At 73.2% G+C, this 56,256-nt stretch carries 52 protein-coding genes (1 of these 52 only partly in view); 24 read left to right on the top strand and 28 right to left on the bottom strand.

The annotated features are described in order from the left end of the window. Positions 1-754, top strand: the end of a protein-coding gene (locus M8542_RS31695) for an NAD(P)/FAD-dependent oxidoreductase (RefSeq protein WP_257923962.1). It extends 881 nt beyond the left edge of the window; the window shows 754 of its 1,635 coding nt (coding positions 882-1,635); the start codon falls outside the window, past its left edge; its stop codon occupies positions 752-754. Positions 755-910: 156 nt separating this feature from the next. Here the strand turns inward: M8542_RS31695 and M8542_RS31690 are convergent, their stop codons facing one another. Further along, positions 911-1,747: a helix-turn-helix domain-containing protein gene (locus M8542_RS31690; RefSeq protein ID WP_257923961.1), complete on the bottom strand. Its 837-nt coding sequence runs from the start codon at positions 1,745-1,747 to the stop codon at positions 911-913. Positions 1,748-1,816: 69 nt separating this feature from the next. On the opposite strand from M8542_RS31690, the gene M8542_RS31685 reads away from it, so the two are divergent. Further along, entirely contained in the window at positions 1,817-3,289 is a 1,473-nt protein-coding gene (locus M8542_RS31685; RefSeq protein WP_257923960.1) for an MFS transporter, read from the top strand. A 130-nt stretch (positions 3,290-3,419) separates the two neighbouring features. Here M8542_RS31685 and M8542_RS31680 read toward each other — a convergent pair whose 3' ends face one another. Together M8542_RS31680 and M8542_RS31675 are read right to left on the bottom strand one after the other, a co-directional pair. After that, positions 3,420-4,577 (bottom strand): amidohydrolase family protein, encoded by a 1,158-nt coding sequence (locus M8542_RS31680; protein ID WP_257923959.1) that lies wholly within the window; start codon positions 4,575-4,577, stop codon positions 3,420-3,422. A gap of 71 nt (positions 4,578-4,648) precedes the next feature. Beyond that, positions 4,649-5,335 carry an EthD domain-containing protein gene (locus tag M8542_RS31675; protein WP_257923958.1) on the bottom strand — a complete coding sequence of 229 codons (687 nt, stop codon included), beginning with the start codon at positions 5,333-5,335 and terminating at the stop codon, positions 4,649-4,651. A gap of 178 nt (positions 5,336-5,513) precedes the next feature. On the opposite strand from M8542_RS31675, the gene M8542_RS31670 reads away from it, so the two are divergent. From M8542_RS31670 to M8542_RS31655, 4 genes are read left to right on the top strand one after another with little or no spacing between them, the layout of a single operon-like run. Further along, positions 5,514-6,308 carry an SDR family NAD(P)-dependent oxidoreductase gene (locus M8542_RS31670; RefSeq protein ID WP_257923957.1) on the top strand — a complete coding sequence of 265 codons (795 nt, stop codon included), beginning with the start codon at positions 5,514-5,516 and terminating at the stop codon, positions 6,306-6,308. Beyond that, on the top strand, positions 6,308-7,510 hold the full coding sequence (locus M8542_RS31665) for an aminotransferase class I/II-fold pyridoxal phosphate-dependent enzyme (RefSeq protein WP_257923956.1): 1,203 nt from the start codon (positions 6,308-6,310) through the stop codon (positions 7,508-7,510). Before M8542_RS31670 ends, M8542_RS31665 begins: the two co-directional genes overlap by 1 nt. Next, positions 7,507-8,442 (top strand): diiron oxygenase, encoded by a 936-nt coding sequence (locus M8542_RS31660; protein ID WP_257923955.1) that lies wholly within the window; start codon positions 7,507-7,509, stop codon positions 8,440-8,442. Before M8542_RS31665 ends, M8542_RS31660 begins: the two co-directional genes overlap by 4 nt. Then, on the top strand, positions 8,442-9,170 hold the full coding sequence (locus M8542_RS31655; protein ID WP_257923954.1) for a tryptophan 2,3-dioxygenase family protein: 729 nt from the start codon (positions 8,442-8,444) through the stop codon (positions 9,168-9,170). Before M8542_RS31660 ends, M8542_RS31655 begins: the two co-directional genes overlap by 1 nt. Positions 9,171-9,254: 84 nt before the next feature. Here the strand turns inward: M8542_RS31655 and M8542_RS31650 are convergent, their stop codons facing one another. The 5 genes from M8542_RS31650 to M8542_RS31630 are packed head-to-tail and all read right to left on the bottom strand — an operon-like array spanning position 9,255 to position 14,047. After that, positions 9,255-10,100, bottom strand: a complete 846-nt coding sequence (locus M8542_RS31650) for an alpha/beta hydrolase (RefSeq protein WP_257923953.1) — start codon at positions 10,098-10,100, stop codon at positions 9,255-9,257. Next, positions 10,097-11,056 carry a methyltransferase gene (locus M8542_RS31645; RefSeq protein WP_257923952.1) on the bottom strand — a complete coding sequence of 320 codons (960 nt, stop codon included), beginning with the start codon at positions 11,054-11,056 and terminating at the stop codon, positions 10,097-10,099. The genes M8542_RS31650 and M8542_RS31645 overlap by 4 nt, the downstream gene beginning before the upstream one ends. Continuing rightward, positions 11,053-12,255 (bottom strand): tryptophan 2,3-dioxygenase, encoded by a 1,203-nt coding sequence (locus tag M8542_RS31640; protein ID WP_257923951.1) that lies wholly within the window; start codon positions 12,253-12,255, stop codon positions 11,053-11,055. Before M8542_RS31640 ends, M8542_RS31645 begins: the two co-directional genes overlap by 4 nt. Before the next feature lie 21 nt (positions 12,256-12,276). Then, positions 12,277-12,585 carry a muconolactone Delta-isomerase gene (locus M8542_RS31635; protein ID WP_257923950.1) on the bottom strand — a complete coding sequence of 103 codons (309 nt, stop codon included), beginning with the start codon at positions 12,583-12,585 and terminating at the stop codon, positions 12,277-12,279. A gap of 19 nt (positions 12,586-12,604) precedes the next feature. Further along, entirely contained in the window at positions 12,605-14,047 is a 1,443-nt protein-coding gene (locus M8542_RS31630; RefSeq protein ID WP_257923949.1) for an ankyrin repeat domain-containing protein, read from the bottom strand. Between the two features lie 227 nt (positions 14,048-14,274). Here M8542_RS31630 and M8542_RS31625 point away from each other — a divergent pair, with 227 nt between their 5' ends. Both M8542_RS31625 and M8542_RS31620 read left to right on the top strand, forming a co-directional pair. Further along, the gene (locus tag M8542_RS31625) at positions 14,275-15,741 is read left to right on the top strand and encodes an FAD-dependent monooxygenase (RefSeq protein ID WP_257923948.1); all 1,467 of its coding nucleotides are present in this window, start codon (positions 14,275-14,277) and stop codon (positions 15,739-15,741) included. A 71-nt stretch (positions 15,742-15,812) separates the two neighbouring features. Next, positions 15,813-16,325 (top strand): VOC family protein, encoded by a 513-nt coding sequence (locus M8542_RS31620; RefSeq protein ID WP_257923947.1) that lies wholly within the window; start codon positions 15,813-15,815, stop codon positions 16,323-16,325. A 60-nt stretch (positions 16,326-16,385) separates the two neighbouring features. Here the strand turns inward: M8542_RS31620 and M8542_RS31615 are convergent, their stop codons facing one another. From M8542_RS31615 to M8542_RS31585, 7 genes are all read right to left on the bottom strand, one after another. Further along, positions 16,386-17,225 (bottom strand): nuclear transport factor 2 family protein, encoded by an 840-nt coding sequence (locus tag M8542_RS31615; protein ID WP_257923946.1) that lies wholly within the window; start codon positions 17,223-17,225, stop codon positions 16,386-16,388. Further along, on the bottom strand, positions 17,222-18,100 hold the full coding sequence (locus M8542_RS31610; protein WP_257923945.1) for an alpha/beta hydrolase: 879 nt from the start codon (positions 18,098-18,100) through the stop codon (positions 17,222-17,224). The genes M8542_RS31615 and M8542_RS31610 overlap by 4 nt, the downstream gene beginning before the upstream one ends. 178 nt (positions 18,101-18,278) lie before the next feature. Further along, positions 18,279-18,530: a hypothetical protein gene (locus M8542_RS31605; protein ID WP_257923944.1), complete on the bottom strand. Its 252-nt coding sequence runs from the start codon at positions 18,528-18,530 to the stop codon at positions 18,279-18,281. Next, positions 18,527-19,504 (bottom strand): maltokinase N-terminal cap-like domain-containing protein, encoded by a 978-nt coding sequence (locus tag M8542_RS31600; protein WP_257923943.1) that lies wholly within the window; start codon positions 19,502-19,504, stop codon positions 18,527-18,529. The genes M8542_RS31605 and M8542_RS31600 overlap by 4 nt, the downstream gene beginning before the upstream one ends. Next, a complete protein-coding gene (locus M8542_RS31595; protein ID WP_257924113.1) occupies positions 19,504-21,459 on the bottom strand; it encodes a maltotransferase domain-containing protein in 1,956 nt (651 codons plus the stop codon). The genes M8542_RS31600 and M8542_RS31595 overlap by 1 nt, the downstream gene beginning before the upstream one ends. Positions 21,460-21,570: 111 nt before the next feature. Continuing rightward, a complete protein-coding gene (locus M8542_RS31590; protein ID WP_372508658.1) occupies positions 21,571-22,533 on the bottom strand; it encodes a ferredoxin family protein in 963 nt (320 codons plus the stop codon). A gap of 114 nt (positions 22,534-22,647) precedes the next feature. After that, a complete protein-coding gene (locus M8542_RS31585) occupies positions 22,648-23,835 on the bottom strand; it encodes a cupin domain-containing protein (protein ID WP_257923941.1) in 1,188 nt (395 codons plus the stop codon). A 240-nt stretch (positions 23,836-24,075) separates the two neighbouring features. Between M8542_RS31585 and M8542_RS31580 the strand changes: the two genes are divergently transcribed. Next, on the top strand, positions 24,076-25,197 hold the full coding sequence (locus M8542_RS31580) for a prolyl oligopeptidase family serine peptidase (protein WP_257923940.1): 1,122 nt from the start codon (positions 24,076-24,078) through the stop codon (positions 25,195-25,197). Between the two features lie 22 nt (positions 25,198-25,219). Here M8542_RS31580 and M8542_RS31575 read toward each other — a convergent pair whose 3' ends face one another. Then, the gene (locus M8542_RS31575; RefSeq protein ID WP_257923939.1) at positions 25,220-25,615 is read right to left on the bottom strand and encodes a hypothetical protein; all 396 of its coding nucleotides are present in this window, start codon (positions 25,613-25,615) and stop codon (positions 25,220-25,222) included. Between the two features lie 141 nt (positions 25,616-25,756). On the opposite strand from M8542_RS31575, the gene M8542_RS31570 reads away from it, so the two are divergent. Then, positions 25,757-26,044, top strand: coding sequence for a hypothetical protein (locus M8542_RS31570; RefSeq protein ID WP_257923938.1), 288 nt, complete (start codon positions 25,757-25,759; stop codon positions 26,042-26,044). 47 nt (positions 26,045-26,091) lie between these two features. On the opposite strand, the gene M8542_RS31565 is transcribed toward M8542_RS31570, so the two are convergent. Continuing rightward, a complete protein-coding gene (locus M8542_RS31565; RefSeq protein ID WP_257923937.1) occupies positions 26,092-26,778 on the bottom strand; it encodes a hypothetical protein in 687 nt (228 codons plus the stop codon). Between the two features lie 276 nt (positions 26,779-27,054). Here M8542_RS31565 and M8542_RS31560 point away from each other — a divergent pair, with 276 nt between their 5' ends. Continuing rightward, entirely contained in the window at positions 27,055-27,489 is a 435-nt protein-coding gene (locus tag M8542_RS31560) for a YegP family protein (RefSeq protein ID WP_257923936.1), read from the top strand. A 147-nt stretch (positions 27,490-27,636) separates the two neighbouring features. After that, a complete protein-coding gene (locus tag M8542_RS31555) occupies positions 27,637-28,707 on the top strand; it encodes a PstS family phosphate ABC transporter substrate-binding protein (RefSeq protein WP_257923935.1) in 1,071 nt (356 codons plus the stop codon). A 52-nt stretch (positions 28,708-28,759) separates the two neighbouring features. Here M8542_RS31555 and M8542_RS31550 read toward each other — a convergent pair whose 3' ends face one another. Further along, a complete protein-coding gene (locus tag M8542_RS31550; protein ID WP_257923934.1) occupies positions 28,760-29,641 on the bottom strand; it encodes a sortase in 882 nt (293 codons plus the stop codon). Then, a complete protein-coding gene (locus tag M8542_RS31545) occupies positions 29,638-31,911 on the bottom strand; it encodes a hypothetical protein (protein WP_257923933.1) in 2,274 nt (757 codons plus the stop codon). Before M8542_RS31545 ends, M8542_RS31550 begins: the two co-directional genes overlap by 4 nt. 219 nt (positions 31,912-32,130) lie before the next feature. Here M8542_RS31545 and pstC point away from each other — a divergent pair, with 219 nt between their 5' ends. The 8 genes from pstC (at position 32,131) to M8542_RS31505 (ending at position 39,766) form a co-directional block, all read left to right on the top strand. Next, positions 32,131-33,111, top strand: coding sequence for a phosphate ABC transporter permease subunit PstC (gene pstC / locus M8542_RS31540; RefSeq protein WP_257923932.1), 981 nt, complete (start codon positions 32,131-32,133; stop codon positions 33,109-33,111). Next, the gene (gene pstA, locus M8542_RS31535; protein WP_257923931.1) at positions 33,111-34,241 is read left to right on the top strand and encodes a phosphate ABC transporter permease PstA; all 1,131 of its coding nucleotides are present in this window, start codon (positions 33,111-33,113) and stop codon (positions 34,239-34,241) included. The genes pstC and pstA overlap by 1 nt, the downstream gene beginning before the upstream one ends. A gap of 17 nt (positions 34,242-34,258) precedes the next feature. After that, positions 34,259-35,083 (top strand): phosphate ABC transporter ATP-binding protein, encoded by an 825-nt coding sequence (locus M8542_RS31530; RefSeq protein WP_372508666.1) that lies wholly within the window; start codon positions 34,259-34,261, stop codon positions 35,081-35,083. Then, a complete protein-coding gene (locus M8542_RS31525; protein ID WP_257923930.1) occupies positions 35,080-36,600 on the top strand; it encodes a PstS family phosphate ABC transporter substrate-binding protein in 1,521 nt (506 codons plus the stop codon). Before M8542_RS31530 ends, M8542_RS31525 begins: the two co-directional genes overlap by 4 nt. Before the next feature lie 210 nt (positions 36,601-36,810). Continuing rightward, positions 36,811-37,275 (top strand): MarR family transcriptional regulator, encoded by a 465-nt coding sequence (locus M8542_RS31520; RefSeq protein WP_257923929.1) that lies wholly within the window; start codon positions 36,811-36,813, stop codon positions 37,273-37,275. Continuing rightward, on the top strand, positions 37,272-38,486 hold the full coding sequence (locus tag M8542_RS31515; RefSeq protein ID WP_308210306.1) for an epoxide hydrolase family protein: 1,215 nt from the start codon (positions 37,272-37,274) through the stop codon (positions 38,484-38,486). Before M8542_RS31520 ends, M8542_RS31515 begins: the two co-directional genes overlap by 4 nt. After that, positions 38,483-39,049, top strand: a complete 567-nt coding sequence (gene mug / locus M8542_RS31510) for a G/U mismatch-specific DNA glycosylase (protein WP_257923928.1) — start codon at positions 38,483-38,485, stop codon at positions 39,047-39,049. The genes M8542_RS31515 and mug overlap by 4 nt, the downstream gene beginning before the upstream one ends. A 63-nt stretch (positions 39,050-39,112) precedes the next feature. Continuing rightward, positions 39,113-39,766 (top strand): GntR family transcriptional regulator, encoded by a 654-nt coding sequence (locus M8542_RS31505; RefSeq protein ID WP_257923927.1) that lies wholly within the window; start codon positions 39,113-39,115, stop codon positions 39,764-39,766. Positions 39,767-39,982: 216 nt separating this feature from the next. On the opposite strand, the gene dapA is transcribed toward M8542_RS31505, so the two are convergent. From dapA to M8542_RS31490, 3 genes are read right to left on the bottom strand one after another with little or no spacing between them, the layout of a single operon-like run. After that, entirely contained in the window at positions 39,983-40,873 is an 891-nt protein-coding gene (gene dapA / locus M8542_RS31500) for a 4-hydroxy-tetrahydrodipicolinate synthase (RefSeq protein ID WP_257923926.1), read from the bottom strand. Beyond that, positions 40,870-42,258 carry a protoporphyrinogen/coproporphyrinogen oxidase gene (locus M8542_RS31495; protein WP_257923925.1) on the bottom strand — a complete coding sequence of 463 codons (1,389 nt, stop codon included), beginning with the start codon at positions 42,256-42,258 and terminating at the stop codon, positions 40,870-40,872. Before M8542_RS31495 ends, dapA begins: the two co-directional genes overlap by 4 nt. Further along, positions 42,255-43,595: an MFS transporter gene (locus tag M8542_RS31490; RefSeq protein ID WP_257923924.1), complete on the bottom strand. Its 1,341-nt coding sequence runs from the start codon at positions 43,593-43,595 to the stop codon at positions 42,255-42,257. Before M8542_RS31490 ends, M8542_RS31495 begins: the two co-directional genes overlap by 4 nt. Positions 43,596-43,767: 172 nt before the next feature. Between M8542_RS31490 and M8542_RS31485 the strand changes: the two genes are divergently transcribed. Next, positions 43,768-45,339, top strand: coding sequence for a long-chain-fatty-acid--CoA ligase (locus tag M8542_RS31485; protein WP_257923923.1), 1,572 nt, complete (start codon positions 43,768-43,770; stop codon positions 45,337-45,339). Between the two features lie 12 nt (positions 45,340-45,351). On the opposite strand, the gene M8542_RS31480 is transcribed toward M8542_RS31485, so the two are convergent. The 5 genes from M8542_RS31480 to M8542_RS31460 form a co-directional block, all read right to left on the bottom strand. Continuing rightward, positions 45,352-46,599: a CHAT domain-containing protein gene (locus M8542_RS31480; RefSeq protein WP_257923922.1), complete on the bottom strand. Its 1,248-nt coding sequence runs from the start codon at positions 46,597-46,599 to the stop codon at positions 45,352-45,354. Then, positions 46,596-47,534, bottom strand: coding sequence for a hypothetical protein (locus tag M8542_RS31475; protein ID WP_257923921.1), 939 nt, complete (start codon positions 47,532-47,534; stop codon positions 46,596-46,598). The genes M8542_RS31480 and M8542_RS31475 overlap by 4 nt, the downstream gene beginning before the upstream one ends. Continuing rightward, positions 47,531-47,794: a hypothetical protein gene (locus M8542_RS31470; protein WP_257923920.1), complete on the bottom strand. Its 264-nt coding sequence runs from the start codon at positions 47,792-47,794 to the stop codon at positions 47,531-47,533. Before M8542_RS31470 ends, M8542_RS31475 begins: the two co-directional genes overlap by 4 nt. A gap of 81 nt (positions 47,795-47,875) precedes the next feature. Beyond that, positions 47,876-48,649 (bottom strand): maleylpyruvate isomerase family mycothiol-dependent enzyme, encoded by a 774-nt coding sequence (locus M8542_RS31465; RefSeq protein WP_257923919.1) that lies wholly within the window; start codon positions 48,647-48,649, stop codon positions 47,876-47,878. 7 nt (positions 48,650-48,656) lie between these two features. Next, positions 48,657-52,061, bottom strand: coding sequence for a TM0106 family RecB-like putative nuclease (locus tag M8542_RS31460; protein ID WP_257923918.1), 3,405 nt, complete (start codon positions 52,059-52,061; stop codon positions 48,657-48,659). Positions 52,062-52,248: 187 nt separating this feature from the next. On the opposite strand from M8542_RS31460, the gene M8542_RS31455 reads away from it, so the two are divergent. Genes M8542_RS31455 through M8542_RS31445 form a run of 3 tightly spaced genes read left to right on the top strand, consistent with a single transcriptional unit; the run spans position 52,249 to position 54,817 of the window. Further along, positions 52,249-52,575: a hypothetical protein gene (locus M8542_RS31455; protein WP_257923917.1), complete on the top strand. Its 327-nt coding sequence runs from the start codon at positions 52,249-52,251 to the stop codon at positions 52,573-52,575. 2 nt (positions 52,576-52,577) lie between these two features. Beyond that, the gene (locus tag M8542_RS31450) at positions 52,578-53,609 is read left to right on the top strand and encodes a hypothetical protein (protein ID WP_257923916.1); all 1,032 of its coding nucleotides are present in this window, start codon (positions 52,578-52,580) and stop codon (positions 53,607-53,609) included. A 47-nt stretch (positions 53,610-53,656) separates the two neighbouring features. Continuing rightward, entirely contained in the window at positions 53,657-54,817 is a 1,161-nt protein-coding gene (locus tag M8542_RS31445; protein WP_257923915.1) for an acyl-CoA dehydrogenase family protein, read from the top strand. Here M8542_RS31445 and M8542_RS31440 read toward each other — a convergent pair. Further along, a complete protein-coding gene (locus tag M8542_RS31440) occupies positions 54,783-55,958 on the bottom strand; it encodes a TetR/AcrR family transcriptional regulator (protein WP_257923914.1) in 1,176 nt (391 codons plus the stop codon). The two genes, M8542_RS31445 and M8542_RS31440, sit on opposite strands and share 35 nt — an antisense overlap. Positions 55,959-56,256: the final 298 nt, after the last annotated feature.

Genomic DNA, 56,256 nt, shown 5'->3' with positions numbered 1-56,256 from the left:
CATCCTGGCGCCGGTGTCGGCGGTCGCGCTGCGGGCGGCGGGCCGGGCCCGGGTGCTGGGGCTCTCGGACGGCCGGGAGGTCACCGCGGGCACGGTGCTGCTGGCGACCGGCCTGGCCTACGAGCGCCTGACCGCGGCGGGAGCGGAGCGGTTCGAAGGCGCCGGGATCTACTACGGCGCCACGACCTCGGAGACGACGGCGTGCGCGCGACGGCACGTCTGGATCGTCGGCGGCGCGAACTCGGCCGGCCAGGCGGCCCTGCACTTCGCCGAACACGCGTCGGCGGTCACGGTGCTGGTGCGCGGGTCCGACCTGGCGGCGGGCATGTCGCGCTACCTGGTCGACGAGATCCGCCGCCACCCGGCGATCGACGTCCGGCTGGACACCACGGTGGTGGCGGTCGACGGCGACGAGCGCCTGCGCCGCCTGACGCTGTGCGACCGCCGCACCGGCCGGGTGTCCACAGAGGACGCGGAGTACCTGTTCACGTTCATCGGCGCCCGCCCCCGCACGACGTGGCTGGCGGACGCGGTGACCCGCGACGAGCACGGCTTCCTCCTGACCGGGCCGGACCTGGCCGACCCGCCGGCGGGCTGGGACCTGCCGCGCCGCCCGTTCCTGCTGGAGACGAGCATGCCGGGCGTGTTCGCGGCGGGAGACGCCCGGGCGAACTCGGTGAAGCGCATCGCGGCGGGGGTGGGCGAGGGCGCGATGGCGGCGTCGCTCATCCACCGTTACCGCGCGGACCTCTGAAGCGCCCCAATGTGGCCTTGGTTGCTCCACCGATGCCCCCACCACCACCCTCAACGGAGGCGCTCCGCGCCGCAGTGCCCATTCAACGCACCCAATGTGGCCTTCGGTGCGTCTGACGCACCGAAGGCCACATTGGGGCGCTTGGGCCAGGGCGGGTCAGGACGTGACGGTCAGCAGGTACTGCAGCAGCGTCACCAGCTCGCCGCGTTCGGCGTCCGAAAGCACGTCGAACACCGGGGCCAGCAGCTGGTTCGTCACGTCGATCGCGCTCTGCCAGCGCTTGCCGACCTGGCGGACGCGAGAGGCGTCCAGCTGGCCCGGCCAGCCGAACAGGTCCCAGATCACCGACGGCGAGTGGTAGCGCAGCGCGTCCTGCGGCGCCAGCTCGCCCGCGAGCACGGCCACCATGTGCCGCGCGCCGCGCAGCTCGCGCAGGACGTTCAGCTGGTGCAGCGCGTGCGCCTTCGGCTCCGCCGGCACGTCCAGGGCACGCCAGCCGGCGAACACCGGGGCCAGCTCCGGGGTCGCCGCGGCGACCACCGGGTCGAGCAGCTCGGCGAGGCGGGCCGCGTCGAACTCGTCCGGGATGTGCTCCTGGGCCCAGTCCGCCGCGCACACCGCGAACTCGACCGACGCCTCCCGGCGCGGCAGGACGTCGCGGCTGCGTTCCCACACCACCCGCAGCGACTCGGCGTTGACGAACGTGAAGCCCGCCGCGACGACGTCGGAGTCGACGTCGCCCAGCACCCCGCCGCGGCCGACGAAGTAGAAGTCCGACTCGACGAACCCCAGCTCCGCGCCGCGGGCGAGGGTCTTGGTGCCGAGCATGAAGCCGGACGGGATCCGGCGGATCGGGTCCTCGGTCGCCGCGGCGACGTCGAGTGCGTGCATGGCTTTCTCCTTCTCGGAGGACGGCAGGGGACGGCGGGGCGCGAGGGCGCGGCCTCGCCCCAGCATGCGGGCGCGCGCGACGGGCAGCCAGAACCGGCTCATGCTGGTACTGCCAATACCACGACTGGTTCAGGCTCTCCACGCGCGCGACGCGTGCCCCAGGCTGGTGCCATGGCTACTGACGCATCCGAATCCCGGCCGAGCCCGCCCACGCGCTTCGGCGCCCGGCGCTGGCTCGTGCTCATCATGCTCTGCGCATCGCAGTTCATGGTCGCGCTCGACTTCTCGATCGTCAGCGTGGCCCTGCCCACCATCGGGCGTGACCTCGGCTTCTCGTCCACCGCGGACCTGCAGTGGGTGATGACGGCCTTCATCTTGTTCATCGCCGGGTTCCTGCTGCTGTTCGGGCGGGCGTCCGACCTGTTCGGCCGCCGTCGGCTGTTCCTCATCGGCGTGGCGCTGTTCACGGTGTTCTCGCTGGCCGGTGGGCTCGCGGACACGCCGTGGCTGCTCATCCTGGCCCGCGCGGGCCAGGGCATCGGCGCGGCGATGGTCGGCCCGGCGGCGATGTCGCTGCTGACGACGTCGTTCCGCGAGGGCCCGGAACGCCAGAAGGCGCTCAGCGTCAACGGCGCGGTGCTCATGCTCGGCTTCATCGTCGGGGTGATCAGCGGCGGGATCATCACCGGCGCGCTGAGCTGGCGCTGGACGATGCTGCTGCTGGCGATCATCGGCGCGATCGTGTTCGTCGCGGCGCTGGCGCTGCTGGAGGAGAGCAAGGACGCCAACGCGGCCCGGCTCGACGTCCCCGGCGCGGTCCTCGCCACCGCGGGCATCCTGTCGCTCGTCTACGGCATCTCGACCGGCGACAGCGCCGGCTGGGACAGCCCGGCGACGATCGGCACCCTGGCCGGCGGGGTCGTGCTCCTGGGCTTGTTCCTCTTCGCCGAGTCGAGGCACCCGGCTCCCCTGGCACCGCTGGACGTCCTGCGCCGCCGGTCGGTGAAGTGGGGCGGCCTGGCCGGGTTCATCACGTTCGGCATGTGCGGTGGCGCGACCGTCCTCGAAACGCTGTACATGCAGGACGTCCTGGGCTGGAGCCCGCTGCGCACGGGGCTGTCCCTGATCCCGCTGGGTGGTTCGGCGGTGATCGGCGGCCTGATCGGCAACAAGGTGATCGGCGCCCTCGGCGTGCCGCGCGCGCTGGTCTGCGGGTTGCTGCTGCAGGCGGTGGCGACGGGCCTGATGACCCTGCTGCCCGAAGGCGGCGACTTCGCTCTGCTGATCGTGACGAACATCGGGCTCGGTTTCGGCCACGTGACGGCGGTGATCGCGTTCAACATCACGGTGACGTCGGGTCTTCCGAACGACAAGCAGGGCCTGGCGGGCGGTCTGGCGCAGACGGCCCAGCAGCTGGGCAGCGCGGTCTGGCTCCCGGTGCTGGCGGCGGTGGTGACGGCCCGCACGGCGAGCCTGCAGGGTTCGGGCACCACGGTGTCGGCGACCACGGGCGGGCTCCACGCGGGCCTGCTGACGGCGGGCCTGATCGCCCTGTTCGGCGCGCTGGTGGCGACGATCTTCTTGCGCGGCCGGCAAACCGCGACGGCGACGGCGGCGCCGGTCACCGCCGGTGTGAACGACTGATCCACCCTCAAGCCCGCGCCCGTCGGTCTCCCCAGGGACCGGCGGGCGCTTCCTTGTGCTCTGCCGCAAGGGGTTCCGGGCGGGCCTGCGCTCGGGCCACCTTGTTACGGCAGCCCGCCACCCGCCCGGCCTACGCCCCAGCCACCTCGTGCAGCACACCTTCCCGGCACACCGCTACCACCCGCCGCGTCAGCCGGATGTCCGCCAGCGGATCACCATCGACCACCACCAGGTCCGCCCGCTTCCCCACCGCGACCTCACCCCGATCGGCGAGCCCGAACCGCCGCGCCGGCGCCGACGTTGCCGCCGTGAGCGCGGCCGCCGGGGTCAGACCGGCCTTCACCAGCAGTGCCAGTTCCCGGTGCAGGCTCAGCCCGTGCGCGGTGCCCGGCGCGCCCGCGTCCGTCCCGGCCAGCACGCACACCCCCGCCGCCGCCAGCGGGGCCACCGCGCGGGCCGCGTGCTCGGCCGCGTAGCCGGCCACCGGGGCCGGCACCATCGGCGTCGCCAGGGTGGCCAGCGCGGCCGGGGACAACGCACCGGTGCGCTCCGGCTCGGCCCGCCCGCAGAACGACTCCAGGACGGTCAGCGTCGGCACCACGAACGCGTCGCGCGCCGCGAGCCCCGCGATGAACTCCCGTCCGAGTGGCCGGTCGAACGGCAGGTGCGCCAGCCCGTCCGCCCCGGCTCGGACGGCCGCCAGCGCGGATCCGGCGTCGAGCGCGTGCACCACCGCCGGCACGCCGTGCGAGTGCGCGGCCGCGATCACCGCCGCGACGGCCGCCGGGGACAACGCCGGCAGGTGGCCCTCCCCCGGCACCGACGACGCGAACACCTTGACGTAGTCCGACCCCTCGGCCAGCCGGGCCGCCACGAACACCCGCGCGTCCGCCGCCGAGCCGAGGGTGGGGAACGTGCCGAACAGCCCGTGGTGGACGAGCTGGGCCGGGTGCCCGCCCGGCGCGGTGGCGCCGATCCCCGCCGAGCAGACGTCCGACACCGGCCCGCCGCTCGCCGCTTCGGCGCGGATTTCCCGCAGGAGCACGGGGTCCGCGAACATGTCCAGCTGAGTCGTGACGCCGAAGGCGAAGCCGTGCCGCAGCCCGGGCCGGGTGATGTGCACGTGCGCGTCGATCAGGCCGGGCAGCAGCGTCCGGCCGCACCCCTCGACGACGTCCACATCGGACACCGCGAGGTCACCGACCGCGGCGATCCGGCCGCCTTCGACCAGCACGCTCGCCCGCCGGACGCGGTGGCCGTCGAACACGCGGAAGTCACGGAACAGCAAGGGGAAACCTCCTCCGGACAGACCGACGGCCGCCGCCCCACGCGGGGACGGCGGCCGGGGTGACGACGAGCTCAGCGCGGCTCGGGGCCGATGATCCAGTTCTCGCGCACGACCATCTCGTGCACGTACCGCGGCTCCACGATGGACAGCAGCTCCTCGTGCGCCCGCTGGTAGGCGGGCGAGGCGACCGCCTCGGCGAGTGCGTTGGTGTCGTCGAACCACAGCTGCTGCGCCGCGTCGAGCAGGGCCTCGCCGACGCCGTAGTACCCGTCGCGGGTGGTGCCCTGCAGGTACCGGCGCAGGCCGGGGACTTCGGCGGCGAGGTCGGCGTACTTGCCGCGCAGCCGTTCGCGGAACTCGGCCAGCGGCAGCCCTTCGCGCCGCTTCACCAGCTGGACCAGCTTGACGCCACCGGCGTCGGCCGGGCCGGGCACGACCTCGTGGGCGTCGGTGTCGAGCACGACCGACCGCCAGAAGGCCGCCCAGCGCGGCTCGTCCAGCCGCGCGCCGTTGAGGAACTCGTCGGTCTGCAGGGAGGCCAGCTGCTCCTCGTCGTTGGCCAGCCAGATCTCCGCGATCCCGCTCCACATCGGGTCTTCGGGCTCCGGCCCGAACGGGATCCGGGTGTCGATCAGGTACTTCCTGATCTGCGGGATCTTGGCGGCGTACCGGACCGCGTGCTCTTCGACCCAGTAGCGCTGGAACTCCTGCTCGCTCATCCCCGGCTTGGGGTGGGCGAAGATCAGTTGGTGGATCATGCGGTGCTCCCTTGTCGATCCGCGTGCTGCGACCGGATCCCATGGCACCGCGCGGCGCGCGCGGGCGGCAAGGGGCCGCGCGGCCGCCGGCCGCACTCCCGCAAGTCGGCCGGGTGACCGCACGAAGTAGCCACCGGATCGGTGCGGTCGCCGCGGCCGGGCCGGGAAGATCCGGGGTATGGCTGGACGTGGAGTGCTCGTCACCGGTGGCTCGAGCGGCCTCGGCGAGGCGATGGTGCGCCGGTTCGCGCGCGCCGGCGACCGGGTGTGGTTCACCTACCGGTCCCATCCGGACGCGGCCGCGCGGCTGGTCGCCGAAGTGGCCGAGTCCGGCGGAAAGGCGGAGGCGTTCGAGCTCGACCAGGGCGACGCCGAGAGCCATCGCCGGCTGCTGGAACGCGTGCACGGCCCGGTCGACGTCCTGGTCAACAACGCCGCCGTCGGGACCAAGACCGTCGAGTCCTGTGTGGACGGCCCGGTCGAGCTGCGCGACGAGGCGTTCCTGCGCATCAACAGCGTCGGTCCACTGTGGATGATCCGGGCGCTGCTGCCGGCCATGCTGGAGCGCGGCTACGGCAAGATCGTCAACGTCTGCAGCGTCGGCGGCGCCGTCGCGACGTTCCCGGCGTTCGAGGTCGCGGACGGGATGAGCAAGGCCGCGCTGGCCTACCTGACCCGGCACCTGGCCGCCCAGCTGGTGCACGACCCGGTCCACGTGTTCGCGCTCTGCCCCGGCGCGACGCACACGCCGATGCTGCGCGCCAGCCTGCTGGACGCGCTGGACGAACGACAGCTGGCGGAGCTGACCGGCCGCCTCCCCGGCGGCCGGCTCCTGGACCCGGCCGAACTCGCCGAACTGGCCTGGTGGCTCTGCGAAGAACCGGCCACGCTGCTGCACGGCGCGGTGCTCGACGCCTCCCGCGGTCTCGGCGTCCACCCCGGCCTCGTCACCGGCCCGGAAGCAGGCTGCTGATGGTCGCGAAACGAGCGGCCGCGCTGGCCGGGCACGCACCCGCGATCGCCGCCGCCCACCTGCGCGCGGAGGCCGATCCCTTCAACGCCGTCGCGAACCCCGGCGGCTTCCTCAACCTCGGCACCGCGGAGAACCGGCTGGTCTGGGACCTGCTGGTCGCCCACGTCACCGCGCCGCGCCGGCTGGCCCCGGCCGACGTCCGGTACGGCCCGCCGCACGGCACGCGCAAGCTGCGGGAAGCCACCGCCGCGCACCTGGCCCGGCAAGCCCGCGCCGACGTCGGCCCGGACGACCTGGTCGTCGTCGGCGGGGCCAGCGCCGCGCTCGACATCGCCGCCACCGTCCTGTGCGACCCCGGCGACGCGCTCGTGGTGCCCGCGCCCTACTACGGCGCGCTCGACGTCGTGCTGACCGCCCGCTCCGGCGCGCGGCTCGTCGCGGCGCCGATGCGGGCGGGCTTCCGGCTCGACCCGGCCGCCGTCGAGGAGACCGTGGTGGCCGCGCGGCGTCGCGGCGAGCGCGTCCGGGCGCTGGTGCTGACGTCGCCGGACAACCCGACCGGCCGGGTGCACCCGGCCGTGGTGCTGCGCGAGCTGCTCGCCGTCGCCGCGCGGCACGACCTCGACGTCGTCGCCGACGAGATCTACGCCGGCTCGGTGTTCGGGGCCGAGCCGTTCACCAGCGTGCTCGGCGGCGGGCCGCGGGTGCACGTGGTGTGGGGCTTCGCCAAGGACTTCGGGCTGCCGGGGCTCAAGGCCGGGGTGCTGTGCAGCCGGGACCCGGACGTCCTCGCCGCGGCGCGGGCCCTCGCGTACTTCGCGCCGGTGTCGAGTGACACCCAGGCCCTGCTCACCGGCCTCCTCGCGGACGAGACGGGCGTGCGGGACCTCCTCACGACCGGCCGTGCCCGGCTGGCGGCGGCGTACGCGAACGTCGAGGCCGCGCTGGCCGGGGCGGGCATCCCGCACGTGCCGGCGGACGCGGGCTTCTCGGTGTGGGTGGACCTGCGCGCGTGGCTGGGCGCCGCGACCGACGACGAGCTGTGGCGGCGCGTGCTCGACACGACCAGGGTGAACATCCTGCCCGGCTCGGCGTTCGGCTCGCCCGAACCCGGCTGGTTCCGGCTCTGCTTCGCCACCGACGCCGCCCTGGTCCGCGAGGCCGTCCGGCGGCTCGGCGCGCTGCCCCGGAGCCCGCGATGAGCCGCGGCCCGCTCGACGCCTGGTACGAGTCCGCGGGCGTGCGCGGCGGCGTCCGGCGGCTGCTGCACGACGAGTCCGACGACGGCAAGGTGTTCTTCCCGGAGCGGCTGGTGCCGTACCTGGCGCACGAGGCGGTCGTCGCGCTGCCGGCCGGGCGGCGGCGGGAGCTGGCCGTGCGGCACTTGTACCAGTTCCTGCTGTCCACCACGCACCTCGAGACCCGGGTCGTCAACCGCGGCGCCGAGCTGATCGCGAACGACCGCTGCGGCGTCCCGGTGGCCGCGCGGACCCGGCTCGACGCCTTCAAGGTGTACTGCGACGAGGGCTACCACTCGCTCTACAGCCTCGACCTGGCCGACCAGGTCGCGGCGACGACCGGGATCGCCGTTCCGCGCTGGGACTACGGCGGGTTCGTCACCCGGCTCGCCGACACCGCGGCCCGGACCCTGCCCGCGCACCCGGCGCTCGCGCCGCTGCTGCAGACCGTGGTGTTCGAAACGCTCATCACCAGCGTGCTCAACGAGGTGCCGGCCGACACCGGCGTCGTCACGACGGTCCGCGACCTGGTCCGCGACCACGCGAAGGACGAGGGACGCCACCACCGGTTCTTCACGGCGTTCTTCCACGAGCTGTGGCACGGCCTCGACACCGGCGCCCGGACGGCGGTCGCGTTCGCGCTGCCCGCGTTGCTGAAGAGCTGCCTGGTCTGGGACGTCGAGCCGGTGCGCTCGTCACTGCGCCTGGCGGGGCTGGACGCGCCGGCCGCGGCCGCGGTGGTCGACAACTGCTACCGCGGCGAGACCGGCGACGAACGGGTCCGCGCGATCTGCCGCGCGGCACTGCGGATGTGCGCGTCGGCCGGGGTGTTCGAGGTGCCGGGCGCGGTGGACGTCTTCGCCGCGCACGGCCTGCTGACCGGCGGGGAGGCCTGATGCCGGGCTACGGCGAGTACCTCCGGCTGCCGGCGCTGTTGGACCTCCAGGGGGCGCGGGCGCGGGACGAGCTGCTGTTCGTCGTCGTGCACCAGGCGTTCGAGCTGTGGTTCAAGCAGCTGCTGGCCGAGCTGGAGGAGGCCAGGGACCTGATGCTGCGCGGCGAGTCGCGCGCCCCGCGCGAACGGCTGACGCGGGTGGTGGCGGTGCAGCGGATGCTGTTGGGCCAGTTCGACGTCCTCGACACCCTGGCCCCGCAGGACTTCGCCCGGTTCCGCGGCGCGCTGGGCACGGGCAACGGTGGCCAGTCGGCGCAGTTCCGCGAGATCACGCTGCTGTCGGGGGCGGTTGACGACGGCCGGTTCGACCGGCCGTGGCACACCCCGGCCGAGCGGACCCGCCTGCGCCGCCGATACACGGAGCCCACGCTGTGGGACGGCTACTTGGCGGTGCTGTCGAAGGCGGGTTTCGCGGTCACGACGGAGGAAGAGCGCTTCGCGGCGTACGCCCGGATCGCGGCGGCGCGGGACGAGCTGTGGGACTTGAGCGAGGCACTGGTGGCCCACGACCAGGCCTGGGCGGCGTGGCAGGGCCGGCACTTGCTGACGGTGCAACGCCAGATCGGCCGCCGGCGGGGCACGGGCGGGACAACGGGGGCCGCGCACCTCAGCGGCCGGCCGCAGGAGCGGTTCTACCCGGAGCTGTGGGAGTTGCGAGCACGCCTCTGACCCCACCCCCGAACGCGCCACCCCGGCACTTTCGGTATGAAAGTGCCGCTCCCAGGTCGGCACTTTCGGTATGAAAGTGCCGCGCTACTCCCTCGCCGCGGGGACCGTACGCCCGGCGGCGAGTTGGCGGGCCACTGCGGCACCCAGCGGTGTCGTCGGGTCGGGGAGGTCGTACGGCACGTCGAAGTGGGTGCGGCCGGCGATGACGAGGTCGGTGACGTCACCGCCGGCCGCGGTCAGGGCCGCCGACATCGCGTTGTGCTGGCGGATGAACTCGCCGGTCTCGTGCTCGCCGCGCGCCAGCACGATCGGCGGGAGCCCGCGTGGCAGCCGCCCCAGCGGGCTGAGCCGGCGCGCTTCGGCCCGGGTGAGGCCCAGCGCTTCGTTGACGTAGGACCCGGTCATCGGCTCGAGGTCGTAGATCCCGCTGAGCAGGCTGACCCCGGCGACGTGCGGGTCGCCCAGCGCCATCGCGGCCAGGTGTGCCCCGGCGGAGCTGCCGGCGAGGTGGATCCGCGCGGGGTCGACGCCGAGGACGGGCGCGGTTCGCGCGAGCAGCCGCACAGCCCGCCGGACCATGGCGACGATCCCGTCGAGCCGGTGCGCGGGCGCGAGCCCGTACCCGAGCGCGGCGTAGGCGACCCCCCGCTCGAGAAAGCCCGACGCGGTGAAGGCGGCCTGCTCCCGTCCGGACTCCTGCCAGAACCCGCCGTGGACGAAGACCATCAGCGGCGCGGCGGCGGCGCCCGGCACGGGGAAGAAGTCGAGCAGCTCGGGCGCGGCGGTGCCGTAGCGCAAGGTGCGGTGCGCGAAGGCCGCGCGGGCTTCGGCACTGCGTGCGCTGTACTCCCGGAGGTAGTGGCCGATGTCGGGCACCAGCCGGCTGGGCGAGAACTCCCGATCGAGGTAAGCCCGCTCCGCCGTCGTCACGCCGGCACCGCCTCGAGCACCGAAGCCCGCTCGCCGTGCGTCACCGCGCGCAGCTCGAACCCACCCGCCGCCAGCAAACCCCGCCACGCCGCCTCCGTGCGCTCGCGACCACCCAGCAACACCAGCATGTGCAGATCCAGCAGGTGCGCCGGATGCGGCCCGCCGTCCTCCGGCACCACCTGTTCCAGCACCAGCAACCGCGCCGACGCGGACATCGCCGCGCGGCACGTCCGCAGGATCCGCGTCGCCCGCTCGTCGTCCCAGTCGTGCAGGATCTGGGACAGCACGTAGACGTCGCCACCCGGTGGCACCGACGTGAAGAAGTCCCCGCCCACGAACCGCGCCCCGGGCACGTCGAACGGCACGCCGGGCCGGTCGAACACCGTGCCCCGCAACCCGGGATGGGCCGCCAGCAGCGCGCGCACCAGCGTCCCGTCGCCACCGCCGACGTCGATGACGTGCCCGACGCCGTCCCACGACCGGGCCAGCAGCGGCTCCAGCCGCCGCTCGACCAGCCCCGCCTGCGCCGCCGCGAACTCCGCCTGCCGGTCCGGCCGGGCGGCCAGCCAGTCGAACAGCGGCGCGCCGAACTCGGCCTCGAACGCCGGTTCCCCGGTTTGCAGGCTCTCCGGCGCCCGCTCCCAGACGCGGTACGCCTCGCCGGTCATCAGCCGCGACAGGTGCCGCAGCGATCCCGGGACGTCCGAGCGCAACAGCTCCCCGGCCGCGGTCAGCGCGTACTTTCCCGACACGGCAACGAAAAGCCCCTCGCCGGCCAGGGCACGCAGGAACCGCGTCAGCGCGTCCGGCGCGAGACCGAGGTCCGCCGCGAGCGAGGCCGCGGTGGCCGGGCCCGCCGCCAGCCGGTCGACGACGCCCAGCTCGGTCACCGCGTGGATCGCCTGGGCCAGCACGCCGCCCAGGATCATCCGGCGCACGTCCGCGTAGCCGGTCACGCGCCGACTCGCAGCGGCCGGGCGGCGAGCGCCGGGAACAGCGGCACCGCGGCGGCCTGGCGCAGGTAGTCCGCGCCGCTCGTGCCGCCGGTGCCGGGAGCCGTGCCGATGATCTTCAAGGTGATCCCCCAGTGCGTCCGCTTCATCGCGCACCACGCCTCGTCGAGCCGGGCCAGCTCCGCCCGCACCCCGGACGTCGCGCTCTCGCCCAGCCGCACCACAGCGTCCTGCAAGCCGGCGGACACGTCCTCGATCCGCCGGTACCCCCGTGACTGCACCGCGCTGCGGCCACCCGTGTGCGCCCGGATCACCGCGAACACCGCCGGCGGCATCGTGGTGACCACCCGGTGCAGCGGTGGCGACAACGCGAGCAGCCGCACCGCTTCGGCGACGAGCACCCGCGCGCGGTCGACGGCGCGCCGCACGAGCGCGTCCCGCGCGGCCACCAGGGCGTCGCCGATCCGCCGGTACAGCGTCTCGAACAGCTGGAGGCAACGCAGGAACATCTGCTCGTCGTGCAGCGGGGTCATCGGCAGCAGCGACAGCTCGGTGACGACCCGCACGCGCGCCGCCACCGGTTCGAGCGCCTCGGCGACCCAGACCTCGGCGAGGTCGGCGAGGTCCTCGTCCGAAGCCGGGGACGGCAGCGCGACGTCGGTGTCCAGCAGCCGCGCCAGCACCCCGAGACACGCGCGCACCCGCTGCCGCTCCGCCCGGCCGGGCCGGGCGCCGAGCGCGCGGACCTCCAGCGCGAGGAGGTCCGCGGCCAGCGCCCGCAGCAGGTCGGCCGCCGCCCGGTGCGGGGGCAGGTCGGCGCCGGCCGGGCTCTCCAGCAGCGGCAGCGCCAGGTAGCCGTCGTAGCCGCCGCCGGCCCGATCGAGCGGGCACGGCAGCCAGTCCGGCAGCGGCCAGGCGAGCCGCGCGGCCCCGCCGCCGGGCAGTCCGCTGTGGACGGTGCGCAGCAGCGTGCCCAGCTCGTCGCCGGCGTAGCCGCGCCCGGCCGCCCGGTAGTGCCGCAGCACCGGGGCGAACGGAAACCCGGCCACGGCGGATGCTCCGATCCGCCCCGGACACCCGGCCAGCCAACGACGCACCGCCGCGGCGGCCGCGTGCCGGTCACTCCCCCGCGCCGCGGCCTCGCCGATCCCGCCGACGCCGGGCTCGTCGGGCCAGGCCCCGAAGCCGAATGCTGCCATCATGCTCCCCGCCTTCCGCGAAACTCAGACGTCGTACCGTTTCTTGACGTCTTCGGCGAAGCCGAGGTAGTCCCGCAGCGGCCAGACGACCTCGAACTCGAGGTACTCCCGCATCGGCAGCCGGCCGAGCGCGGTCCGGTCGAGCTCCTCGGCGTCCGGCGAGTCGATGATCGCGATGACCCGCTTCTGCGCGGCCACCTTCCAGATCCCGACGCAGAAGCCGGAGTCGACGGTCTCCTGGGCGTGCTCGGCCTCGTCGGCCTCCACGTCCCACAGCTCGTCGAGCGTGATCCGGCCTTCGTGGTTCCACTTCATCTGCACGTAGAACAACATGCGCGTGCGTCCCTTCTGGTCACCGCGAACGGATGCGGGAGGTGAGTTCGTGCCCGGCGCCGAAGACCTCGGTGGCGATGTCGAGCGCGGTCTTGCCGTCGTGGCCTTCGACGTCGACGCGGGCGCCGGCGTCGAGCAGGATCGACGCACAGTCGTCGTAGCCGTGCCAGAGCGCGTCGTGCAGCGCGGTGTAGCCGTTGGTCGCGCCCTGGTAGTCCAGGTCGACGCCGGGGATCGACGCGAGCGCCGAGGTGATCGCCGCGTGTCCGTTGTAGACGGCCTTGTGCAGCGGGCTGGCGCCGAAGGTCGGCTCGGTCGCGTTGACGTCCGCGCCGCCGCGCAGCAGCAGCGCCGCGATCTCCGCGTGCCCGTCGCGCGCGGCGACCAGCAGCGGGGTGTGCTGGTCGTTGAAGCCGTTGAGCACCGGGTGCCGCGCGTCGACGTCGGCGCCGGCGGCGATCAGCGACCGCACGCCCTCGACGTCGCCCGTGGTCACCGCGGCCATCAGCCGCTGGGCGGCGACCGCGTCCTCGTCGGCCTTCGCGCGCGCCTTCAGCGCCTGCTCGGCTTCGAGGAGCTTCTCCTTGCCGAGCTTGTTGACGTTCAGCTCGTACTCGAAGTGCTCCTTCATCGAGAAGCCGTAGTGCGTCGAGAGGTTGACGCCCGCGCCGAGCTCCAGCAGGTACCGGGTGATGGCCGGCCACTTGTACCAGAGCGCGTCCATCAGCGGGGTGTGCCCGGTGGTCGCGGCGACCGCGTCCACGAACGCGCCCGCGTCGACGAGCGCCCGCACGGTGGCCAGGTCGCCGCGCTGGACGGCCTTGTGCAGCGCGGTCGCGCCGCCGCGGCTGTCGGTGGTGAACACGTCGGCGCCGCCGTCGACCAGCTCGCGCACCACGCCCGCGTCGCCGAGCCCGGCCGCGAGCAGGAAGGTGGTCAGCCCGGTCACCGGGTCGCGCCGGTTCGGGTCGGCGCCGTCGCGGACCAGCTGCTTCACCTGCGCGCGGTCACCGGCGCGGACGGCGGCGACCAGCCGGTCGTCGATGTCGGAGCGGAACAACGCGATTTCCGGGCTGGCGTCGAAGAACGCGCGCCAGTGCGTCACCAGGCCGTCGTCACCGACGGTCAGGACCATGGCGAACTCGAAGTCCACCTCCATCCCGGTCTCGTGGTGCTTGAGCTTCTGGTAGTTGACGACGAACGCGCGGTCGTCCTCCACCACCATCTGCCGCTGCTCGAACTCCGTGACGTCGGCGTAGAGGGTGCGCAGCCGGAACGCCTCGAGCACCTCGTCCTTGCCCCGCCACACGCGCAGGTTGGGCACGATCGTGTTGAACTCGTTGCCGGGCAGGTCGAAGACGATCGCCGGGGAGAGCGCGGCGAGCACGCCCTCGACATTGCCCGACGCGACGTCGGAGAACAGTTTCGTGACCACCGCACGGGTTTGCGTGCTGTCCGCCATGAGAGATCCTTCGGCCGGTTGTGTCTACTGTGGTGTGTCAGGCCCTTCCGGCTTCCAGGACACCGTCCCGATACCCCACCCGGCAAGCCGCCGCCGCGCACTATCCGAAGTCGGGTGCGGAGGCGCTACTCCGTGCATTCGCCCTTGCCCGCCAACCGGTCCGGCTCGACGCTGGAGGGGTCGCCGGCCACCGCGGTGGCCCCGGGTGAGCGCTTTGAGGAGCCGACATGTCCCTGTCCCCAGAACTGCCCCGCACCACCGACGTGCTCGTCGTCGGCGCCGGACCGGTGGGCCTGACGATGGGCTGCGCGCTGCGCACCCTCGGGATCGACCACGTGGTCATCGACCGCGCGACCGGCCCCGCGCCGCACTCGCGGGCGTCCGCGGTGCACGTGCGCACGCTGGAGTCGCTGGCCGCGATCGGGGTCGCCGACGAGCTGGTGGCCCGGTCGATCCCGGGCCGCACGTTCACCGTCCGCGACGCGGAAAAGGTGTTGCTGTCCATCCCGTTCGCCGAGCTGGACACGCCCTATCCGTACGCGTTGAGCATCCCGCAGATGACCACCGAAGACGTGCTCGCCGCTCGCTACGCCGAGCTCGGCGGCGTCGTGCACCGCAGTACGTCGCTGCTCGACCTGCGCGAGACGTTCCCCGGCAGCACCGCGTCCATTGTGGACTCTTCCGGTGTGGTGCGAGCCATCGACGCGCGGTACGTCATCGGCGCCGACGGCATCCACAGCGTCGTGCGCGACCGGATCGGCGTCGGCTTCCCCGGCGGGCAGCGCCCTCAGACGTTCATGCTGGCCGAAGTCACCATGGACTGGCACGGCCCGGAGGACGAGGTCGTCACGTTCTACTTCTCCCCACGCGGACTCGGCGCGGTCGCGAAGATCCCCGGCGACCTCTACCGCGTGGTGGCGCTGGTCGGCGACGACGCCGGCGTGCCGACCCGCGAGGACGTCCAGGAGGTCATCGACACGCGCGGCCCGGGCGCGGCGGGCGGGCGGGTGCGCGAAGTGAAGATGGCGTCGAACTGGCGGGTCCACGAGCGGCTCGCCGACACCTTCGCCAAGGGCCCGGTGTTCCTCGTCGGCGACGCCGGGCACGTGCACAGCCCGGTCGGTGGCCAAGGCCTCAACACCGGGGTCCAGGACGCGCTGAACCTGGCCTGGAAGCTCGGCGCGGTGCTCGACGGCACCGCGTCCCCCGCGCTGCTGGACACCTACGACGCCGAGCGGCGCCCGGTCGCGGCCGGCGTGCTCGGGTTCACCGGCACGCTGACCGAGATCTCCACCCAGACGCTGCCGTCGAGCATCGGGCTGCGCAACGACGTGCTCGACTCGGTGTCCGCGCTGCCGGCGTTCCGCTCCTGGCTGGCCACCCGGCTGGCCGGGCTGCACGTCGGCTACCCGGGCGAGGACGGCCCGCACCAGCCCGGCCCCGGCCGCCGCGTGGCGCCCCGGCGCGGGATGGCGCCCGGCATCGGCTGGACGCTGGTCATCCCGCCCGCGGCCGACGCCGTCGCGGTCAAGGAGGCCGCGGAGGCGAGTGCCACGCCGATCACCGTGCTGCCCGCCGACGACGCCGGCCACGCCACGCTGGTCCGCCCGGACGGCTACGTCGCGCTGACCGCCGACGCGGCGGACGCGGCGACCCTGCCCGCCGGCCTCGCCGCCTGGCTGCGGCGGTCCTGACCCCGGTGCCCGGTCCCGGGTCCCCGGTTCGCCCCACCCCGATGGAAGTACCCAACCGAGGAGGTAGTCCCATGTCGGCACCCTGGTCCCGCCCGCCCGGCTCGGCCACGCTGATGCACGTCGCGATCCTCTGCAAGGACGTCGACGAGTCCCTGCGCTTCTACCGCGACGGGCTCGGCTTCGCGAAGACGTACGAATGGTCGAAGACGACCAGCGACACCGGTCAGGTGCTCTACTGCGACCGGGGCGTCTACGTCGAGCTGGACGGGCACACCTACATCGAGCTGTTCCCCGGCGGCCGCGACGACGTGACGTCGATTTCCGGGCCGCTGCAGCACATCGCGCTGATCGTCGACGACGTCGACGAGGCCTACACCAAGTGCCTCGGCGCGGGCGGCGCCGCGTTCCCGATCGAGGACTGGGACGGCGCGCCGACCCAGGTGTTCATCAACGGCGAGCCGGAGATGGAGGTGCGGGTCGCGTTCGTCCGCGGTCCCGGCGGCGAGCTGATCGAGCTGTACCAGCAGCTGAGCCCGGTGGTGGCGGTTGACCGGACCGCCACGGCGGCCGGCGCCTCGGCGTAGCCGGCACGCGGAAGAGCGGGCGGTCCCCCTGGGGCCGCCCGCTCTTTCGTGTGCCAGGGTTCAGAACCGCAGCGCGCGGATGATCGAGCACGGGTCGGTGTAGGACTTCCAGCGCACGATCCGGCCGTCGCGCACGGTCAGCGTCTCGACGTACTCGATCTCGAACGCCACCCCGGTGCCGCGCGCGACACCCTTCTCGTGCACGACGCCGACCGCCTGGTCGCCGTCGACGACCAGGCGGCGCAGCTCCTTGTGCCGCACGTCGCAGACCGACGTGAACGCCTCGAAGCTGGCCAGCACGGCGGCCGGGCCGTGGTAGGTGCCGATCCACGGCATGCAGTCGTGGTGCCCGGGCACGCCGACGAAGTTGACCCACTCGACGTCGTCGCCGAGCAGGTCCGCGGCCTCGGCGACGGCACCGTCGCAGACCCGGTCGAACCACGCCTGCGCGGTGGCGCGGGTGCTGCCGGCCTCGCCGGCGGACGGCACGACGCCGGTCTGCCAGTCGGGGGTGAAGGTGACGGCCGCGATGCGCCAGCCGGCGCCGGCGCGCCGCAGCCGCATCCGGTAGTGGCCGCCGAGCACCCAGGGCGGGCCGCCGTGGGCGGGCACGTGCGTTGCCTGGACCTGGGCGTCGCAGGTGGCGGTGTCGCCCTCGAGCGCGACGACGTGGTTGCCGATGAGGTGCTGGGTGGTGCGGAAGGCGGCGAACTCGGTCGTCCAGCCGGCCACCGCGGCGGCGCCGGTCACGGTCGCGGCGTCGCCGCCGTGCAGCGCGCGGTAGTCCAGGCACACTTCGTCGGCCAGGAGATCGGTCATCGCGGCCCAGTCCCGGCGGTCGGCGTACCAGCCGAACCGGTCGCACGCCTCGATCACGTCCAGCCGGTCAGTCGCGTTCATCCGTGCTCCTCACTCCCGGTGGCCAGGTGCGCCGCGGCGAGGTCGAGCGCCGCGTCGACGGTGGGTTCGTCGTCGTAGAAGTCGAACTGCGTGCCGGCCTGCCAGTACACTGTGGACGATCCACCGAGCAGGGCGGCGAACTTCCGGACGCCGGCGGGGAGCGCCGCGTCTTCGCTGTGCACGATCGTGACGGGCACGGTGACGGCGGGCGCGGCGGCGATCGCGTCGAAGCCCAGCCAGTGCGGCCACGAAAGCTCGGCGAACCGGTTGGGCCACTGCGGGATCGCGCCGCGGGACGGGTCGAGGTAGTAGCCGAAGGGCCCGCACATCGCGGCGGCGGGATCGGTGAGGCTGACGGCCGGGACGTACCGGACGACGCCGGTGCGGTCGAACTCCGCCTGGGCCTGCGCGCCACGCCGGATCCGTTCGGCGAGCCCGGTTTCGCCGCCGTAGACGTCGCCGACGAGGGTGGCGTCGTGCAGCCAGGGCGCGACCATGACCAGGGTGTCGAGGGCGTCGGCGGCCGTGGCGAGGTACCCGGCGCCGGCACAGACCCCGACCCCGCCGACGTGCGCGGCACCGGTCGCCCGCCGGAGGAAGGCGGCGGCCGCCCGGAGGTCGGCGACCTTGGCGGCGGGGAGCTCGGCGTGGCGTGGGTGGCCGCCGGAGTCGCCGTGCCCGCGGAAGTCGAAGGCCAGCGCGGGGAAGCCACGCTGGGCGAGGCCGCGGGCGTACCGCCCGGCCATCTGCTCCTTGACGGTGGTCCACGACCCGGCCACGACCACGGCGAGCGGATGCGAGGTCGAGGTGGGGAGGTGGAGGTCGCCGACGAGGGTTTCACCGGCGGAGGGGAATTCGACGCGCTGGACGTTCATGCCGCTTCTCCGATCGCCGGGCGAAGTCGGGAGTGGCGGAGGTTGCCGCGCCTCGCACTCATGCCGCCGCCCCGATCGCCGCACCAAGTCCGCGCGCGCAGAGACCACCGCCGCACCACGACCCGCGGCGGGCAGTCACGCCCGCGCACACCGCCACACACGCACCCGCGCCACGCCTTCACGCCGCCTCCCCGCTCGCGTCCAGCGCCACGTTCCCCAGCTCGGTGAGCGCCGCCGGGACCACCGCGCCCGGCACCCCCTCCCGCGCCGCACAAAGCAACCCGGCTCGAGCCAGCGAATGCACCGCGTGCTGGTCGCAGCAAGCCACGCCGTCCACGTACAAGTCCGGCACATACCCGCACCGCAGCGTCCCCCGGCCCGCCGCGACCGCACGCAGGATCGCGCGATCGCGGTGGCTGAGCGCGGTCACCGGGCACCGCCGTAGCCGGCGCGGAACGCTTCACCCACGCGGGCGGACCACTCCGGCGTGCCCGCCTCGTCGATCGAGCGCAGCAGCTCGGCGACGTCCCGCTGCGGCGAGCCGATCACCGGTGGCGCCGTCGGCGGGACCACCAGCCAGCGGGTCGGCGTGCGCAGCACCCGGCTCAGGCACAGCTCGCCGAGCACGCGCTGGCCGGCGCCCGACGACCCGAACCGGTCCAGCAGGACACTGTGGACGGACGCGACCGCGCGCCCCAGCGCGGCCGCCTCGAGGGCGAAGTCGACGCGGCCGTGGGCCGCCAGGCGGCGGCCGTCCAGCGCGTCCGCGTAGTAGGACTGCAACGTTGCCAGCGTGACCGGCGCCCCGTCCAGCTCGGCGTCCACCGAGCCGAGCAGCGGCGCGACGTGCGGGCTGCCCGCCGCGTCAAGCGCTTGGTGCAGGCCGGAATCCGGCGGGCCGAGCCGCCGGGTCACCTTGAGCAGGTACCGCTCCCCCAGCACGACCGACGTCGCGCCCACGGCCCGCCCGGTCAGCCCGCGCCGCGGCACGAGCGCCAGCCCGGCCCGCCGCTTCGGCGTGAACCGGACGCGGCCGCGCACCGCGCCGGTGCCCACCAGCGCCAGCAGCTCCGCGGTGAGCACGTCGTCGGCGGTGGCGTCGTACACCGCCAGCTCACCGGTGCTGAAGATCGGGACCACGCCCGCCAGCGGCGCGGCCGGGGAACGCACGCCGAGCGGCAGCCCGTAACGCGCCACCTCGCCGCCGGTGCGCACCTCGGCCACGGTCAGCAGCCCGGCCGGGCCGCCCCAGGCGAGCTGGTCGGCGAACCGCGTCAGCACGCGCAGGCGCACCTGGTCGACCCGAGGTGAGCCGAACCAGCGCTGCCCGGGCAGCCACGTCCGCAGCGCGCGCTCGGTGTCGCCGAGCAGCGAACCGAGCCGGTCGTCGAGTGCGGTGACCATCAGCGACCTGCCCGGGCGACCGAGCCGATGTGCGCCACCGAGCGGTGCGGGTCGAGCTTCACGTAGGCGTGCTCACCCCACTCGAACAGCTCGCCGCTCACCTCGTCGTGCACGGTGTAGCGGTGCTCCGGCGCCAGCCCGAGCGCGCGGAAGTCCCAGTGCACGGTGCCTTCCTGGGTGTGCTGGTGATCGAGGGTGACCACGCAGAGCACGGTGTCCCCGCCGGCCGGGTCGGTCTTGGAGTAGGCGAGCAGGGCGTCGTTGTCGACGTCGTGGAACCGCAGCGTGCGCAGCTGCCGCAACGCGGGGTGCGCGCGGCGGATCTCGTTGAGCCGGGCCAGCCACGGCTGCAGCGAACGGCCCGCGGCCAGCGCGGTGGCGTAGTCGCGGGGCCGCAGCTCGTACTTCTCCGAGTCGCGGTACTCCTGCGCGCCGAGCGCTTCGTGTTCGTACAGCTCGAATCCCGAGTAGACACCCCAGGTCGGCGAGAGCGTCGCGGCCAGCGCGGCACGCGCGGCGAACGCCGCCGGGTTCCCGGACTGCAGCTCGGCAGGCAGGATGTCCGGTGTGGTGACGAACATATTGGGCCGCGCTTCGTCGGCGTGCTCGACCAGCTCCCGGCCGAACCCGGTCAGCTCGGTTTTCGTGGTGCGCCAGGTGAAGTAGGTGTAGGACTGGCTGAAACCGAGGCGCGCCAGCCCGTACAGCCGCGCCGGCCGGGTGAACGCTTCGGCGAGGAACAGGACGTCGGGGTGCGCCTCCTGGACATCGCGGATCAGCCGGTGCCAGAACGCCGGTGGCTTGGTGTGCGGGTTGTCGACGCGGAAGATCCGCACGCCGTGGCGCACCCAGAGCTCGACGATGCGGCGCACCTCCGCGTAGAGGCCTTCGGGGTCTTGGTCGAAGTTCAGCGGGTAGACGTCTTCGTAGCGCTTCGGCGGGTTCTCCGCGCAGGCGATGGTCCCGTCCGGCAGCGTGCTGAACCACTGCGGGTGCGCCCGCACCCACGGGTGGTCGGGCGCGCACTGCAGGGCCAGGTCGAGCGCCACTTCGAGGCCGAGCTCGGCGGCCCGTGCGACGAACGCGTCGAAGTCGTCGAGGGTGCCCAGCCGCGGGTCGATCGCGTCGTGCCCGCCCTCGGCCGAGCCGATCGCCCACGGGGAGCCGACGTCGCCCTCGGCGCTCACCACGGAGTTGTTGCGCCCCTTGCGGTGCACGGTGCCGATCGGGTGCACCGGCGGCAGGTAGACGACGTCGAAGCCCATCGAGGCGATCCGGTCCAGCTCCGCGGCCGCGGTGGCGAACGTGCCGTGCACCGGGTTGCCCCCGGCGTCCGTGCCGCCGGTCGAGCGCGGGAAGAACTCGTACCAGGCGCCGTCGAGGGCGCGGACCCGGTCGACGCGCACCTGCTGCGCCCGGCCGCGGGTGCGGTTCTCGCACACCGGGTGCTCGCGCATCACGGCGCGCACGCAGTCCGTCAGCGCGGCCGAAAGCCGTTCGGGCACCAGGAGGTTCGCGTCGCGCAGCACGTTCGCCGCGGTCAGCAGCGAGTCGCGTTCCGCGAGCCGCTCGGGCCGGTAGGCGACCTGCTCCAGCAGCCGCGCGCCGGTCTCGAAGTCGTTGGCGGGCTCGAGCGCGCCGGCGGTGGCCTTCGCGCGCACCGCCCGTTCCCACGCCGTCCACGGGTCGCGCCAGGCGTCGATCCGGAAGGTCCAGACGCCCGGCTCGTCGGGGACCACGGTCGCCGCGAAGGTGTCGCCGTCGACCGGCAGCAGGCGGGTGCACCGGGTCGAGCCGTCCGGCCAGCGCAGCTCCACCGCCGCGCCGACCGCGTCGGTGTCCTCCGCCCACACGGTGGCCGACACGCGCACGGGCTCGCCGACCACCGCCTTCGCGGGGTGTTCGGCCGCGCCCACCGAGGGGCGGACGTCTTCGATCACGATGCGCCCGACCACCGCGCTCACCTCCAGCGCCGACAAAGCTTCCGGCTTCCAGCGTGCCAAGAACGGCACGGGACAAGGAAAAACCGGGATCGACTTTGCCAACTCGACGCAGTGGGCGGGACCTCAGACGTGCGTCACGGACACCAGTTCACGCACCGACTCGGCCTCGAAGCCGGCCAGCACGACGCGGGCGGAGCAGCGGCTGTGCCCGGCCGCGGTGGCGGGCGTGCGCCGCACGACGACCTCGTAGCGCCGGGGTCCGGCGGTGACCAGCACCCGCCGGACGTCGCCGTCGGCCTCCTCTTCGGACGCCAGGACCGCGTCGATCCCCCGCAGGCCGGTGCGGCCGCGGATCTCGATCTCGGCGAACTGCGCCCACGGGCTTTCCGCGGAGGTGCGGCCGCGCAGGTGTTCCAGGCGGACGTTCCCGCTCAGCGCTTCCTTGGCGACGAGCTCAGCCTCGGTCACCGCGAGGCTGCCGTGGAGGAAGCCGTCGGGCACGGTCAGCAGGTTGCCGGCCCACCGGTCGCCGCCGACGTGGCTGACCTCCCAGACCAGGCCGGGGTGGTTCTGCGCGAGCCCGGCCACCAGCGGACGGCCGAAGACGGCGCAGCACATGTCCTTGCTGCCGTGCGTGCAGACGAGGAAGAGCGGGAACGACACCGGCTCGCCGTGCCCGCGCCGCCCGGCGGCGACGGCTTCGAAGTCGACGCGGGCGAGCTCACCGAGGTCGTTGATGTCGAGCCGTTCGAGCCACCGGTGCCCCGGCCAGCCACTGGCGAGGTACACCGCGCGCGGCGCGCCGGGCACCCGCGCGTGCCGCCCGGGCTTGCGGATGAGCAGCGGCCGGAGCCCGGCTTCACGGGCGGCTTCGAGCCGGCCGGCGGGCAGCGCTTCGGCGAGCACGTCTTCGAGGGCGTCCGGCCCCCAGGCGCCGGGCTGCTCGATGAGCAGCCACGACGTCATGCGGGCGGCGGTCCCCGCGGGCTCGCCCCCGAGCTCACGCGTCAGGGCGGCACATCCCGGCGCCCGGCCGGGTTCGGGGAAACAGAGTCCCGCCTCAGCCACGGGCCTCGACTTAGGCATGCCTAAGCGTACCCGAATGCGCGGCGAGTAACCCCGTTCATGTGAGTAGTTCGACGCCGCCAATCACCCGAAGGAGCGACGCCAGGCCACGGACCGGGCATTTCCGGCGGCGGCTCAGGCTCTCGCGACGAGCCCCTGAGTCACCAGCTCACCCAGCAAGGCACGCACAGTCACCTGGTCCACACCCACCGCAGCATCGGCCAGCACCTTGAACGCCTGCGGCGCGCCCCCGAGCAACGCCGCCAGCACCGGCCGCGCCGGCGCCGCGAACACCAACCGCTTCCCGGCCGCGACCAGCGCCACCGTGCCCTCGCCGGCCACCAGGGCGGCCCGCGGAGCAAGCAGCCGGACCTCGAAGTCGTCGTCCGGCGGGAGCAGCTCGGCCGTCGCCGCCCAGGGCAGGCCGACGCGGGTCTGGGCCGGTGCCTGGGCGTCGCGGTCCGCCAGGAACCGGTCCACCAGGTCCCCCGCCGTCAGCTCCGCAAGCCGGTCGCGGATCGCGGCGGCGCGCTCCGCGCGGGCCTCGGGCCCGGCGAACCGCGGCAGGTCGGTCCGGAACAGCTCGTCCGAGCGCAGCTGGTCGGCCAGCCAAGCCACCAGGTCGACGCCGGTCGCGGCGTTGAACCCGATGGTCAGGTGCAGGGACTCTTCGCCGACGGCCGACACGTCGTGCCAGTGCCCGCGCGGCAGGTACAGGACGTCGCCGTCCTCCAGCAGGAAGTCCTCGTACGGCTCACCCTCGGGGCGTTCGGGCAGCTCGACGTCACGCTGCAGCGGCGCGCGCCGGGTGACGCCGTGCAGGCGCCAGCGCTTGCGCCCGGACAGCTGGATGATGAACGCGTCGTGGTCGTCCCAGTGCACGTCGAAGCCGTGCGTGGTGCCCCAGCCCGCGTACAGGTTGACCTGGATCCGCTCGCGCAGGTCGTGCTCGAGCCGGCCGGCCAGCTCCCCGACCCCGTCGACGAGCTCGTTGACCGAGTCGACCACCAGCGTCGCCCCGGCGCGCAGGTGCTCGGCGAAGGGCGCCGAGAGCACGCGCGGCACGAGGCCGTTCCGCCGGGTCGAGACCATTTCGGTGTAGGTGTGCGCGGGCACGACGTCGCCGTCGAGCGCCAGGCGCAGCCGGGGGAACTCCAGGCGGTGCTGGCGCAGCACCCGGTCCAGCTCCGGCCACGGCAGGAGCCCGGCGAACCGCCCCGGCTCACCGGGGAACCGCCGCGGCGCGTGGCCCAGGACGTCGGCGAAGAACTGGCCGACCTCGAGCGGAGCCACGAGGTCGGCCAGTCCGGGAATCTCCGTCATGGAGCGGGACAACGGCTAGTCGTTGCCGTCGTTGTCGGCGACGGCGCCGTTGGCCTTGCCCCGGTCGACCGCGGCCGTCAGCGTCTCCACGCCGAGCAGCAGGCCGCTGGCGGGCATTTCGTCAGTTGCGGCGTTTTCCATCCGGACCTCGCAAACGTCGACGACAGGAACCACCACGCTACGGGACAATCCGGGGATCGGGCATAGGTCATTTGAGTGTCGCCAAGATCGGGAGGCCGGATGGAGTTCGTCCTCGGCGCGGAGACCCTCGACGGCGGCGAACAGGTCACCTCGCTGACCCTCCCCACCGCCCGGCTCGGGCCGTTCGACCCGGCGAGCCTGACCACCGGGACGTTCGGCGTGCACGCGAAGGCCACCAGCCCGGTCGGCACCGGCGGCCAGGACATCGGCCACGACCTCGACCGGCCCGTGACGGCCGCCCGCCTCGACGACCACGGCGACATCGTGCTCGAGCTGGGTCACGGCGCCGGCACGCTCGGCTACGCCGACGACAGGGGCCGCAACTTCCGGCTCGACCTGGCGTACACGGTCACGCAGAACGCTCCCCTGCGGCGTCGCGGCCGGCCGGTCCCCGCCACCCCGTTCACCCAGGGCCCGCTGGTCAACCCCGAGGTCGACGCCTTCGGCCACCACATGTCGCGCTCCGGGATGAAGTACCGGCTGTACTCCCCGGCGGCGGGTTCCGGCCGCCGGCCGCTGATCGTCTGGCTGCACGGCGCCGGCGAAGGCGCTTCCCTGCCCGACGGCTACTACGACAACGAGACCACGTTGCGCGCCAACCGCGGCGCGCTGGGCTTCGCCACCGAGGAAGCCCAGGCGATCTTCGACGGCGCGTACGTGGTCGCGCCGCAGTGCACGTCCGTCTGGATGGACGACGGCCCCGGCTTCGCCCCGCTCATCCACGAGATCATCCGTGACGTCCGCCGCACGCACCCGGTCGATCCGGACCGCGTCCTGGTGGCCGGCTGCAGCAACGGCGGGTACATGAGCCTGAAGATGACGACGGTCTACCCGGACGCGTTCGCCGCGTCGGTGCCGATCTGCGGGGTGGTCGCCGGCCGGGCGGACGGCGACCCGCCGCTGATCCCGGACGCCGAGCTGGCCGCGATCGGCACGCCGACCTGGCTGGTCGCCTCCCTCGACGACGACACGGTGGACACGCGGGTCAACACGGTCCACGCGCACGAGCGCATCCCTGGCTCGAAGATGACGCTCTACGACGAGGTCGTGCGGCACGGCCACCGGTTCCCCGGGCACGCTTCCTGGATCTACGTGGCCCGCAACGACCCCAGCGCCGGCGGTGTCCACATCTGGCAGTGGATGGCGGCCAACCGCCGCTGAACCCGGGCCGGGCGCACGGTGATCAGCGGCGGGTTTCGGCGGCGATCCTGATCCGCAGGCCCCGCAGGTGGACCAGGTCGATGGTGAACGTCGAGGCCGGCCGGTACCCCGGCGCGGGCTCGTCGGTCCGGCAGGGGCCGTCGATGTAGACGAAGTCGTCGGAGTCGCGGCGCGGCACCGACCAGATCCCGGGCTCGCCCGCCGCGGTGTCGTGGCGGCGGGCGCGGGCCAGCCAGTAGACCGGCAGCTTCAGCACCTCGCCCAGTGCCTTGCCGAAGGCGGCGAGGTCGGCCTCGGCGATCGCCAGCCCGTGGCCGCTCCAGACCTGGGGTGCCCAGGCCGTCGAGGCATGGGTGAACGTCGCGGTGTCGCCGGACGCGGTGATCGTCCAGTCGGCCACGGTGGTGAGGGTCGGCATGACGGCTCCCTGCGGTCGCGGCCCCCAGGTCGGCACACCGTAGTCGATCACGTTGCCACCCGGCTGGGTCTTCTCCGATCTGTTCATCCGACATTCACCTGAGAATCACTTCGGCAGCGGCTTTGTGTCAGGCTGATGTGCGTGCACGCCGAACACGCTGAAGAACCGCGGTCCGTCGCCGAGCTGGCCGCGGACCCGGCCTGGGTCGTGACCCGCACCGGCACGACCGGGCAGTGGCTCACCGCCGAACGCGTCCTCACCCGGGACGGGCACCAGCGGCTCGTCGGGCTCACCCCCATCCGGCCCGGCACCGTCGCGCTGATGCTCTGGGCCGGCGGCGAAGTCGTCGGGCACTTCCGCGGCAGCGAGGCCGAGGCCTGCGCGACGGCGCTGCGGTGGACGGCCGAGTTCCTGGCCGGCGAGCGCTGACTCGCCTGCCGGGCCGGGACGGCCGCCCCGCCCCGGCAGGCGGTGCGTCAGCGGACGAAGACCGGCGAGCTCGTCGCGGCGTGGAACTGGTCCGGGACACCGGCGTAGACCGCGCGCCACACGGCGGGGCCGCGCAGCTGCGTGCTCCCCGAGAAGCCGAAAGCGCTTCCGGTCCACTGCGCGTCGACGGTCGCCGCCGTCGTCCAGCACGCGGAACCCCGGGCCAGGTACTCGATCCGGACCGGGATGGCGGGCGGGGTGAAGCGGGCGAAGCCGATGACGCCGCTCACCGCGATCGTCCCGTCCGCGGCCCGGGTGGCGGTGAACGAGGTGATCTCGGCGGGCTGGAGGACGACGATGTCCGCGGTGCTCGCGCTCGCCGGCGCGAGGGTCTCGTCGGCGGGCAGGAAGTCGGCCCGGTAGTGGCCGGCCCGGACCGGGGTCACCGTGGCCCGGTAGCGCCCGCTGGCGTCGGTCACCGGCTGGGCGTCGAACTCGCCGCAGAAGTCGTCGGTGCAGTAGGCGATCCCGACCGGCACGCCGGCGACCGGCTTGGCCCCGCTGGTCAGCCGGCCGCTGATGGTGACTCCGGCGCCGGCGTCGACGCGGGTGCTGCTCGCCTGCGCGGTCAGCTTGGTGGCGACCGGGTCGGCGGCCGCGGGGAGGGCACTGAGGGTCAGGACGGTCGCCGCCGCGGCGAGACCGGCCGCGAACCGGGCGATGAAACGACTCATGGTTGTCCCCAAGGGTTCTCGAGCGCCGGGACGGCGCTACCGCGTGTGCTGTCGGGACGGCGGGGACGGCCGTTTCCGCGCGGCGCCGGTTTTCCCGCGGCGTTCAGGACCCGGCCGTCGGTGCTTCAGCGAAACCGCGGTTCTCCTCCGGCGGTCGTGAAAAGCCCGCGACCATTCGGCGGATTCCGTTCGGACGTCCGGTTTGTTCACCCTCCGGCCGTCGCGCCTTAACGCAATGCGGTAACCCCGTGCCGTGGCGTGGACGATGAGTCCTTTGTGACACGGGGGAAAACGGCGGGGCGGCCGCGCACCGGCCCGAGGTTCCAGCTCGTCCGGATCGGTCCGCAGAGCATGCGGTGGCGGCTGCTGGGCGGCAACAACGCCTCGCTCGGCGCGGGGGTCGCCGAATGCGCCGCGCCGCCGGAGTGCCTGCTGGCGATCACGGTGCTGCGGGCGCGGTTGGACGTGCTGAGCGCGGATTTCCGGCACGTCAGCGGGGGCCGGTGGCGCTGGTCGCTGCGGTGGGACGGGGAACCGGTCGCCGAAGCCACCCATGCCTACGGGCGGCGGATCGAGGCCCAGCGTGGCCTGGACCGGTTCCGGGTCGCCGCCGTCACCGCCGGCGTCGAAGACATCGAAACGGTCGTGGACTGGCGGCAGCGCTACCGCCGCCACCCCGATTCCATTCCGGACCAGTTTCCCCGACCTTAACCACCATGACGTCGGGCCGGAACGCGGAAAAGCCTTACCGGACAGCCGGCCGCGAGGAGATGGAACCGCCGCGGGATCCCGCGGCGAAATGGGGACTAGAGAAAGAGTGCCACCACGATGCGTGCTCGTACCACTCGAATTCTCGGTGTGACCGCCGTGTCCGCCTGTGCCGGTCTGGTCATGACCGGCACCGCCGCGGCCGTGCCGCCGGCGAACGGAAACCCGGAGGTCGTTTCGGCCACCGGCTCCGACACCATCTTCGGGATCACGGGGGCGATCTTCACCGACGCCAACAAGCTCCCGCGCACCTGGAACACCGACCCCGACAACTTCGTGAACGTGCCGCCGGTGCTGGCTTCCGGCGCGTCGTTCACCGTCCCGGCCGACATCTTCAACCCGGCCATCACCTACACCAACCCGGGCAACCTGCCGCCCGACGGCTCGTCGGCGGGCAAGGCGGCGCTGAAGGCTTCGGCGGACGCCGGCAACGGCGCGGTGGACATCGCGCGTTCGTCGTCGGGCCGGGCCACCGCGGACCCGTCGACGTTCGAGTACTACGCGTTCGCGCGGGACGGCGTCACGTGGTCGTCGTCCTCGACCGGCGCGGGCGCGGGCCTGACCCTGACGCTGACCCAGCTGCGCAACATCTACAACGGCACCATCACCAACTGGAACCAGGTCGGCGGCGCCAACGCGGCGATCCAGCTCTACCTGCCGCAGCTGGGTTCGGGCACGCTGAGCTTCTTCACGGGCACGGTGCTGGGCTTCGACCCGGCGACGATCTCCGGCCTGACGGTGAAGCGCTTCCAGGAGAACGACGCCACGACGATCGCGGCGGCCGACCAGTCCGCGGCGATCGCGCCGTTCTCGATCGCGGGCTGGGTGGCGCAGGGCAACGGCGTGCTGCCGAACAAGCGCAACGGCTACACGGTCAACAAGCTGACGGGCGCGGGTTCGGACGGCGCCCCGGTGTCGGGTTCGGCGGGCAGCTACGCCCCGGCGTTCGCGGACGGCTTCCTGGGGTCCCGCCTGGTGTACCACGTCCTGGACACCCGCAGCCGCTCGTACAGCGCGGCCAAGCGCGGCGTGGGCTTCGACCCGACGGACACGGCAACGACGGCCAGCCCCCTGTGCGGCGGCAAGCTGGCGACGACGATCGTCAAGTACGGCTTCAAGACGATCACCGGCACCGGAACGCTGACCTGCACCAAGTCCTGACGCGGTAACGACAAAGGGGCCCGGCGCAACCGCGCCGGGCCCCGCTCGCGTCTCAAGCCCAAGCCGGGAACAGCCGCCACAACGACAACGCCGCCAAGGCAGCCAAAGCCAGCAGCACCGGCCCCGTGATCACGTACGTCGACACCGGACGCCACCGCCGGTACAACACCGTCGCCCCGGCCGCGGCCACCACGAACCCGCCGAACGACAACACCAGCCCCGCCCACGCGCCGCCGTCGCCGGTTCGGCCGTCCTGAGCGTCTGCCCGCCCGTTCTGCGGGGTCGGCCGGAAGGGACGGCCCTCCAGCTTCGCCGTCACCACCGTCGCCTCCGACGCCGCCAGCGGCCACCACGACGTCGACGTCACCAGCGTCAGCCGGTCGTCCGGGGTCTTGCCGTAGTCCGCCGTCTCGTCGAGCGCGCGGGTCGCAACCTCCGACACCCGGTACACCGACACCCCCTGCGGCGTCGCGACCACCACCTCGGCCCCCGGCGCCAGCCGGGCCAGCGACGCGAACGGGCCGCCGTAGCCCGAATAGCGGCCGACCACCGCCGCGTTGCCCGGCTGGCCCGGGCCCGACGTCCCCGGCACGTGACCGGGCCCCGACGCCGTCTCCGCCGAAGACACGCCCTCGAGCACCACCTGCCGCAGCTTCAGCGACGGCACCTCCAGCACCGCGACCGGCGCGCCGAACTCCGTCGGCGTTGTCGGCGGGGCCGCGCCCAGCAGGCTCTGACTCGCCCCCAGCGCGCGGTCCAGCTCGCCGCGGATCCCGGCCAGCGCCGCGCGCTGGTCGCCGGCCTGGACCATCGGGCCCAGCGCGTACACCACCAGTGCCAGCGCGACGGTCGTCGTCACCAGCCAGGCGGCCACCGTCGTGGTGAGCCAGCCCGGGCTGAACCGCAGGACCGGCGGCTCGGTGGCCGTGCTCATGCCGCCCGCCCGAACCGGAGCCGCCCGACCAGGACCGTCAGCCAGCGCGGCGCCGGCCGCCCCGCCGTCGCGTACGCGGTCATGGACGGCAACGTCGCCAGCACCAGCAACGCCAGTAGCGGGATCAACGCGCCGAGCACGCCCGCCCCGGAGAACGGCGGGATCGCGACCGCGTCGGCGAGGTTCTTCGCCGCCAGCACGCTCGCCTGCGTCGGCACCGCGGCCGGCGCCGGTCCGGTCGCCGGTGCCGGGGAGCCGGCCGGCCCGACCGAACCGGCCGGTGGCACCGTGCCGCCACCCGTGCTCGCGGCCGCCGGTGGGTTGTTCGCCGCCGCCCGCTCTTCGCACGCCCCCACCGCCGTTCCGGTCCCGACCTTCGCCGCCCGGGACTCCGCTTCCCCGGCCAGCGCCGGGGTCAGCGGCGCCAAGCCGGGGGCCAGCGCGCCCTGGCCGCCGTGGCTCGCCATCCGCAGCACCGTCGCGAGCTGCTCCTGCTTGGGCTTCAGGAGCGCGCAGTTCGCGTCGACGAGCGGGTTCACCGGCGCGGCGACGTACTCCGCGAACGTCAGCGGGTAGGCCGCGGGGTCGGTGGCGGTGCCCGGCTGCAGCGTGCCGTCGGCGCCTTCCTTCATGCTCGCGGCCGCGGCCTGCAGGCTCGCCTCGGTCGGCTCGACGAACTTCCCGTTCGCGTTCGGCAGCGCGACCGGCTGCCAGCCGTACGCGCGGGCCGTCGCCAGATCGGTGACGACCCAGTTGAGGCAGCCGCCGAAGCACGCCGCGCTCGTCCCGGTCATCACGCTGTCGACGGCCTTGCGCACGGCGAGCTGGCCGACCTTGGCGTCGACGTTGTGCTGGGACTTCTCGGTGGGATCCAGCGCCCCGAGGTCCTTGATCACCCCCGGCGACTGCCCGGCGGCCGCACCGTAGACGTCCTTCAGGTTCGGGAACTTCCACGCCGCCGGGGCGGTCTTCGTGAGCACGCCGCCGAGCACCGCCGGGACCGTGCCCGCGCCGGCTTCCCCGGTGGTGCCCCAGAACAACGCCGTCGGGTCGGCGCCGGCCCGGGCCACCGGGTTGAGGAACTCACTGGGCGGGGACGCCTCGACCTTGGCCAGCGCCGGGTTGCGCGTGACGAACGCCGAGCCGTCCCGGAAGATGCCGCCGCGGCCGGCCGAGTCGGGGTTCTGGCCGCCCTGGCTGAGCATCCGGGCCAGCTCGTCGAACGTCATCGAGAACGGGGCGGTGACCTGCGAGATCAACGGCGACCCGTTGTCGTCGGCGTCGGTGGGCGACCAGCCGGTCGCGGCCAGCACCGCCGCGTTCAACCCGACCGGGACGTACTCCCGGGCCCGCACGGCCTGCGGGGCGAGCGTGCCGCCCGAGCCGGTGACCACCAGGTCCGAGCCGCCGGTGTCGAACGCCTTCAGGCCGGCGTCCTCGGTCTCGCCGACGATCGTGGTGGGCTGCTCGCCGCCGGTCGGCCCGCACAGCAGCTGGTTCCACGCCACCGCCGTGCGCCCGAAGCGCTCCGGCATGCTGGCGTTGAGCGTCTGCGTGCCGATCCCGCCGCAGCCGCGCACCGCGAGGCCGGGCGCGGCGGGCCGGAACACGCGTGAGGTGTCGAAGACGTCGAACGGGACGCCGGCGGCGTCGGCGCCGACGATCTCCAGCGTCAGCGCGCACGGGGTGTTCTCGTCGCACGAGTACGACCACGACCGCGTCCGGATGGTCCCGTCGGGCGACACCGCCGGGTTGTCGGCCCACGGGAAGTTGGCGTTCTTGTCGAAGTTCGTGTACTTCGGGTCGAAGCCGACGAAGCCCGGCTTCGACTGTCCACGAGGGACACTCACGTCGAACACGACGTCGCCGCTGGTCCGGCTGCGGACCCGGGTCACGTTGTGCGCGCCCGAGCGCTGGCCGGTCAGCTCGTCGCTGAACTCCTCGGCGCAGTAGCCGCGCACGCGCGAGCCGAAGTCGTGGTCGGGCACCCACTGCAGGGCGCCGGTGGAGAAGTCGGGCTTGAGCAGGTTGTCGGGCAGCTGCGTCGGGCAGACCTTCAGCACCGCGACGCTCCCGGCGGGCAACCCGGAGACGACGACCTGCAGCGGGTCACCGTCCTGGACCCGGGACAGGTCGGCGGGCACCGTCTTCAGGGTGTAGGCGGGGGGCTGGGTCTCCTGGGCGGCGGACGGCGGGACAGCGCTTCCCAGCACGGCCAGCACACCGCAGGCGACGACCAGGCCCACCCGCCTCGGCAGGGCGAAAGACACGGAGAACTCCCGGTTCCAGGGCAGGGCGAAACGGCACGGCGCGCGCCGTGCCGACCCCAACCTCCCCAGCCGCGCGCCGCCGCGCGAGGGGTCCGCGAGGTCATTCACGCACGCCCCGTCGGGCGTTCCCCACGCGTACACCTTCTCCCGGCGGGTGCTGTGAATACTGGCCGCGCGGGGGTGCTTCCCGCTGCCCGCTGGACTTCCGAAAGGCCCTCCGTGACCGTCGCGCTCCCCCGGCCGCAGCCGCCGTCCCCGGCCCGGCGCGCCGTCGCCGACCGGCCGTCGCGCGCGGACCGCGCGTTCCGGCGGGTGACCACCGGCGCCGGCCTCGCCATGCTCGCGATCCTCGTGGTGATCGGGTTCTTCCTGGTCTACCGCTCGGGACCGGCGTTCGACGCGAGCGGCTTCGGCTTCTTCACCACGATCAAGTTCGACGCCGCCAACGGCGTGCTCGGGGTGCTCGGCCTGCTCTACGGCACGGTCGTGGTCGCGCTGATCGCGATCTGCGTGGCCGTCCCGCTGTCGATCCTCGCCGCGCTCTACATCACCGAGTACGCGAGCGGGCGGCTGCGCGGGTTCCTGACCGGCCTGGTCGACCTGCTCGCCGCGATCCCCAGCCTGCTCTACGGCCTGTGGGGGTTCAGCTTCCTCGGCCCGCAGGTCGTCCCGGTTTCGGCGTGGCTGACCGACAACTTCGGCTGGTTCCCGCCGTTCGCGCACCGGGACAACACGCTGTTCCTCAACTCGATGTTCATCGCCGGGCTGATCGTGTCGCTGATGGTGCTGCCCATCACGACGTCGGTCATCCGCGAGGTCTTCGCCCAGACCCCGCCCGGGGAAAAGGAAGCCGCGCTCGCGCTCGGCAGCACCCGGTGGGGCATGATCAAGACAGTCGTGCTGCCCTTCGGCCGCGGTGGGATCATCGGCGGCTCGATGCTCGGGATGGGGCGCGCGCTCGGCGAGACCATCGCGGTTTCCCTGCTGCTGCCCCAGGTTCCGCAGATCACCACGCACGTCCTGCAGTTCGGCGGCGCGACGATCTCCGGGTTCATCGCCAACAACTCCGGCGCGTCCGGGCTGGCGCTGAGCGGGCTGATGGCGGCCGGGCTGGTGCTGTTCGTCTTCACGCTGGCCACGAACTTCACCGCGTCGGTGATCATCTCCCGCAGCCGGTCCGGCGCCGGGGTGGACGCCTGATGACCGCCACGCTCCCCCGCCCGGCCACGACCGAGCCGCGCCGGCTCGTGAAGCGCCGTCCGGTGCAGGTCACCCGGGCCGACCAGCTGGCCGCGCTCGGCTGCGCGGTCTCGGCCGTGCTGCTCACCTGGTTCGTCCTGCACCTGTTGCTGACCTCGCCGGGCTGGCTCGCCGACCTGGTCGTCGCCTACGGGCTCTACCTGGCGATGCTCTACGTCGTGACGGCAGACCGGCTGGGCCGGCTCGCCGCCGCCGACCGGCTGGTCTCGACGGTCGTCGTCACCGGGGCGATGGGCCTGCTGGTGCCGCTGCTGTTCCTGCTCGGCTACATCGTCGTGCACGGCGCGCCGTTCCTGCGCTGGGGCTTCTTCGGCCACGACATGTCCACGGTCGGCCCGACCGACCCGGTCACCGCCACCGGTGGCCTCCACGCCATCGTCGGGACGCTCGAGCAGACCGCGTTGACGCTGGTCCTGGTCGTCCCGCTCGGGCTGCTCACGGCGATCTTCCTCAACGAGACGCGCTCCCGGTTCCGCCGCCCGGTCCGGATCATGGTCGACGCGATGAGCGGGCTGCCCTCGATCGTCGCGGGCCTGTTCGTGTACGCGGCGCTCATCATCCCGGGCATCCAGGCCGGTGTCGGGTTCTTCAGCTACAGCGGACTGATGGCGACGCTGGCGCTGACGATGGTCATGCTGCCGACGGTCACCCGCACGATCGACGTCGTGCTGCGGCTGGTGCCCGACGGCCTGCGGGAGGCGTCGCTGGCGCTGGGCGCGAGCCGCGCGCGGACGGTCTGGTCGGTCGTGCTGCCCACCGCGCGCACCGGCGTCACGACCGCGGTGATCCTCGGCGTCGCCCGGGTCGCCGGCGAGACGGCGCCGCTGCTGTTCACCTCCTTCGGCGCGGTCTTCCTCAACGCGAACCCGGTCACCGGGCCGCAGGAGAGCCTGCCGCTGTTCGTCTACCGCTACATCAAGGAGCCGCTGGAGAACGTCCAGCAGCGCGGTTACGTCGGCGCACTCGTGCTGATCCTGCTCATCTTCAGCCTCTTCGCCCTCGCCCGGCTCGTCGGGCGGGACCGGTCGAAGCGCCGGACCACCGCGAAACGAACCCAGGAGAACCGGTGACCGACACCACCACCGAACTGTCCCCTGTAGACAGTGGCCGGGCGGTCCGGCTGACGGGCGGCCCGCCACCCGGGGCCGCCGAGCTGGAAACCCGCGGGGTCGCCGCGTGGTTCGGCGACCGCCTGGTGCTCGAAGGCGTCTCGCTGAGCATGCCCGCGCGGGAGGTGACGGCGCTGATCGGGCCGTCCGGCTGCGGCAAGTCGACGTTCCTGCGGATCCTCAACCGGATGCACGAGCTCGTGCCGGCGGCGAGCCTGGCCGGCGAGGTCCTGCTCGACGGCACGGACATCTACGCCGACGGCACCCGCGCCCAGCACGTCCGGCTGCGGATCGGGATGGTCTTCCAGAAGCCGAACCCCTTCCCGGCGATGTCCATCCGGGACAACGTGCTCGCCGGGCTCAAGCTGGCCGGCGTCAAGTGCGACGACAAGGACGCGCTCGTCGAGCAGAGCCTGCAGCGCGCCGGGCTGTGGCGCGAGGTCCGCGACCGGCTGGGCGCGCCCGGCGGCGCGCTCTCGGGCGGGCAGCAGCAGCGGCTGTGCATCGCGCGGTCGCTGGCCGTGCAGCCGAACGTGCTGCTCATGGACGAGCCGTGCTCCGCGCTCGACCCGACCTCGACGCGCCGGATCGAGCAGACCATCGCCGAGATCGGGCACGAGGTCACCGTCGTGATCGTCACCCACAACATGCAGCAGGCGCAGCGGGTTTCGGACCACTGCGCGTTCTTCCTCGCCGCGGAGAACGAGCCGGGCCGGGTGATCGAGCACGGCTCGACGGCGAAGATCTTCGGCTCGCCCGAAGACGAGCGGACCCACGACTACGTCAACGGGCGGTTCGGATGACGCGCCGGCTCGCGGCGCTCGCGCTGACCGTGCTGGGCGTCCTGCTCTTCGCCGCGCCGGAAGCGTTCGCGCTGGACAAGATCACCGGCTCCGGCTCGACCTACGTCGGCCCGGCCATGGCCGACTGGCAGAACGGCGCCAACTCCCGCGGCATCCCGGTGAACTACGCGACCCGCGGCTCCCCCACCGGCGTCAACCAGTACGGCGACCGCACGGTCGACTTCGCCGGCACCGAAGCCGAGATCACGTCGCTGATCGCGGCGGGCGGCGGTGGCCAGTCGGCCGAGCAGCGCGGCTACCAGTACGTCCCGGACGTCGCCGGCGCGGTCGCGGTGATGTACAACGTGACGGACGCGGCCGGGAACAAGGTCGACTACCTGCACCTGACCCGCGAGGTGATCGGCCGGATCTTCACCCGCGACATCACGCGCTGGAGCGACCCGGCGATCAGCGCCACCAACGGCGGAAAGGCATTGCCGGACCAGCCGATCACGCTGCTCGGCCGCACCGGCCAGTCCGGGACCACGGCGTTGTTCTACGACTTCGTCGCGCACTCCGCGCCCGGGCCGTACCGGACTTTCGTGCAGCGCAACGAAGGCACCGGCATCGGTCCGCTGCCCGAGGGTGTCCGGCCGATCCAGCTGCCCTACAGCGGTCCCGACGCCGACTTCTACAAGCTCTTCGCCGACTCCGAGCAGATCGCGCAGGCGGTCGGCAAGGGCAGCGTCCCGTTTTCCATCGGCTACGACGAATTCAGCTACGCGCTGCGCTACCACGCGCCGACGGCGTGGGTGGAAAACCAGGCCCGCCAGTACACCCAGCCGTTCGCGGAGAACATCGCGGCCGCGCTGACGAAAGCGGACCTGCGGCCGGACCTGAGCCAGAAGCTCGACGGCGTCTACGCGAACCCGGACCCGAAGACGTACCCGATCTCGGCGTACTCCTACCTCATGATGCCGTGCACGACCGGGCGCGACACCTGCCGCGGCGGCTACGACGCCGCGGGCAAGACCGACACGATCACCGCGTTCCTGGAGCACATCGCCTGCGACGGCCAGGTGAACATGGCCCGCATCGGCTACTCGCCGCTGCCGCCGAACCTGTCGCAGGAGATGATGAACTCCAACGCCCGCCTGACCGGCAGGCCGGCCAAGCAGCTCAACGCCGGCAACTGCGCGAACCCGACGTTCCACGGCGGTCTCGGCGCGGGCGCGGCGAGCCCACCCGACCCGTTCGAGAAGCTGGGCGGTGTCGCGAAGCTGACGGGTAACGGGCCGTCGGGCGCGGCGGGCCCGACGACCGGGCCGTCCTCGTCGGCGGGCACCGCGACCGCGACGGCGTCCCCGGAGGACGACCTGGCGAACGGCGGTTCGAAGAACTGGCGCGACGCGGCCCCAGCGGCCTACGACCACGGCGGCGACGCGGGTTTCGGCGGCTGGGCCGTGCTGGTGCTGGCGGCGGCCATCGTCGCCCCACTGGTGGTCCGCGGGGTGCTGCGGCGGCTGCGGCGGTCGTAGCGGCGGTCTGGCCCGACGCGCGAAGAGCGCCAGGTCGAGCAGCAGGAACGCGCGTTCGACGAGCCCGCTGATCCCGTGCGGGCCGTCGACGAAGAAGGTCGCCACGAACACCGCGAGCAACCCCAAGTGCCGCGGCAACCGGCCCCGCCGACCCGTGGGCCGCTGAGAAACCAGCGGACAAAAACATACGCAGCTTATATAGTCGCCGTCATGGTCACCCAGGCGTCCCGGACCGCGCTCGACGTCGAGGCGTTCGATCTCGCCATGGAGCAGTTCACCGCGGCCTTCATCCGCCTGGCCTCCGTCGCGCAGCTGAGCTTCACCACCCTCGGCGTGCTGCACACCCTCGCCACCCGCGGGCCGATGCGGTTGTCCGAGCTGACCGGGAGCGAGCGGGTCACCCAGCCCGCGATGACCCAGCTCGTCACCCGGCTCGAGCGCGACGGCCTGGCCGTGCGGTCCCCGGACCCGAGTGACGGCCGGGCGGTGCTGGTCCAGGTGACCGAAGCCGGCGCCGCGGCCGTCGAGGCCCGGCGCCGGGAGCGCGTCGGTCGCCTGGCCGACCTGGCCGGCCGGCTCGACCCGCGCCACCGGCAGGCGCTCGCCGCGGCGCTGCCCGCGCTCCACGAAGCCGCCCGGCTCGCCTCCGAACCCACCCGGCAAGGAACCCCGTGATCACGCCCACCCCGATCCACGTGCCGGACGAGGTCCTCGACGACCTGCGTGCCCGGCTCGCCCTGACCCGGCCGCCGCTGGACGAGGGCAACGAAGACTGGTCCTACGGCGTCCCGGCCGGTTATCTCGGCGAGCTCGTCGCCTATTGGCAGGACGGCTTCGACTGGCGCAAGGCCGAAGCCGCCATCAACGCCTACGAGCACTACCGCGTGGACGTTGCCGGGGTGCCGGTGCACTTCCTGCGCAAGCCCGGCCGCGGCCCGCGCCCGATCCCGCTGCTGCTCACCCACGGCTGGCCGTGGACGTTCTGGCACTGGTCGAAGGTGATCGACCCGCTCGCCGACCCGGCGGCCTTCGGCGGCGACCCCGCCGACGCGTTCGACGTCCTCGTGCCGTCCCTGCCCGGCTTCGGGTTCCCGGACCCGCTCACCGGCTTCCCGGACGTCAACTTCTGGAAGGTCGCCGACCTCTGGCACACCTTGATGACCGAAACGCTGGGCTACGCGAAGTACGCCGCCGGCGGCTGCGACATCGGCGGGATCGTCACCAGCCAGCTCGGCCACAAGTACGCCGGCGAGCTGTACGGCATCCACATCGGCTCCGGGCTGCCACTCGACTTCTTCACCGGCCCCCGCGCCTGGGACTTCGCGCGGAACCGGCCGCTCACCGAAGACCAGCCCGCCGACGTCCGCGCCCGCCTCGTCGAGCTCGACCGCCGCTCGGCGGCGCACCTGGCCGTGCACGTGCTCGACGGCGCCACCCTCGCGCACGGCCTGAGCGACTCCCCCGCCGGCCTGCTCGCCTGGCTGCTGGAGCGCTGGAACGCCTGGAGCGACAACGGCGGCGACCTCGAGTCCGTGTTCACCCGGGACGACCTGCTCACCCACGCGACGATCTACTGGGTGACCAACTCCATCGCCACGTCGATGCGCTACTACGCCAACGCCAACCGCTACCCCTGGACGCCGGCCCACGACCGCACCCCGGTCGTGGAGGCGCCGGCCGGGCTCACCCTCGTCACCTACGAGAACCCGCCCGGCGTCCACACCGCCGAGGACCGCGTGCGGGCGTTCGAAACCGGCCCGCAGGCGGCCTGGTTCAACGCCGTGAACGTCACCGCGCACGAGCACGGCGGCCACTTCATCCCCTGGGAGAACCCGGGCGCCTGGGTCGACGACCTGCGCCGCACCTTCCGGGACCGCAGGCCGTGACGGCGACCGAAGCGGTCCTGCCGGACGTGCTCGACGAGGGGCTGCGGGTCGTGTTCGTCGGCATCAACCCCGGTCTCGCGTCTGCGGTGGCCGGGCACAGCTTCCACACCCCGGGCAACCGGTTCTGGCCCGCCCTGCACCGCTCGGGGTTCACGCCCCGGCAGCTGCGGGCCGAAGAGGAGCGGCTGCTGCTCGGCTGGGGCCTGGGCATCACCAGCATCGTCCGCCGCCCCACGGCCCGCGCCGCGCAGCTGTCGCGCGAGGAGCTCGTCGCCGGCGGGGAGGACCTCGCGGAGCGGGTGCGGGCGATCCGGCCGCGGTGGCTGGCGATGCTGGGCGTCACCGGCTACCGGACGGCGTTCGGGGCGCCCCGCGCCCGGCTCGGCCCGCAAGAGGCCACGATCGGCGGCGCCCGGGTGTGGATCGTGCCCAACCCCAGTGGCCTCAACGCGCACTTCCCGCCGCCGGCGCTGGCGGTCGAGTTCGCCCGGCTGCGGATCGGCATCGGCGCGCCCGACCGGTCCGGCGTCCTCGGCGACGGCCCGTTCCCCGAGCCCACGTGAAATTTCAGACCACGCGCACATAAACTGGGCAGAGATACCACGACCAGGGGAAGGCGGTGGACCGTGGCCGAAGGGCTCGTCGGCAGCGAACGACTGGCGGACCAGGCGTACCGCCGCATCCGCGACGCCATCGTCGCCGTCGAACTGCCGCCCGGTGCGCCGCTGGACGAGAAGGCGCTCAGCGCGTCCCTCGGGTTCGGCCTCACCCCGATCCGCGAGGCGCTGCGCCGGCTGACGCTGGAAAAGCTCGCCGTCAGCTACCCGCGCCGCGGCACCTTCGTCGCCGCCATCAACCTCTCCGACGAAGCCCGCCTCACCGAGGTCCGCCTGGAGCTGGAAGGGCTCGCGGCCGCCCTGGCCGCGGAACGCGCGACCGACGCCCAGCGCGCCGAGCTCGTCGAGCTGGCCGAAAAGCTCGTGCACGGCAGCCGCGAGCGGACCGACCACTCCGAGCTGGACGCGCGGGTGCACCGGGCGATCTACGCCGCCGCCCACAACGACTTCCTCGAGTCTTCGCTCAACCAGTACGTCAACCTCGCCCTGCGCATCTGGAACCTCAGCCTGCGCGACCGCCGGGCCGACCCCGCGCACCTGGCCAGCCAGCGCGCCGTCGTCGACGCCATCGTGCACCGCGACGCCCCGGCCGCCCGCAAAGCCGCCGAAGCGCACCTGCGCGACTTCTCCGAACAGGTACGCGCGGTCGTCCACCGCCTGTGAACGGCCGACACGACGAAGAACCCGCGCGATCGAGGCACCCGATGAGCTCCGCCAGGCCGACCCCGCGCACCCGGCCAACCAGGCCGCGGTCGTCGACGCCATCGTGCACCGCGACCCCCCGGCCGCCCGCAAAGCCGCCGAAGCACACCTGCGCGACTTCTCCGAACAGGTACGCGCGGTCGTCCACCGCCTGTGAACGGTCGGCTTCGAGCCGGCTCAGGCCGGTACCCGGCTGAGCGTGGCCACGAGGTCCGCGATGTGCGCGCCCGCGCCCGCGTCGAGCTCGGCGATCGGCGCGCGCGGCCGGCCGATCGGGAACCCCGCGGCCGCCAGCCCGGCCCGGACGGCGGGGATGAACGGCTGGGCCATGATCGCGTCGACGAGCGGGAAGACCCGCGCCCACGCCTCGCGTGCCGACGTCAGGTCACCGGCGCGGACGGCGTCGTGCACGGCGACGAGCTCGGCGGGCACCACGTTCGCCGTCCCGGCCATCACCCCAGCGGCCCCTTCGACGAGCGAGGTCAGCAGCAGGCTGTCCCAGCCGACGAACGTCGAGAGCACGTCGCCGTGCTCGTGGATCAGCCGCGCGGACTGGGCGAGGTCGACCGTGGTGTTCTTGATGTAGCGGATGTTCGGCACCTCGCGGGCCAGCGCGCCGACGGTGTCCGGGTCGAGGTCGACGCCGGTGGCGACCGGCAGGTTGTAGAGCATCACCGGGATGTCCACCGACCCGGCGACGGTCCGCAGGTAGGTCAGCGTCTCGTCGAGGGACAGCGGCTCGTAGTAGGGCGCCACCGTCATGACCACGTCGGCCCCGGCGGACTGGGCGTGGCGGGACAGCCGGATCGCTTCGGCGGTGCTGGTCGCGCCGGTCTGCGCGATCACCGGCACCCGCCCGGCGACCTGGTCGACGACCGTCTCCACGACCAGCCGACGCTCGTCGCCGCTCAGGGCGCTGAACTCGCCGGTGGAGCCGCAGGCGACGACGCCGTGCACGCCGCCGTCGATCGAGCGGTCCACCAAGGCGCGCAACCGGGCCTGGTCGACGGCACCGTCGTCGGTGAAGGGGGTGGCGAGCGCGGTGAGCACTCCGTGTAACTCGGTCATCGAGGGTCTCCTGCGGTGAGGCGGGCGGGGCTCTGCTGGCGTTCGGTGGCCAGGAGGCTGACGGCCTCCTGCGCGGCGGAAAAGCCGGTCTGGACGGCGGTTTCGGTGTACAACGTGCCGAGGTAGTCACCGGCGAGGAACACGCGGCTGTCGCGGCGGGTCAGCGCGGGCTGGAGCGCGCCGCGGCCCGGGAAGCAGTACGGCGCCCCGGTTTCCCAGCGCTGGACCTGCGCTTCGACGACCGAGCCGCCGAAGCCCGCGCCCAGCACCTGGTCGAGGTCGCCGGTGTAGGTCCGGAGGATCTCCTCGTCGCTCTTCTCCAGCAGCCCCCGGGCGAGGCTCGCCGGGGAGAACGTCATGATGCTGCTGCCCGGCAGGCGTTCCCGTTCGGTGGCGCGCACCGCGCTCGACTGGTTGAGCGCGATGTTGAACGACCGCTTGGGGGTGGCGATCGCGTAGGCGCGGTCCCACGGCCGGGGCGCCGTCTCGTCGGTGAGGAAGGCGGCGCTCACGTACGGGCCGTACCGCACCTGCCCGAGGGCGTCGCGGATGTCGGCCGGGAGGTCGACGGCGACCCGGTAGGCCGTCGTGGCCGGCGTCGCCAGCACGACGCAGCGAGCCTCGACCTCGTGGTCGGCGCCATCCTGGCGGTAGCGGACCACGACCGACCGTCGCTTGTGGACGATCTCGGTGACGGCCGCGCCGAGCCGGACCCGGCCGGGCAGCGCGGCGGCGAGGCTCTCGGTGAGGGTCGAGGGACCGCCGATGATCCCGCGGTTGAGGCCTTGGCCGATGTTCAGCACGAGGCTGAAGTAGCCGATCCCGGCGCCCGCGCCGAGCTCGCGCGGGTCCGCGGCCGAGCGGGTCACGGTCGGGCGGAACAACGCCTCGGCGTCTTCGGGCAGTTCGCCGACGAAGTCGCGGAAGCTGCGGTGGTTTTCGAAGTCGTAGATCCGCTGCTGCCGGGTGGCCGGCTCCTCCCCCGGCCGCTGCCGCACCAGCTTCGCGTACTCCGCGACGCGGGTGCCGACCTTGAGCCCGGCCTTCAGCAACGCGATCCGCGAGGCAAGCGGCATCGGGACGCGGAACGGGTAGGTCGCGACGTGCCCGTCGAGCAGCAGCTTCCCGTTCATCGACAATCCCGCGAGCTGCCCGGGGACCTTGGCCGCGGCCACGCCGGCCTCGGTCAGCAGCGCGTCGGTGGCGGTGCCGGGGCCGGCGAAGACGTGCCCACCCCAGTTGAGCCAGTAGCGGCCACGGCGTTCGGAGCGGATCCGGCCGCCGACCCGCGAGCCGGCTTCGAGGACGAGGGTGTCCCAGTGCCGCAGCCTCCAGCCGGCGGAGAGGCCGGCGAGACCGCCTCCGACGATGACGACGTCCTTCACGACGCGATCTTCCTTTCCAGCGGAACGGTTTCCAGCGCGGCGCATTCCGCGAGGGTTTTGCCGCGCGTTTCGGGGGCCCAGGCGAAGGAGACGGCCAGGCCGAGCAGGGTGATGACGCCGGCGATGATCATCGTGGTGCCGATGCCGAGCCCGGAGAGGACCAGCGGCACGAGGTAGGTGCCCGCCGCCGCGCCGATCCGGCTCAGCGAAGACGCGAGGCCGACGGCCGAACCGCGGATCTCGGTCGGGAAGAGCTCGTTGGGGTACACCCACTGCAGGATCTGGGTGCCGCCGATGAGCAGCGCGTACGCGGCGAAGAGCGTGATGATGACGCCGGTGCCGGCGTTCGGGAACAGGCCCAGTGCCAGCAGCGCGAGCCCGCTCCAGGCGAAGCTGTGCATGATCAGCGAGCGCCGGCCCATCCGGTCGATGAGCGCGACGGCGACCAGGCAGCCGACGAGGAACAGCACGGTGATGACGGCCGAGCCGATGTGCGACAGGTCGCCGCCGAGCCCGAAGGCGTCGAGGATGGCCGGGCCGAACGCGTAGACGGCGAACAGCGGCACGATCGAGCAGGTCCAGAAGATCGTGATGAAGGCCATCCGCTTCCCGTAGCCGGAGCGGATCAGTTCGCGGACACCGATGTTCGCGGTGCCTTCGTCGGCGAGGTCGGCGATGGTGGCGCCTTCGCCGTAGACCTTGGTGAGGACCTTCTGGGCTTCCTCGGTGCGGCCGACCTTGACCAGCCACCGCGGCGATTCGGGCGTGCCCAGCCGGAGCAGGATGATCACCAGCGCGGGCAGGGCGGAGCTGGCCAGCATCCAGCGCCAGCCGCCGTCGACCTCGAGGAGGAACTGGCCGACGACGTAGGCCGCGGCCGCGCCGACGAACCACATGGTCACGTACGCGCCGAGCAGCTTGCCGCGGTAGCGGCGCGGGGTGAACTCCGCCAGCAGCGACGTCGCGATCGGGTAGTCCGCGCCGACGGCGACGCCGATGAGCAGCCGCAGGATGATGAGCCACACCGCGTTCTGGACGAAGGCCTGCAGGACCGAGCAGCCCAGCAACGCGATCAGGTCGACGGTGAAGAGCAGGTGCCTGCCGAACCGGTCGGTCAGCCGGCCGCCGAGGAACGCGCCGAAGAAGATGCCGATCAGCGCGGCGGCGCCGACCAGGCCCTGCGCGGACGCGGACAGCCCGAACTCCGGCGTCACCTGCACCATCGCGACGCCGATGATGCTGAGGATGTAGCCGTCGAGGAACGGGCCTCCGGACGAGTAGATCGCCAGTCGTTTGTGAAAAGACGACAAGGAAGCGTCGTCGAGTGCGTGAGACATGCGTGGTCCGTTTCGACGCAGGCGGGCGGTGGGGGGCGGAATCTGACATCGCTCTGGTATATCAGTTCAATGAAGGTACGACGTGAGCCGCGTTACGTCAACCGCGTCCGGCGACCTGTGGTAGAACTAGAACCTGTTCCACTTCTGGCCGCCGGTGCGTGGAGGTGCGGGGATGAGCGTCCCGACGGTGACCGAGCTGCTGCTGGCCCGCGCCGGGGACGAACGTCCGGGCCTGCGGTTCGAGGACGAGACGCACACGTGGGCTTCGCACGTCAGGGCGTCGGCGTGCCGCGCGGCTGACCTGCGGGAGACGTTGGACTGGGCCAAGCCGCCGCACGTCGGCGTGCTGGCCGACAACGTGCCCGAGTTCTCCCTTCTCCTCGGCGCCTGCGCGTTCGCCGGGGCGGTGCTGGTCGGGCTCAACCCCACGCGGCGCGGGGCGGCCCTCGCGCGGGACATCCGGCTCGCCGACTGCCAGTTCGTGCTCGCCGAGCGCAAGTACCAGCCCCTGCTGGCGGGGCTGGACCTCGGCGGGATCGAGGTGCGGGAGCTGGACTCGTGGTCGACGGCGGCCGCGCCGATCGACCCCGTCCCCGCGTCGCCGGACGACCTGCTGATGCTGATCTTCACCTCCGGCACCAGCGGCGACCCGAAAGCCGTCCGCTGCACGCACGGCAAGATCGCGTTCCCCGGCGCGATGCTCGCCGAGCGCTTCCGGCTGTCCGCGTCGGACACGGTGTACGTGTCGATGCCGATGTTCCACTCGAACGCCATCATGGCGGGCTGGGCGGTCGGGCTCGCAGCCGGCGCGAGTATCGCCCTGCGCCGCCGGTTCTCCGCGTCCGGCTTCCTGCCCGACGTGCGGAAGTTCGGCGTCACGTACGCCAACTACGTGGGCAAGCCACTGTCCTATGTGGTCGCCACGCCGCCGCAGCCGGACGACGCGGACAACCCCCTGCGGCTCGTCTACGGCAACGAAGGGGCGAGCGCCGACCTGGCCGCGTTCGAGAAACGCTTCGGCTGCAAGGTGATCGACGCGTTCGGCTCGACCGAGGGCGGCGTGGGGTTCGCCCGCACCGACGACACCCCACCCGGCTCCCTCGGCCGGCCGACGGCGGACGTGGCGATCCGGCACCCGCACACCGGCCGGCCGTGCCCCCCGGCCGAGTTCGCCCCCGACGGCAGCCTGGCCAACGCCGGGGAAGCGGTCGGCGAGCTGGTCAACACCTCGGGCGCGGGCTGGTTCGCGGGCTACTACCGCGACCCGGAAGCGGACGCGGAACGCCTGCGCGACGGCCGGTTCCACACCGGGGACCTGGCGTACGCCGACGCGGCGGGATTCTGCTACTTCGCCGGCCGCCTGGGCGACTGGCTCCGCGTGGACGGCGAAAACCTCGGCACGGCACCGATCGAGCGCATCCTGCTCCGCCACCCGGCAATCACGGACACGGCGGTGTACGCGGTCCCGGACCGGGTGACGGGAGACCAGGTGATGGCGGCGATCGTCACCGATGGCTCACCGCTGGATCCGGCGGAGTTCGGCCGGTTCCTCGCCGCCCAGCCGGATCTGGGCCCCAAGCAGGTGCCCAGGTACGTGCGAACGGTCGGCGAGCTACCACGGACGTCGACGTTCAAGGTCCTCAAGCGACGGCTGTCGGCGGAGGGCGTGAGCGGGCCTGGTGTGGTTTGGGAGCGGGTGGGGCCGGACATCGCGTATGCGGCCGCCGCGGACACGCCGGTCTGACGGCCGGCTCCGTCAGAAGGCTCGCTCGGCGACGCGCAAGCGGCTCTCGCCGTGGCAGCAGTACGCCAGCCCCAACGGGTTGCCGTGTTCCTCGAGAAGCTTGACCCTCGCCCACCGCAACGCCCCGCCCACCGTGCGCCGCTGCCCGAGTGCCTCGTAGAAGAACCTCGCCAGCACCATCGCCGGCGCCGAGTTGACCGTCACGAGCGGGCTCACGACCGTGCGGTAGTAGGCGTTCAGCAACATCTCGGGAATGGACGTGTAGTCACTGAAGCTGCTGCCCGCCGTGCGGCAGGCGTTGAGGAACGCCAACGGGCCGTCCGGCAGCCCGGGCCGGTTCTCGTCCCACACGTTTTCCTCGGCGCTGACGAGATCCGAGCCGGACACCCGCACGAGTTCGTACTTCCACGGGAAGGTCTTCACCCCGAAGACCATCGTGTGCAGGACCGGAGGGTCACCGTCGGGTGCTTCGCAATGGGCCGCGACGTGGACGATCTCTTCTCGATCGGCCCGGTCGCGGATGAGGAGCCGGGCGATGTGCTCCTGGGGTGACGCCTGGCCGAGCGCACCGCGGTCGGGCTGCGGGTCCCGCACCGCGAGGTAGCCGAACCCGGCCAGTTCGGCGAGCTCGGCGCGGACCTTGCCGACCTTTTCGTTCCAGTAGGGAGCGAGCACGACGGTGTCCCGCTCCCCGCCGGCCCGCAACGCCAGGTTGGTGGGGCCGGGACGGGTGCTCTGCCCGAACCGGTGGAGCACGAACCGCAGCCCCAGGAACCGCGACACGCATTGGTCGGCGAGCCCGAACGGCGCGGCCGCGACGATCTGGTGCTCGTCGCCGACGACCGGCATGAGCTCGAACGGCAGGTCGACCGGCGAGACGACGGTCAGCACCGGAGCGACGCCGCCGGGTGTCCGCCGTTCCACGGTGGAGAAGAAGTCGTGGAAGCGTTTCATGGCTTGCCCGCGACGCTCTCCCACCAGCGCCGTCAGCAGTGTCCTGCCCAGGCCGCGGATGTCACCGAGGATCTTGGCGCCCTTCTGCGGCGACGGGTTCAAGACCAGGTCGCCGCCGTCGGTGTAGCTCTCCAACGCGGCGCGGGCGGTCCCGTACGTCTTCCCCAGCTCTTCGTAGCCTTCGCGGACGATGCGTTGTGGTGCGACGCCCGGCAAGGACGATTCGAGGTGGATCGCGTACTCGCTCGAGCCGAGGCGCTCGATCCGCAGCGACGCGACCGGCAACTCCGTTTCCCCAGCGGTCATCGGAAGTCGAGCCCGATGGGGACCGCCTGGAGGATCTGCGTGCCCTGGCCGATCTGGACGACCACCACCAGGCGCTCGCGGTCCCCGCGGTCTTCGTCGACGTCGATGAGCTCGACGACCAGGGTCGAATCCGGCGAGATCCCGCGGCTGGGCACCGAGGCCGTCAGCTGTGACGGAAGGGCGTGCACGCGGTCGGCGGCCACGGAGAGCAGGAACGGCACGGAATCCTTCCGGACTCCCCCGCGCACCTCGACGGGGCGCACCTCACTCCGCGGCGGGACATCGGGAATCTCCCGCAGGTCCGTGAAGAACCGGACGGTGATCTCCCACTGGATCGGGCTGATCCGGCGCGACGCGACCAGCGCGAACCCGTCGTAGTCGACGATCGTGAGGTCCGAGACGCGCTGCTCCAGCAACGCGTCGATGCGCTGCAGCATCGGCACGGACGGCGAGACCTCGCCCCCGAGGATGCCGGACCGGTTCGTGCCCGACCGCAGCAGCCCCCGCTCGGCGATGCGGCCGAACAGGGTCAGCGCGGAAGTCCCGGCCAGCAGGGACACGAGGTACTGGCCGGCGGGGTTGATCCCGCCGGCCTGGACGACGGTCGAAAGCACCAGGAGGTAGGCGCCACTGCCGGCCACCGCGCCGAGCACGGGGGAAACCAGGGTTTCCAGCCGCCACTGCGAGTCCTGCCGCGTCGTGAAGCTGGCCGAGGCCAGCAGGTACGCGATGCTGCGCAACGCGGCGCCGAGCGCGCCGGCCAGGGCGAACAGGCCGAGGTCGGCGGAGTTCGGGGTGCCCGCCCGGGCGTTGGTCAACGCCGACCCCCACAGCAGAGCCGATGCCACGACGCACCCCGCGGCCACCAGGACGGGCAGCAGCCGGAACGTGGTCCGCAGCGTGCGGCTCAGGGTGGTCCGCTCCGGTGACCTCATGCGGTGGCCCAGACACCGATGCCCACGATGGCCAGCACCAGGCCGACGGCGCTCAGGATCGAGCCGAACGCGGCCAGGCGCTGGCCGCCGGTGTGGTCGGGCCCGGTCAGCATCCCGAACCACTCGGAGAGCACTCCGACGAGCCACTTCAGCAGCCCGGCGTCGATGCCCCGCTTGGCGCGCCGGTGCCATTGCCAACCGGCGGCGTTCAGAATGGCGCCGGCGGCGAACAGGCCGAGCCCGACCCAGAAGAGTTCCACGGTTCCTCCAGTCCGGCACGTGCCCGTTCGATCACTCTGTGGTCGCCCGGCGCGCCGCGGCCGTTACACCGCGGACCGGCGTCAGAAGCCGGGGAACACGCGGCGCAGCTCGTCGAGCGTCACATTGCCCGCCACGTCGATCCCCTTGTCGTACGGTGCCTTCAACCGCCCGCTGACCAGCCGCACGAACGCCGCCGCCGAGCCGCTGAACGTCGCCGACGGGGACTCGAGGTCCGGCACCAGGCTGACCGAGTCGGACACCACCAGACCGCCGCCCGGGATCGCGATCGACGCCGGGCTCGGCAGCTCCGCCGGCTTCGCCAGGAACCCCAGCAGGAACCCGACCGGTCCGGTCAGCAGCTCCACCAGCACCGCCGCCGAGTTCGCGGCCACCTCGGCGTCCGGGTCGAACGCCACCCGGACGTCCCACGAGTGGTTCGCCACCTCGCTCAGGCGCATGCCCAGCGCCGTCTCCAAGGACACCGGCTCCGGCAGGAAACCCAGGTCGACGGTCAGCGACGTGCGCTGCTCCGCCGTCAGCGCCTCGACCGTGTCGAGCCAGCGGCTGTTGTACTCCAGGAACCCTTCGGCCTGCGCGCGCGGCTCGGACGCGTCCCAGCGGGCCCAGATCGTCTGGTTCTCTTCGGCCTCGACGCGCTCGCCGGCGGCCCGGGCGATGGGTGCCCGGCCGATCTCGGCGCCGCTGCCCAGGTGGGACAGGGTCTGGGCGACCGTCCATTCCGCGGCGCCGCCGATCGCGGCCAGCTGGTCGTCGGTGAGGGTGCGGACGAGGCCGGCGAGGTCGTCGTGCTCGGCTCGGAGTGCGGTGATCGTGCGGTCCACGAGTTGGCTCATGCCAGGGTCAACTCGCGGCGGGACCCGGGTGTTCCACCGCGGTGGACGTCCAGGGCCGCGCGTCGCCCAGCAGGCCGATCATGCCCGCCACCAGCCGCATCTGCTCCACCGTGCGGATGTCCGCCTCGACCAGCTTGGCCGAGCACACCAGCACCGCCAGGACCTGCGCCCGCGAGAGGGCGACGTTGAGCCGGTTGCGGGACAACAGGAAGTCGAGGCCGCGGGGCAGGTCGACCGCCGACGACGACGTCATCGTCGTGATCACGACCGGAGCCTCCTGGCCCTGGAAGCGGTCGACCGTGCCCACCCGCACGCCCGGGAAACCGGCGTCCTGCAACGCCCGCGTCACCGTCCGCGCCTGCAGGTTGTACGGCGCCACCACGACGATGTCGGTGTCGGCCAGCGGCCGGTCGGCGCCGTGGTCGGTCCACACGCGACCGATCAGGGCCGTGACGATGTCCACGACCGCCGCGGCTTCCTCCACCGAGCGGGTCGTGTTGCCGTGGTGGTCGACCTCGGCCAGGTACAGCCCGGCGGGGACGCCCGCGAGGGCGCGCTCGGCGGCCGACGGGTGGGCCCGCAGGCGGCCTGCGTAGGACAGCTTCGACACCGGTTCGCACACCGCGGGGTGCATGCGCCGCGTCTCGTCGAGGAAGTAGCCGAGGGCCGCCGGCATGATGTCGGCTTCGCCGATGAGGTGGCCCAGCGCCGACGCCTCCGCGCCCGCCGGGTGCGTCCCCTGCACCACCTGCGGCAGCTGCTGCGGGTCGCCCAGCAGCAGCAGGTTCTTCGCGCACATCGACACCGCCAGCGCGTCGGCCAGGGCGAACTGGCCGGCCTCGTCGATGATCAGCAGGTCGAACGGCTCTTCCCGGATCGCGGCGTTGGCGAACGTCCACGCCGTGCCGCCGACCAGGTGCCCGGTGTCGTGCTCGGCCCGCCACTTCACCAGCGCCGGGTTGCTCTTCGGCTGCTCCCACGGCGCGGCCGGGTCCGGGGCCCGCTTCGCGCGCTTGGCGCACGGCAGCTCCGGAGCGCTCTTCTTCGCCGCGCTCAGCACGTTCTCGACGGCCTTGTGGCTGGTCGAGGTGACGGCGACGGTGTGCCCGGCCCGCACGAGCCGGGCGATCAGCTTGCCCGCCAGGAACGTCTTGCCCGCGCCCGGTGGCCCCTGCACCGCCAGCGTCGAGCCGTCGAGGGCCTCGACCGCCTCGATCACGGTGGCGACCAGATCGGGGCCCGGCTCGGGCAAAGCGCCGCCCCGCAGCCGCGGCGGGGTCCGCCGGAGCAGGTCGACGCCGGGGTGGCGGGGCAGCAGCGGGAGCGCGTCGACGACCAGCTGCGCGAGGTCGGCGACCGCCTCGTCCTTGGGCGAGGGCCGCACCGGGCTGCCCGGCAGCACCGCGGACGGCCGGTCGGCAGTGGTCGCGTCGGGCGGGCAGCTCTCCTCCAGCGTCAGCTCCACCGCCGACGCGGCCGCGACCTTGGCGTCGCGGGTGATCCCGGCGTAGCGCAGCCGGACTTCGTCGCCCGGCGCGAACGGGTGCGGCCGGTCCGGGTCGCACGCCATGACCACGGTCCGCTTCGCGAGCCGGACGCGCCCGGCCGGCGGGACCCACTCCCCCGCGTCCAGCGACACCGGCACGGTGCACGAGGTGTCGACCTCGAGGTCGCCGAGCGGCGCGGCCAGCTGGCGGAAGTACTCCCACCACGCGGGGTTGGTCTCGCGCCGGTGGTAGCCGACCGCGGCCGCCAGCAACGCCCGCGCCCGCTCGTCGGCGGTGAACTCGGCCGGATCGTCCGGCAGGCCGTCGAGCAGCGGGTCGACCAGGGCGGCCAGCCGCGCGGCGCGCTCGGCCCGGCGTTGGGCGGCGACGTCCTCCTCGGCCTCCCGCAGCAGCGCGTCCTCGGGCGATTCCTCCTCCGGGACAGCGAGATCGATGCCGGCGTCGGCGCGGACCTGGTGGAGGAACTCGAACAACCGCAACGCCGAGACGCAGTCCTCTTCGCTGTCCCCGGCGATGCCGCGCAGGACCTCCTCCGCCCGGCCCGGCTCGGCCGACCGCGCGAGCAGCAGGTACTCCTCGTACGCCTCGACGTCCGACAGCGCGGTCTTCCCGTCACCCTCGCGGGTGCCGGGCCGGTAGAGCGGCTCGAGGTGCCGGATCGAGTACGACCGCTGCGAGACCCGCAGCGCCTTGCGGACGACCGTGTGCAGGTCCACCAGGGCGCCGCCGCGCAGCAGCTGGTCGACGGTCTCCTCGCGGGTCCCGTGCACGGCCGCGAGCCGCTTGACCGCGGTCACCTCGTACGGCCCGTAGTGGTAGACGTGCGAGCCGGGGTGCTCGGCGACCCGCGCGGCGGCGAAGTCGACGAACTCCTCGAAGGCACGCTTCTCCTGGGCGCGGCTGTGCGCCCAGAACGGTGTGAAGCGCTGGTCGCTGCCGGGGGTGAGGGCTCCGAAGAGGAACTCCAGCCCTTCGCCCGCCAGCGCGTGCGGGTCACCCGCGAGATCGGTGAAGACGTCTCCGGGCGTGGGTGCCGGCAGGGCGGCCAGGGCGTCGGCGTCGACGACCTCGTAGCTGACCTCGCCGGTGGTGTCCTGGCGCACCTGGAGCGCGGCCTGCGCGCGCAGGGTGGTGAAGGAGGTGAGCGACAGGTCCCGCGGCCGGTCGCCCGGCGTCGCCGCCGCGAGCGCGTCGATGGAGCCCAGCCCGGCGGCGGTGAGCTTGCGGCGCTGGTCACCACGCATCCCGGCGACGAGCAGGAGGTCGCGGTCGGCTTCGCGCGCCGACGCGCAGTGGCGGGCGTACCCGCAGCCGGCGCAGGCCGGGCGTTCGTCGGCCCACAACGGAGTCGGCAGCATCGGCTGACGGCCGCGCAGCCGGCCTGCCAGCCGGTCCACCAGGGGCCGGAAGTCCTCGGCCCTTAGGCTTCGGGTGCCGCCGTCGCCCAGGCGCAGGTGGACGTGCGGGCCGGTCGGCCAGCCGGCCCGGCGCAGCGCGTCGGCGAACGCGACCAGCCGGACCACCGCCGCGGGCTTCGCCTGCCGGGCGGGTTCGGCGTCGTAGACCTCGTAGCGGCCTTCGGCGTCCTGGATCAGGAAGTCCGCCGTCCCCGAGAAGTCCTCGTCGTGCAGCACGGCCTGGGAAATCACCGCCGCACCCGACCACAGCGCGGCCGCGGTGGTCTCGGCGGCGGCGACGCGGTCGGCGGTGTCGATCTCGAAGACGTCGTGGCCTTCCCCGTGCAGCCGGGCGAGCATCGCCCGCGCGGCCGCCCGCCCACGCCGGTCGGCGGCCGGGTCGGGCACGGGCCGCGGCGCCCCGGGCAGGCCCGCGGCCGACGCCTGGTTCAGGACACTGCGGTGTTCGCATTCGAGCAGGTCGGCGAGATCGGCTGGGGTGTGCATCGCCGGGCAGTCTGACACGCGGCGTACCCCCGGCCGGAGCAGACCGGCCGGACACGCCGGTGCGTCGCAGCGCCGGCGGCCGGCCCCAACCCGGGGCCGGCACTGGCCAAGACCGGACATTGGCCTGGGTTGCGCTCGCGTCACCTCCCACCCGGACGGCAGGGTGGGACCCGCGAGAGGAGCGGGAATGGGTGACGGTTTCAAGGTCGACCTGAGTGGGCTGGCGAGCGCGGCGGGCGCGTTGGGCACCGCTGCCGAGGACGCCCGCAAGCGCGCGGGCTATCTGCACGTCGGCCGCGCGGGGATCGAGTTCACCGACGGCTGCACGCTGGACGACCTGCTGCGGGGCGCCACCTCGGACCTGCCGCTGCGCAAGCTCGAGACCTGCATCGCGGAGCTCGCCGACATCGTCGAGAAGCGGCAGAAGCACCTCACCGACCAGCTCGAGTACGCCCAGCACGCGTTATTGAACATCAAGACGCTGTACGCGCGCGCCGACGGCCAGGAAGGCTGACCATGGCGAAGTTCGAGGACCTCCAGCAGCAGCTGATGACCGAGTTCCTGCGCCTGTGCGACGTCATCGACCGGTGCGCGCGGATCCTGCTGCAGCAATCGCCGGAACCGGTGCTGCCCGGCATCGGCGGCCCCGCGGAGCAGCAGACCGAGGAGTACGTCAAGAAAGTCTCCATCGACGCGGCGAAGAAGAAGGACGCCGTGTGGGACGTCTACACGCTGATGGGGCAGCTGCACGGGCACGTGAGCCCGATCGACGACAGTCACCTGAACGGCGTCGACGCCGCCCTGGGGAAGCTGGAGCAGGCGGCCTACGGCGCGGACGGCGTGCTGGACCGGATGGACGACGCGAAGGATCGCCTCGGCGACTGGGAGGGCAAAGCGGCGGTCGCGGTCCTGGACAAGCTCAGCGAGCTGAAGACGTTCGCGCGGAACCAGAACGCCGCCGTCAAGCTGCTGCAGGAGGTGCTCACCCAGTACAACCTGCTGGTGCGCACCGGTGAGGACAACGCGGAGCAGTTCTCCGCCGCCCTCACCGACGCGCTGACCGACGCGGCGGCGCTCGCGGAAACCACGAAGCGCGAGTTCAAGGTGAAGATGTTCGACGGCGCGCTCGCCGCGTACGAGGCGAAGAAGGATCCGATCGCGCTGTTCCAGGTGGTCCGGCAGGTCGTCGGCGACATCCAGGAGCGCAACGAGGTGCTGGCGGCCACCCAGCCCGACAAGATCATCGCGGAGTCGACCCCGAAGGTCGCGGAGCTGCGCGAGAACCTGGCCGCGGCCGGCGACCGGCTGGCGAAGTCCCTCGAAGGCGTGGTCACCGACATCACGACGGAGAACGGCCGGACGTTCTTCTCCGGCGCCAAGGCGACCATCGACATCCGCGACCCGCACTTCACGTCCGCCGAGTTCCGCCTCCGCGAAGCCGACGGCTGGGGGAAGTTCGCCGAGAAGGTCGACAAGCTGCCGAAGACCCTGCCCGAGGACGAGGAGCCCGGTCCGCTGACCCGGCGCCTGGAGGGCACGCCCGCCTGAGCGGGCCCGCGGTTTCGCAAGCGGCGCCGCCGGGAGAAGATCGGGCGATGACGCTGACCGACGACGAAGCGCAGATGGTGGCCCTGGTGGCCAGGTTCGTCGACGACCGGGTCCGCCCGCGCGTCCGCGAGTTCGAAGCCGACGACGTGTACCCGGCCGAGCTCATCGACGAGATGAAGGAGCTGGGGTTCTTCGGCCTCCTGGCCCCGGCCGAGCACGGCGGCGTGGACGTGAGCACGGCGTGTTTCGCCCGGGTCACCGAGGAGCTGGCGCGGGGCTGGATGAGCCTGGCCGGCGCGATCGGCGGGCACTCCGTGATCACGTACCTGCTCAAGACGTTCGGCACGCCCGAGCAGCGAGCGAAGTACCTGCCCGCCATGGCCGAGGGCACGATCCGCGCGACCATGGCGCTCACCGAACCCGGTGGCGGCAGCGATCTGCAGGCCATGCGCACCCACGCCGACCCCGCCGGCGAGGGCTACTCGATCACCGGGTCCAAGACGTGGATCTCCAACGCCGCCCACTCCGGGCTGATCGGCTTGCTCTGCATCACCGACCGCGACGCGTCCCCGGCGCACCGCGGGATGAGCGTCCTGCTCGTCGAGCCCGGCGACGGCCTCACCATCTCCCCGAAGCTGCCCAAGCTCGGCTACCGCGGGGTCGAGGCGTGCGAGCTGGTCTTCGACGCCATGGCCGTGCCCGGCGACGCCGTCCTCGGCGGGACGCCGGACCAGGGCTGGGCGCAGATGATGCGTGGCCTGGAAGTCGGCCGGATCCAGGTCGCCTCGCGGGCGCTGGGCGTCGGACAGGCCGCGCTGAACGACGCCGTGCGCTACGCCCAGGAACGGGAGTCCTTCGGCAAGCCGATCTGGAAGCACCAGTCCGTCGGGAACCTCCTGGCCGACATGGCCACCAAGATGCGTGCCGCCCGGCTGCTCACCCTCGACGCCGCCGAGAAGCTCGACGCCGGTGAACGCGCGGACATGGAGGCCGGGATGGCGAAGCTGTTCGCCTCCGAAACCGCCATGCAGGTCGCCCTCGACGCGATCCGCGTGCACGGCGGCTACGGCTACTCCAAGGAGTACGACGTCGAACGCTACTTCCGGGACGCGCCGCTGATGATCGTCGGCGAAGGCACCAACGAAATCCAGCGCAACGTGATCGCCGCGCAGCTCATCGCCCGGAACCCGCTCCGCCGTCCGGGGTGAGCAGGGCCGCGGTCGCCAGCTCGGCCAGGGCGGCGTCGATGCCCGGCAGCGGGCTCAGCGTCCGCTCGCGCGCGATTTCGTTCACCGCCATGAGCACGGCCTGGACCACGAACTGGGCGCGTGGTTCGTCCAGGTCGCGGCGGGTGGCGACGCAGAGCCGGATCCACTCGCCGACGTAGTCCCGCTGCGCCTGGATCAGCGGTTCGGCCTGGTCGCCGAGGCTGCGCAGCTCGGTCACGAGGGCGTCGACGAACCCGCTGTGGCGGACGGCGAAAGCCGAGTAGACCGCGACCAGCCGGCGCAGCGCCGCGGCTTCGTCGCCGGCTTCGCGGAGGGCGTCGTCGAGGGTGACCTGCAGGTAGCCGTTGCCGCGGTTCAGCGCCTCCAGCAGGATCTCGGCCTTCGTGCCGAAGTGGTTGTAGATGCTGGACGCGGACAGCCCGACCGCGGCCGCGATGTCGGTCATGCCGGTGCCGGAGTAGGTCTGCTCGGTGAAGATGCGCAACGCCGTCTGCAGGATCTGCTCGCGCTTCGTGCCGCGGGCCAGGCCGGGCGGGACCGGCGCGGTCGACGGCGCCGGGACGGTGGTTTCGGCGTCGAGCACCGCGAAGGCGGTCTCGGCCAGCACCGAACGGACCTTCGCCGGCGGCAGGACGCCGTGGTGGAACGCCGGGCTGAGCAGGATCGCGAAGGCCATCCGGCCGGCGAGCTGCGCCGGCGCGCCCTCGACGGCCTCGACGAAGGTGGTCCGCAGCCCGGCCAGCTTCGCGGCCCGGGCCGCGAAGGCGTCGGGCGGCAGGTTGCGTGCTTCCCGCTCCCACAGCACGGCGGCGGTGCGGTGGTCGAGGGCGAACCGGGCGACGGCGTCGACGGTCCGGCGCCGGACGTCGGAGCCGGCGGTGACCCCGTCGAGCGCGTCGGCGAGCCGGTCGAGCGCGTGGTCGACGGCGGCGCCGAGCAGCTCGTCCTTGCCGGCGAAGTGCCGGTAGAGCGCCGACGGCCCGAACCCGACCCGCTCGGCGATGTCGCCGACGGAGACGAACTCGAACCCCCGATCGGCGAACAAGGCCGCGGCGGCCTCGACGATCAGTTCCCGCCGGTTCGCCGGGCGGCGGCTCCGGACCGCGGTCGCCTCCGCCATGCCGGCGTCCCCCTTCAGCCGAGGTCGCGTGAACCGCCAGCGTAGTTGCGCGTGGCCGGTGAGCCGACCGCGGGGTGCGCGCCTGACTCGGCTCATCGGCGCTGCCGGGCACGGCCGCCGCCACCGGGCACGGCCGCGATCGCGAGGAGCGCCCGCCGCCACAGGACACAGCTGCCACCGCAGGGCACGGCCGCCGCCGGACACGACCTTGATCGCGGCGCGGGGCCGCGGCCGCCGCCCCGCGCTCGCCGCCGGCACGGCGCGGCACGGCACGGCACGGCACGGCACGGCACGGCAC

The organism is Amycolatopsis iheyensis (assembly GCF_024703995.1).
Lineage (GTDB): Bacteria > Actinomycetota > Actinomycetes > Mycobacteriales > Pseudonocardiaceae > Amycolatopsis > Amycolatopsis iheyensis.
The sequence above is the reverse complement of the archived record's forward strand: the minus strand, read 5'-3'. Positions and strand labels throughout refer to the sequence as shown.

What these genes read in the sequence shown, in the direction of transcription:
- M8542_RS31690 (WP_257923961.1), bottom strand. Translation starts at nt 1,747, where the DNA reads ATGAGCCGGTTCTGGCTGCCCGTCGCGCGCGCCCGCATGCTGGGGCGA.
- M8542_RS31685 (WP_257923960.1), top strand. Translation starts at nt 1,817, where the DNA reads ATGGCTACTGACGCATCCGAATCCCGGCCGAGCCCGCCCACGCGCTTC.
- M8542_RS31675 (WP_257923958.1), bottom strand. Translation starts at nt 5,335, where the DNA reads ATGATCCACCAACTGATCTTCGCCCACCCCAAGCCGGGGATGAGCGAG.
- M8542_RS31670 (WP_257923957.1), top strand. Translation starts at nt 5,514, where the DNA reads ATGGCTGGACGTGGAGTGCTCGTCACCGGTGGCTCGAGCGGCCTCGGC.
- M8542_RS31665 (WP_257923956.1), top strand. Translation starts at nt 6,308, where the DNA reads ATGGTCGCGAAACGAGCGGCCGCGCTGGCCGGGCACGCACCCGCGATC.
- M8542_RS31660 (WP_257923955.1), top strand. Translation starts at nt 7,507, where the DNA reads ATGAGCCGCGGCCCGCTCGACGCCTGGTACGAGTCCGCGGGCGTGCGC.
- M8542_RS31655 (WP_257923954.1), top strand. Translation starts at nt 8,442, where the DNA reads ATGCCGGGCTACGGCGAGTACCTCCGGCTGCCGGCGCTGTTGGACCTC.
- M8542_RS31640 (WP_257923951.1), bottom strand. Translation starts at nt 12,255, where the DNA reads ATGATGGCAGCATTCGGCTTCGGGGCCTGGCCCGACGAGCCCGGCGTC.
- M8542_RS31635 (WP_257923950.1), bottom strand. Translation starts at nt 12,585, where the DNA reads ATGTTGTTCTACGTGCAGATGAAGTGGAACCACGAAGGCCGGATCACG.
- M8542_RS31630 (WP_257923949.1), bottom strand. Translation starts at nt 14,047, where the DNA reads ATGGCGGACAGCACGCAAACCCGTGCGGTGGTCACGAAACTGTTCTCC.
- M8542_RS31625 (WP_257923948.1), top strand. Translation starts at nt 14,275, where the DNA reads ATGTCCCTGTCCCCAGAACTGCCCCGCACCACCGACGTGCTCGTCGTC.
- M8542_RS31620 (WP_257923947.1), top strand. Translation starts at nt 15,813, where the DNA reads ATGTCGGCACCCTGGTCCCGCCCGCCCGGCTCGGCCACGCTGATGCAC.
- M8542_RS31615 (WP_257923946.1), bottom strand. Translation starts at nt 17,225, where the DNA reads ATGAACGCGACTGACCGGCTGGACGTGATCGAGGCGTGCGACCGGTTC.
- M8542_RS31610 (WP_257923945.1), bottom strand. Translation starts at nt 18,100, where the DNA reads ATGAACGTCCAGCGCGTCGAATTCCCCTCCGCCGGTGAAACCCTCGTC.
- M8542_RS31600 (WP_257923943.1), bottom strand. Translation starts at nt 19,504, where the DNA reads ATGGTCACCGCACTCGACGACCGGCTCGGTTCGCTGCTCGGCGACACC.
- M8542_RS31590 (WP_372508658.1), bottom strand. Translation starts at nt 22,533, where the DNA reads ATGCCTAAGTCGAGGCCCGTGGCTGAGGCGGGACTCTGTTTCCCCGAA.
- M8542_RS31585 (WP_257923941.1), bottom strand. Translation starts at nt 23,835, where the DNA reads ATGACGGAGATTCCCGGACTGGCCGACCTCGTGGCTCCGCTCGAGGTC.
- M8542_RS31580 (WP_257923940.1), top strand. Translation starts at nt 24,076, where the DNA reads ATGGAGTTCGTCCTCGGCGCGGAGACCCTCGACGGCGGCGAACAGGTC.
- M8542_RS31575 (WP_257923939.1), bottom strand. Translation starts at nt 25,615, where the DNA reads ATGCCGACCCTCACCACCGTGGCCGACTGGACGATCACCGCGTCCGGC.
- M8542_RS31565 (WP_257923937.1), bottom strand. Translation starts at nt 26,778, where the DNA reads ATGAGTCGTTTCATCGCCCGGTTCGCGGCCGGTCTCGCCGCGGCGGCG.
- M8542_RS31550 (WP_257923934.1), bottom strand. Translation starts at nt 29,641, where the DNA reads ATGAGCACGGCCACCGAGCCGCCGGTCCTGCGGTTCAGCCCGGGCTGG.
- pstA (WP_257923931.1), top strand. Translation starts at nt 33,111, where the DNA reads ATGACCGCCACGCTCCCCCGCCCGGCCACGACCGAGCCGCGCCGGCTC.
- M8542_RS31525 (WP_257923930.1), top strand. Translation starts at nt 35,080, where the DNA reads ATGACGCGCCGGCTCGCGGCGCTCGCGCTGACCGTGCTGGGCGTCCTG.
- M8542_RS31520 (WP_257923929.1), top strand. Translation starts at nt 36,811, where the DNA reads ATGGTCACCCAGGCGTCCCGGACCGCGCTCGACGTCGAGGCGTTCGAT.
- dapA (WP_257923926.1), bottom strand. Translation starts at nt 40,873, where the DNA reads ATGACCGAGTTACACGGAGTGCTCACCGCGCTCGCCACCCCCTTCACC.
- M8542_RS31490 (WP_257923924.1), bottom strand. Translation starts at nt 43,595, where the DNA reads ATGTCTCACGCACTCGACGACGCTTCCTTGTCGTCTTTTCACAAACGA.
- M8542_RS31485 (WP_257923923.1), top strand. Translation starts at nt 43,768, where the DNA reads ATGAGCGTCCCGACGGTGACCGAGCTGCTGCTGGCCCGCGCCGGGGAC.
- M8542_RS31480 (WP_257923922.1), bottom strand. Translation starts at nt 46,599, where the DNA reads ATGACCGCTGGGGAAACGGAGTTGCCGGTCGCGTCGCTGCGGATCGAG.
- M8542_RS31475 (WP_257923921.1), bottom strand. Translation starts at nt 47,534, where the DNA reads ATGAGGTCACCGGAGCGGACCACCCTGAGCCGCACGCTGCGGACCACG.
- M8542_RS31465 (WP_257923919.1), bottom strand. Translation starts at nt 48,649, where the DNA reads ATGAGCCAACTCGTGGACCGCACGATCACCGCACTCCGAGCCGAGCAC.
- M8542_RS31460 (WP_257923918.1), bottom strand. Translation starts at nt 52,061, where the DNA reads ATGCACACCCCAGCCGATCTCGCCGACCTGCTCGAATGCGAACACCGC.
- M8542_RS31455 (WP_257923917.1), top strand. Translation starts at nt 52,249, where the DNA reads ATGGGTGACGGTTTCAAGGTCGACCTGAGTGGGCTGGCGAGCGCGGCG.
- M8542_RS31450 (WP_257923916.1), top strand. Translation starts at nt 52,578, where the DNA reads ATGGCGAAGTTCGAGGACCTCCAGCAGCAGCTGATGACCGAGTTCCTG.
- M8542_RS31445 (WP_257923915.1), top strand. Translation starts at nt 53,657, where the DNA reads ATGACGCTGACCGACGACGAAGCGCAGATGGTGGCCCTGGTGGCCAGG.
- M8542_RS31440 (WP_257923914.1), bottom strand. Translation starts at nt 55,958, where the DNA reads ATGGCGGAGGCGACCGCGGTCCGGAGCCGCCGCCCGGCGAACCGGCGG.